At 48.5% G+C, this 57,671-nt stretch carries 45 protein-coding genes, 1 pseudogene and 1 riboswitch (2 of these 47 cut by a window edge); of the genes and pseudogenes, 35 read left to right on the top strand and 11 right to left on the bottom strand.

Going from position 1 to position 57,671, the window contains the following annotated elements:
• From G451_RS0102620 to G451_RS0102635, 4 genes are all read right to left on the bottom strand, one after another.
• Positions 1-1,028, bottom strand: the 5' portion of a protein-coding gene (locus G451_RS0102620) for an iron-containing alcohol dehydrogenase (RefSeq protein WP_027183051.1). The gene continues 154 nt to the left of window position 1, outside the view; the window shows 1,028 of its 1,182 coding nt (coding positions 1-1,028); it begins with the start codon at positions 1,026-1,028; its stop codon lies beyond the left edge, outside the window.
• Positions 1,029-1,365: 337 nt separating this feature from the next.
• On the bottom strand, positions 1,366-2,715 hold the full coding sequence (locus G451_RS0102625) for a sigma-54-dependent transcriptional regulator (RefSeq protein ID WP_027183052.1): 1,350 nt from the start codon (positions 2,713-2,715) through the stop codon (positions 1,366-1,368).
• Positions 2,708-3,928, bottom strand: coding sequence for a two-component system sensor histidine kinase NtrB (locus G451_RS0102630; protein WP_027183053.1), 1,221 nt, complete (start codon positions 3,926-3,928; stop codon positions 2,708-2,710). Before G451_RS0102630 ends, G451_RS0102625 begins: the two co-directional genes overlap by 8 nt.
• A complete protein-coding gene (locus G451_RS0102635) occupies positions 3,928-5,070 on the bottom strand; it encodes an iron-containing alcohol dehydrogenase (RefSeq protein ID WP_027183054.1) in 1,143 nt (380 codons plus the stop codon). Before G451_RS0102635 ends, G451_RS0102630 begins: the two co-directional genes overlap by 1 nt.
• A 202-nt stretch (positions 5,071-5,272) precedes the next feature.
• On the opposite strand from G451_RS0102635, the gene G451_RS0102640 reads away from it, so the two are divergent.
• The 14 genes and pseudogenes from G451_RS0102640 to G451_RS0102725 all read left to right on the top strand — a co-directional run bounded on the left by G451_RS0102640 (position 5,273) and on the right by G451_RS0102725 (position 21,990).
• Positions 5,273-6,481, top strand: a complete 1,209-nt coding sequence (locus tag G451_RS0102640) for an MFS transporter (RefSeq protein ID WP_169727808.1) — start codon at positions 5,273-5,275, stop codon at positions 6,479-6,481.
• Positions 6,482-6,939: 458 nt separating this feature from the next.
• Positions 6,940-8,280 carry a Na(+)-translocating NADH-quinone reductase subunit A gene (locus G451_RS0102645; RefSeq protein WP_027183056.1) on the top strand — a complete coding sequence of 447 codons (1,341 nt, stop codon included), beginning with the start codon at positions 6,940-6,942 and terminating at the stop codon, positions 8,278-8,280.
• 6 nt (positions 8,281-8,286) lie between these two features.
• A complete protein-coding gene (locus G451_RS0102650) occupies positions 8,287-9,486 on the top strand; it encodes an NADH:ubiquinone reductase (Na(+)-transporting) subunit B (protein ID WP_034640498.1) in 1,200 nt (399 codons plus the stop codon).
• The gene (locus G451_RS0102655; RefSeq protein WP_084448325.1) at positions 9,479-10,258 is read left to right on the top strand and encodes a Na(+)-translocating NADH-quinone reductase subunit C; all 780 of its coding nucleotides are present in this window, start codon (positions 9,479-9,481) and stop codon (positions 10,256-10,258) included. The genes G451_RS0102650 and G451_RS0102655 overlap by 8 nt, the downstream gene beginning before the upstream one ends.
• On the top strand, positions 10,251-10,868 hold the full coding sequence (locus G451_RS0102660) for an NADH:ubiquinone reductase (Na(+)-transporting) subunit D (protein ID WP_027183058.1): 618 nt from the start codon (positions 10,251-10,253) through the stop codon (positions 10,866-10,868). The genes G451_RS0102655 and G451_RS0102660 overlap by 8 nt, the downstream gene beginning before the upstream one ends.
• Positions 10,869-10,883: 15 nt before the next feature.
• Positions 10,884-11,492, top strand: a complete 609-nt coding sequence (nqrE, locus tag G451_RS0102665) for an NADH:ubiquinone reductase (Na(+)-transporting) subunit E (protein ID WP_027183059.1) — start codon at positions 10,884-10,886, stop codon at positions 11,490-11,492.
• A 64-nt stretch (positions 11,493-11,556) separates the two neighbouring features.
• A complete protein-coding gene (gene nqrF / locus G451_RS0102670; RefSeq protein ID WP_027183060.1) occupies positions 11,557-12,783 on the top strand; it encodes an NADH:ubiquinone reductase (Na(+)-transporting) subunit F in 1,227 nt (408 codons plus the stop codon).
• A gap of 129 nt (positions 12,784-12,912) precedes the next feature.
• Positions 12,913-13,947: an FAD:protein FMN transferase gene (locus tag G451_RS0102675; RefSeq protein ID WP_027183061.1), complete on the top strand. Its 1,035-nt coding sequence runs from the start codon at positions 12,913-12,915 to the stop codon at positions 13,945-13,947.
• A gap of 10 nt (positions 13,948-13,957) precedes the next feature.
• Complete coding sequence (locus G451_RS27135) at positions 13,958-14,146, top strand: hypothetical protein (RefSeq protein ID WP_034640502.1); 189 nt, start codon at positions 13,958-13,960, stop codon at positions 14,144-14,146.
• 36 nt (positions 14,147-14,182) lie between these two features.
• Positions 14,183-14,638, top strand: a complete 456-nt coding sequence (locus G451_RS0102685; RefSeq protein ID WP_027183062.1) for a ferritin family protein — start codon at positions 14,183-14,185, stop codon at positions 14,636-14,638.
• Between the two features lie 379 nt (positions 14,639-15,017).
• On the top strand, positions 15,018-16,901 hold the full coding sequence (locus G451_RS27140) for an anaerobic carbon-monoxide dehydrogenase catalytic subunit (protein ID WP_051261060.1): 1,884 nt from the start codon (positions 15,018-15,020) through the stop codon (positions 16,899-16,901).
• A gap of 499 nt (positions 16,902-17,400) precedes the next feature.
• Positions 17,401-19,032, top strand: coding sequence for a sigma-54-dependent Fis family transcriptional regulator (locus G451_RS0102695; RefSeq protein WP_027183063.1), 1,632 nt, complete (start codon positions 17,401-17,403; stop codon positions 19,030-19,032).
• Positions 19,033-19,444: 412 nt separating this feature from the next.
• Positions 19,445-20,651 (top strand): annotated as a pseudogene (locus G451_RS34920) (IS5 family transposase); the annotation flags it as partial.
• 808 nt (positions 20,652-21,459) lie between these two features.
• A complete protein-coding gene (locus tag G451_RS0102725) occupies positions 21,460-21,990 on the top strand; it encodes an AmiS/UreI family transporter (RefSeq protein ID WP_027183066.1) in 531 nt (176 codons plus the stop codon).
• Positions 21,991-22,311: 321 nt separating this feature from the next.
• On the opposite strand, the gene G451_RS27150 is transcribed toward G451_RS0102725, so the two are convergent.
• Positions 22,312-23,325 carry an MraY family glycosyltransferase gene (locus tag G451_RS27150; protein ID WP_051261061.1) on the bottom strand — a complete coding sequence of 338 codons (1,014 nt, stop codon included), beginning with the start codon at positions 23,323-23,325 and terminating at the stop codon, positions 22,312-22,314.
• 12 nt (positions 23,326-23,337) lie between these two features.
• Positions 23,338-24,522 (bottom strand): glycosyltransferase family 4 protein, encoded by a 1,185-nt coding sequence (locus tag G451_RS27155; protein ID WP_051261062.1) that lies wholly within the window; start codon positions 24,520-24,522, stop codon positions 23,338-23,340.
• A 154-nt stretch (positions 24,523-24,676) separates the two neighbouring features.
• Between G451_RS27155 and G451_RS27160 the strand changes: the two genes are divergently transcribed.
• Both G451_RS27160 and G451_RS0102745 read left to right on the top strand, forming a co-directional pair.
• Positions 24,677-25,795, top strand: a complete 1,119-nt coding sequence (locus tag G451_RS27160; protein WP_051261063.1) for an ABC transporter substrate-binding protein — start codon at positions 24,677-24,679, stop codon at positions 25,793-25,795.
• Between the two features lie 200 nt (positions 25,796-25,995).
• Positions 25,996-29,016, top strand: a complete 3,021-nt coding sequence (locus tag G451_RS0102745; protein ID WP_027183067.1) for a hybrid sensor histidine kinase/response regulator — start codon at positions 25,996-25,998, stop codon at positions 29,014-29,016.
• A 235-nt stretch (positions 29,017-29,251) separates the two neighbouring features.
• Here G451_RS0102745 and G451_RS32165 read toward each other — a convergent pair whose 3' ends face one another.
• Entirely contained in the window at positions 29,252-30,166 is a 915-nt protein-coding gene (locus G451_RS32165) for a transposase (RefSeq protein ID WP_027183068.1), read from the bottom strand.
• 213 nt (positions 30,167-30,379) lie between these two features.
• Here G451_RS32165 and aspS point away from each other — a divergent pair, with 213 nt between their 5' ends.
• The 6 genes from aspS (at position 30,380) to G451_RS0102785 (ending at position 37,741) form a co-directional block, all read left to right on the top strand.
• A complete protein-coding gene (gene aspS, locus G451_RS0102755) occupies positions 30,380-32,203 on the top strand; it encodes an aspartate--tRNA ligase (RefSeq protein WP_027183069.1) in 1,824 nt (607 codons plus the stop codon).
• Between the two features lie 6 nt (positions 32,204-32,209).
• Positions 32,210-32,740 carry a peptide deformylase gene (gene def / locus G451_RS0102760; protein ID WP_027183070.1) on the top strand — a complete coding sequence of 177 codons (531 nt, stop codon included), beginning with the start codon at positions 32,210-32,212 and terminating at the stop codon, positions 32,738-32,740.
• Positions 32,695-33,732: a methionyl-tRNA formyltransferase gene (fmt, locus tag G451_RS0102765; RefSeq protein WP_084448327.1), complete on the top strand. Its 1,038-nt coding sequence runs from the start codon at positions 32,695-32,697 to the stop codon at positions 33,730-33,732. The genes def and fmt overlap by 46 nt, the downstream gene beginning before the upstream one ends.
• Positions 33,733-34,125: 393 nt before the next feature.
• Complete coding sequence (locus G451_RS27170) at positions 34,126-34,926, top strand: DUF116 domain-containing protein (protein ID WP_051261137.1); 801 nt, start codon at positions 34,126-34,128, stop codon at positions 34,924-34,926.
• A gap of 73 nt (positions 34,927-34,999) precedes the next feature.
• Positions 35,000-36,349, top strand: a complete 1,350-nt coding sequence (locus G451_RS0102780; protein WP_027183072.1) for a transcription antitermination factor NusB — start codon at positions 35,000-35,002, stop codon at positions 36,347-36,349.
• Positions 36,350-36,760: 411 nt separating this feature from the next.
• Positions 36,761-37,741 carry a sensor histidine kinase gene (locus G451_RS0102785; protein WP_027183073.1) on the top strand — a complete coding sequence of 327 codons (981 nt, stop codon included), beginning with the start codon at positions 36,761-36,763 and terminating at the stop codon, positions 37,739-37,741.
• Positions 37,742-37,954: 213 nt separating this feature from the next.
• On the opposite strand, the gene G451_RS0102790 is transcribed toward G451_RS0102785, so the two are convergent.
• Positions 37,955-38,836, bottom strand: coding sequence for a glycosyltransferase 61 family protein (locus G451_RS0102790; protein ID WP_027183074.1), 882 nt, complete (start codon positions 38,834-38,836; stop codon positions 37,955-37,957).
• Positions 38,837-39,533: 697 nt separating this feature from the next.
• Here G451_RS0102790 and G451_RS34010 point away from each other — a divergent pair.
• The 3 genes from G451_RS34010 (at position 39,534) to G451_RS0102810 (ending at position 44,135) form a co-directional block, all read left to right on the top strand.
• Positions 39,534-40,016, top strand: a complete 483-nt coding sequence (locus G451_RS34010) for a hypothetical protein (protein WP_156921481.1) — start codon at positions 39,534-39,536, stop codon at positions 40,014-40,016.
• 166 nt (positions 40,017-40,182) lie between these two features.
• A riboswitch (cobalamin riboswitch) is annotated at positions 40,183-40,402 on the top strand.
• A gap of 162 nt (positions 40,403-40,564) precedes the next feature.
• On the top strand, positions 40,565-42,838 hold the full coding sequence (gene metE, locus G451_RS0102800; protein ID WP_027183076.1) for a 5-methyltetrahydropteroyltriglutamate--homocysteine S-methyltransferase: 2,274 nt from the start codon (positions 40,565-40,567) through the stop codon (positions 42,836-42,838).
• Positions 42,839-43,142: 304 nt separating this feature from the next.
• Complete coding sequence (locus G451_RS0102810; RefSeq protein ID WP_084448329.1) at positions 43,143-44,135, top strand: acyltransferase family protein; 993 nt, start codon at positions 43,143-43,145, stop codon at positions 44,133-44,135.
• Positions 44,136-44,247: 112 nt separating this feature from the next.
• On the opposite strand, the gene G451_RS0102815 is transcribed toward G451_RS0102810, so the two are convergent.
• Positions 44,248-46,152, bottom strand: a complete 1,905-nt coding sequence (locus G451_RS0102815; RefSeq protein ID WP_027183079.1) for a DUF2207 domain-containing protein — start codon at positions 46,150-46,152, stop codon at positions 44,248-44,250.
• Positions 46,153-46,175: 23 nt separating this feature from the next.
• Positions 46,176-46,733: a LemA family protein gene (locus G451_RS0102820; protein ID WP_027183080.1), complete on the bottom strand. Its 558-nt coding sequence runs from the start codon at positions 46,731-46,733 to the stop codon at positions 46,176-46,178.
• Positions 46,734-46,903: 170 nt separating this feature from the next.
• On the opposite strand from G451_RS0102820, the gene G451_RS0102825 reads away from it, so the two are divergent.
• Positions 46,904-47,392 carry a DUF2867 domain-containing protein gene (locus G451_RS0102825; RefSeq protein WP_027183081.1) on the top strand — a complete coding sequence of 163 codons (489 nt, stop codon included), beginning with the start codon at positions 46,904-46,906 and terminating at the stop codon, positions 47,390-47,392.
• 6 nt (positions 47,393-47,398) lie between these two features.
• Here the strand turns inward: G451_RS0102825 and G451_RS32170 are convergent, their stop codons facing one another.
• Complete coding sequence (locus G451_RS32170; protein WP_051261064.1) at positions 47,399-48,538, bottom strand: M23 family metallopeptidase; 1,140 nt, start codon at positions 48,536-48,538, stop codon at positions 47,399-47,401.
• A 244-nt stretch (positions 48,539-48,782) separates the two neighbouring features.
• Between G451_RS32170 and G451_RS0102835 the strand changes: the two genes are divergently transcribed.
• The 9 genes from G451_RS0102835 to G451_RS0102880 all read left to right on the top strand — a co-directional run.
• Positions 48,783-49,301 carry a nuclear transport factor 2 family protein gene (locus G451_RS0102835; protein WP_027183082.1) on the top strand — a complete coding sequence of 173 codons (519 nt, stop codon included), beginning with the start codon at positions 48,783-48,785 and terminating at the stop codon, positions 49,299-49,301.
• Positions 49,302-49,304: 3 nt separating this feature from the next.
• Positions 49,305-49,721 carry a hypothetical protein gene (locus G451_RS0102840; protein WP_211236322.1) on the top strand — a complete coding sequence of 139 codons (417 nt, stop codon included), beginning with the start codon at positions 49,305-49,307 and terminating at the stop codon, positions 49,719-49,721.
• Positions 49,722-49,820: 99 nt separating this feature from the next.
• On the top strand, positions 49,821-50,669 hold the full coding sequence (locus tag G451_RS0102845) for a hypothetical protein (protein ID WP_027183084.1): 849 nt from the start codon (positions 49,821-49,823) through the stop codon (positions 50,667-50,669).
• Between the two features lie 17 nt (positions 50,670-50,686).
• Entirely contained in the window at positions 50,687-51,790 is a 1,104-nt protein-coding gene (locus tag G451_RS27180) for a radical SAM protein (protein ID WP_034640506.1), read from the top strand.
• Between the two features lie 647 nt (positions 51,791-52,437).
• Positions 52,438-54,876 (top strand): Cache 3/Cache 2 fusion domain-containing protein, encoded by a 2,439-nt coding sequence (locus G451_RS35260; protein ID WP_027183086.1) that lies wholly within the window; start codon positions 52,438-52,440, stop codon positions 54,874-54,876.
• Positions 54,877-55,042: 166 nt separating this feature from the next.
• Positions 55,043-56,017, top strand: a complete 975-nt coding sequence (locus G451_RS0102865; RefSeq protein ID WP_027183087.1) for an NAD(P)-dependent alcohol dehydrogenase — start codon at positions 55,043-55,045, stop codon at positions 56,015-56,017.
• A 271-nt stretch (positions 56,018-56,288) separates the two neighbouring features.
• Positions 56,289-56,636 carry a cupin domain-containing protein gene (locus tag G451_RS0102870; RefSeq protein WP_027183088.1) on the top strand — a complete coding sequence of 116 codons (348 nt, stop codon included), beginning with the start codon at positions 56,289-56,291 and terminating at the stop codon, positions 56,634-56,636.
• A gap of 76 nt (positions 56,637-56,712) precedes the next feature.
• Positions 56,713-57,204: a GNAT family N-acetyltransferase gene (locus G451_RS0102875; RefSeq protein ID WP_027183089.1), complete on the top strand. Its 492-nt coding sequence runs from the start codon at positions 56,713-56,715 to the stop codon at positions 57,202-57,204.
• A 435-nt stretch (positions 57,205-57,639) separates the two neighbouring features.
• On the top strand, positions 57,640-57,671 hold the 5' portion of the coding sequence (locus G451_RS0102880) for an EAL domain-containing protein (RefSeq protein WP_245587760.1). 790 nt of this gene lie beyond the right edge of the window; the window shows 32 of its 822 coding nt (coding positions 1-32); it begins with the start codon at positions 57,640-57,642; its stop codon lies off the right edge, out of view.

The raw sequence follows: 57,671 nt of genomic DNA on the forward strand, positions 1-57,671 counted from the left end.
CCAGACGGGATACCAACGTCGGCGGACAGCGTTTTGATGGCGTCGAGGCACTTATCAGCGCCTTCGCGTTTGGACAGGCCGGTGAGGTCTTCGCCCATGATTTCAGCCATTTTGCAGAAACGATCAACCTTGGCGATCAAGTTGAATTTTTCAACGTGGGGCAACAGAATGGCGTTGCATTCACCGTGGGGCAGATCGTAGAAGCCGCCCAACTGGTGAGCCATGGCGTGGACGTGGCCCAGGCTGGCGTTGTTGAAGGCCATACCAGCGAGGTACTGAGCGAAGCACATGGCTTCACGGGCTTCGATGTCCTGGCCGTTGGCAACGGCGGGGCGGAGGTACTGGAAGATGAGTTCGATGGCTTTTTCAGCGCAAGCATCGGTCATCGGGTTAGCGATAGTGGAAACATAAGCTTCAACAGCGTGGGTCAGGGCGTCCATACCGGTAGCAGCGGTCAGCGCCGGGGGCATGCCAACCATGAGCAACGGATCGTCCAGGGCGATACCCGGGGTGACGCGCCAGTCAACGATAGCCATTTTAACTTTGCGGGACAGGTCGGTGATGATGCAGAAGCGGGTCATTTCCGAAGCCGTGCCGGCGGTGGTGTTAACGGCCACGTACGGGGGCATGGGTTTGGTGGATTTGTCAACGCCTTCGAAGTCGTGAATTTTGCCGCCGTTAGCAACAACAAGGCCGACGCCTTTGCAGCAGTCATGCGAAGAACCGCCACCGAGGGAAATCAGGCTGTCGCAGCCGTTTTTCTGGTAAGCTTCAACACCAGCGGCGACGTTGGCGTCAGTCGGGTTGGGAATGGTTTCATCGTAAACAACATAGTCCATCTTGGCTTCGTCAAGCAAGTCGGTGATTTGCTTGGCAATGCCGGCACCAACGATACCTTTGTCCGTAACGAGCAGGGGCTTGGAACCGCCCAGGGCGCGAATCTTGCCGGGGATTTCTTTGGAAGCGCCGATGCCGATAAGGGTAACACTCGGGATAAAGAAACCGTAAACCTGTTCACGTACAGCCATAGCACACACTCCGATGGTTTATGAGGTTGATCGAAATACTATCCCCACTCGATACTTAACATGTAGCAACCCAACCCAACGCAGGGTTGCCTTTCTATAGGCAAATGGCGTGCCAAAGTTGTTTTGTTATTTATATCAGTGCGTTAGTTCTTTTTGAGGAAATCGAGATGGGTCGAAAAAGAAAGGGGGCAAAACGACACACTGGGATGGTTCGTTTGGAACACACGAGTCTTTTGCGTTTTTTTTCTTTTTAATTTAGCTAGTTGCAGTTTTAAATCATTTTGACCCATGCGGGGGAGGTGATCGGGTCAAAATGACACTGCATTGATCGGTGAATCTAGTCGACAGAGATGCCGTACTTTTGAATTTTGCGATATAATGTTTTTCGACCAATCCCTAAAGCCTTTGCAGCCTGTGCACGGTTGCCGTCGTAGAAGGATAAAACTTTGCCAATGTGGTCCCGTTCCATGGCATCTATAGATAAAAACGAGTCATTCTCACTATCCATAAAGGCTTGTTCGACGAGTTCTTTGGGGAGAGCGCGATCGGTTATGATGCCGTTATCTGCTAAAATAATGCTCCGTTCTATGACATTGCGTAATTCTCGAACATTGCCCGGCCAGTTGTAATTGAGCAGGCATTGCATCGCTTTGTCCGTTATGGTGCAGCTCGGCAGTGTGCGGCATAATCGGCCGAGAAAGTGCTCGACGAGGAGGGGAACATCTTCCTTGCGTTGGTACAGCGAAGGTATTTCAATATTGAACACGTTAATACGGTGGAACAAGGCTTCATGAAAGCGGCCTTCCTCAACTTCACGACCAAGATTTCGGTTCGTTGCAAAAAGAAAGCGAATATCTGCCGTTCGTTCGTCTTTTTCACCAACACGCCGGTAAGACTTGCTTTCCAGAGCGCGAAGCAGCGATGCTTGTACTTCAAGCGGCAGTTCCCCTATTTCATCGAGAAACAAGGTTCCTTTATGAGCAAACGTCATCAGGCCTTCGCGGTTTTCCGTTGCACCGGTGAACGATCCCTTCGTGTGCCCAAAAAGCTCACTTCGTGCGAGTTCGCGTTGTAACGTTGCGCAGTTTTTGACAATAAGTGGTGCGTCGTTGCGATTGCTGGCTGCATGAATGGAGTTGGCCACCACATCTTTCCCGGCTCCTGAGTCGCCAGTAATCAACACGGGGACGTCGGTTGGGGCGACTTTATCTATGAGAAACCGTATATGTTTGATCGGAGCAGAGTTCCCGATAAGCTTTTGTGTGGGACGCGCGGTTTTTTGTGAGTGCTTGAGGCCACGGTTTTCGCGTTGTAACGCAACGCGTTGATACGCCCGGTCGATGACAAGTTCGAGACGATCGAGTTTAAAAGGTTTGGTTATATAGTCATACACGCCAAGGCGCATGGCTTCCACGGCATTATCGATAGCGCCGTGCCCTGTGATCAGGATAAATTCTGCATCAGCTAAACGCCCTTTAAATTCGACATAAAGATCAAGACCATCTCCGTCGGGAAGGCGGATATCGAGCACGATAATATCGTACTGTTGTTTTTTGACCATTTCACGAGCGGTTGCCGCATCAGGGGCCGTGTCGATGTTGCGCAGGTCGTTAGTGAGCTCCTTTTGGAGGAGTTTTAGAATGGGAAGTTCGTCATCAACGACAAGGACTTGATAGCGATTAACCATGGTTGCGCTCCGGTTTGAGCGGCAGGGTGACAATAAAGCGTGAGCCTCGACCTATTTCACTATCTACCGAGATATCGCCCTGGTGTTCTTTAACGATATTGTAGCAGGTGGAGAGACCGATGCCGATGCCCTTGCCGACAGGTTTGGTTGTAAAAAAGGGGTCGAAAAGCTTGTCTCGATTGGCTGATGGAATACCGCAGCCAGTATCTTCCACTTCAATAAGAACTTTGTCCAAACCAAGAGGACTCGTCCGAACCGAAATGACGCCTTTTTGCTTGTGTGCGTCCATGGCGTCGACAGCGTTCGTTAAAAGGTTGAGCAATACCTGCTTGAGTTGGGGCTCGTCGCCTTCGATGTGGGGAAGGCCATAGTAGAGTTGGGTATCGACAATGATTCCAGTTTTCCGCTTGAGGTGATAGTGCAGAATCTTCAGTGTTTCCCGCACCATATTATTAACATCCACAACGCAGAATTGGGATGAGACAGGGTGGCCGAAATGGAGCAGAGTGCGTACGATGTCACGACAACGCCGACATTCCTTGATGATGGTTTCGGTGTAGTCGCGGAAATCTTCGGCTAGAGACTCGGGAACATGGGTTTCAATTGTCGCAAGTCGTCGCTGAATGCCTTCGGCATAGCCGGAAATGGCCGCGAGAGGGTTGTTGACCTCATGTGCCACGCCAGTAGCCAACACTCCGATAGTCGCCATCTTTTCAGCCTGATAATATTTGGCCTGATATTCTTTTTCCATGGTGACATCGCGTTTGAAAATCAACACGCGGTGTTTGGGCCACTGTGGATTTTTCAGTGGTGAAGCCACCATTTCGAACTGCATATTTCGGCCAGCAATGCGGAATATGGCGGTTTCTTTACTGACAACGTTTTCTTTGAGTGAGCGAAACGCCGGGCATTCTTCGCATGGTTCATCGGACTGTCGAAAATATGAATAACAGTACTGTCCAATAGGGTTCCCTTTCCCGAACAAGTCATGGAAGACGTGATTAACAGAAATAATTTTGAGATCTTCATCTAAAACCATCATGACATCGGTAATACCGTCAAGAATGGCCCCGATTTCACGTCGACGATTTTCTGATTCGGTATTCGATCCCTTAAGTTCCTCAATTTTTTGACGTAATTCTTCGAAATATCCAAGTTTGGAATGTTCGATGCCAATGAGATCATAGAGGGTTGGGGAAGGAGTTGCTTCCATTACCAGACCTCCTCGCAAATCCCCATGAGATCGTCGCAATAAGCGGATCTGGGGTTTGTAAGTTGACACGCGTCACGCGTTGCCATGGAACAAATTTTTTCCAGGGGAGTGCGGTCGGGTAACAAATCACGCAACCGCAAGGGGGTATCCATTTCAGCAAACAGCTCTTCCAGACGATCAATACCGGCCAATGCTGCCCGTTCATCGGCACATACTCGTGGTCCGATGACAATACGGCCGATATCACCAAGTTTTTTGGGGTTGGCAGCCAGGTTATATCGCATCACAGCAGGCAACAATACTGGGTGAACCATGCCGTGGAGGACGTCGTACATTCCACCTAAAGAGTGAGCCAAAGCGTGGAGGGTTCCTAATCCTGCATTGGAAAAGGACATGCCGGCGGCAGCCGATGCGGTGCTGAGTTCTTCCAGAGCCGCTTGGTCGCGGTCGCGGACAGCCGGCAGAATGTTTTTAATGAAAAGTCGCATAGCTAAGAGCGCTTGAGATTCAGTGAACGGCGATGCCAGCGGAGAAAGGTAGGACTCGACGGCATGAGCAAACGCGTCAATCGCTGAAGCCGTGATGAGGCTGCGACTTTTTGTCAACAACAGGTCCGGATCGGTGATGGAAATATTCGGTACGAGTGAACGCGAAATAATAGACATTTTCACCTGGCGCTCGACATCGGTAATAATGCAATATTGAGAGATATCGGAACCTGAACCAGCTGTTGACGGAATAAAAATCATGGGCGGCAAAGGCCGCATGATGCGGTTGGCCCCTTCATAATCGCTAATTTTGCCTCCATTCCCTGCAATGGTGGCGATCCCTTTCGCAGCGTCCATAGGGCTGCCACCGCCAAGTGCAACGATGACGTCGAGCTTTTCTTGCAAATACAGTTTTGCTCCTTTGTGCACTTGATGGTCACGAGGGTTGGAGCTCACATCATTGAAATAAACACAGTCGAGTCTGTCATCTTCAAGAATTTGGCGCACTTGATCTACCCATCCTGAAGATTCCAAGCCGTTGTCACTGACGAGAAGAATACGTTGGGCTCCGAGCCGTCTTGCACACTGGGCGAGGTATTTGATGCTGCCGTGTCCGAAAATGATATCTGGAATAGCGAATTTAGTAATGAGCATGAAGGTCTCCTTATGGAACCGAATAGGTATTCTTCTCCAGGGCGCAAGATCGTATACAGCAACACCGGTACACACTGACCGAGCCGGCAACTCGACGAAGGCAATAGTATGCCAGTAAAAATTGGCTAGCCGTGTTCATCGAAAACACGTATGGGGGGAGGCCGCAGCGGCGAAAAAAGACCGTTTGCGGCGAGGTATCGGCGTGAGAAAGCGATTCGATGTATTCTGGCGAAACAGTTTGAACGAATGTTCCGAGGTGAAACGACGAGCTGCTCAAGGAGTTCTTGGAGCTGCGTTTTTTTCCACCGTCGGAGTCGGCGCATTCACGTTCGCTTTGTCCGCCAACGCCGAGTCAGCTGGATTTTCTCCTGCCTGGCTCGGTCTTGCTTTTTCCGGGTATTTTCTTGCCCGGCTCATCCTGGCGCCTTTGGCCGGCTATGCTGCCGACCGTATCGGTTCCATGCCACTTCTCTTGGCAGCAACGGGCGCAGGAGCCATTATCCCCATAATCTACTCCATTTTTCCGGCAAACGAAACCCTTGGTGTCATACAGATTTGCCTGGGGTTCTGTTCGGGTATTGTCAAACCCGTCAGCATGTCCCTTTTAGGGGAATGCGTCTCCAAAAAGCATCGCGGTCGTGTGTTCGGGGCGTATAATACCTGCTTGTACGCCGCATTTGTCGTTGGCCCACTTGCGGGGGGGCTGGCCACCAATATTCATGGTGGCATTGGACTCTTGACGCTGCTTTGGCCGAGTATGGGGATGGGCCTGACGTTCATTCTTTTCCTTCGTGCCCGAATCGTCTCTTCGGCATCTGTGACTCGAGCCGAAAAAGCAAAAAACGGACCACCTTGGCACGATTTAGCATTTCTGGCGTTGCTTTTTGCTGTGCTCGGGCGAACCATGGGGGCGTCCGTTGTGACCACGTTTTTGCCCCAATTGATAAACGATCGCTTCGGTTTAAGCGGTATTCTTGCCGGTGTTCTTTTCGTTTTGCCTAACATTGTTATTATTTTAGGCATGCCGGTAACGAGTCAATGGGCCGATATACGTGATAAAACTGGGCTAACCTTTCTCGGTATGGGCTTGTGTGCAGCCTGTTTATTCGGTTTTGGTCAATCCGTTCCCTTATGGGGCTTTATTGGCTTGTCGGTTACCATGGGCCTCGGGTCGGCATTGTCTCTTCCCGCTTCCATGTCGTTGGCTTCAAACATGGGGGCTGCCAAAGGGAGCATTATGGGCGTTTTCCTCGGGGCATCAAATCTTGGCTTTGTTTTAGGACCGAGCCTCGCCGGATTTGCAGCCGATTATGGAGGAATTGCCGACGCTTTTGAGTTGGCTGCATTATTTGGTGGCCTGTTTCTCTTGCCGACAATGCTTGTTATGGCCAAAAAATCTCAAGAGAGTTAACACCCATGAGATTTTTAAGAGTTTGAGTCAATTGGAGAGGAGTATACTCAATTGGGTCAGAATGATACAAGTGAGTTTTTAAAGTATTTTTTAATGTATACGTAGTGAAGGAGGGACTGTTGATTCTTTTACGTGAAAAGCTTGGAATATAAGTAGATTCGTAGGTATTGATCTTCGTAGAATTTTTGTTTCATGTTGTTTCGATATGAGAAAGTTTTCACTAACTCTTGACGTGTCAGTACTTTACAGGTACGTCAAAAAGACCCAACGCAAAATACCCCGTGCGTTCTTTCCCACTCGTCCGAATTACTCGAATTCGGAGCGCATGGTACAATGAGCTATTCCAGCCCAACCCGTCCAGGCCACGCTTTGGCACGAATGCCGAAGCGTGCTGTTTTCGTTGCACCCAAATCAAAGCCCGTTACGTCAATAACCCGTAGGGACAAGGTGTATTTTCCATGATAAAACTTAAGAAAGGACTCGACATTCCTATCTCGGGCGAGCCCGTTACGGATTTCTTCGAGGGAAATCCGCCACGGACCGTGGCCGTGCTCGGTGGCGACTATGTCGGTTTGAAACCGACGATGCTCGTTGCCGTTGGCGATACGGTTAAGCTCGGCCAACCGATCTTTGCTGATAAGAAGATCGAAGGTGTCGTTTTTACGGCTCCGGGAGCCGGCAAGGTCGTTGCTATCAATCGCGGTGATCGCCGGATTTTACAGTCCGTGGTCATCGAACTCGACGATTCAGTCGGAGCCATAGAGTTTCCGGCATATGAGTCGGACAAATTGCTTGGCCTCGATCGCCAGGATGTCGCCGATACCCTCGTAAAGTCGGGTATGTGGACCGCATTGCGTACGCGCCCCTTCAGCAAAACTCCTGCTCTGGGCTCGGTTCCACATTCCATCTTTGTCACGGCGATGGATACCAATCCATTGTCCGCCAATCCAGAAAACATTATCTGGCAGGACTCTGAAGCCTGGCAAGATGGTCTTCGGGTTCTTACCCGCCTGACCGATGGTGACGTCCATGTGTGCGCCGCCGACTGCTGCAACCTGCCGCTCATTCAAGAAGTTAAGATCCAGGTTTTCTCCGGCCCCCATCCGGCGGGTCTGGCTGGAACCCACATTCACTTCATCGATCCGGTTGGCCCCGGTAAGGCCGTCTGGCATCTGGGCTATCAAGATGTCATTGCGATCGGCAAGCTCTTCACAACGGGCACATTGTCGACCGATCGGTTTGTCTCTCTGGCTGGTCCTATGGTTGAGCGTCCCCGCATCATCAAGACTCGATTGGGTGCGAGTCTGACGGATGTACTGGCTGGAGAGCTCAAAAAAGGCGATGCCCGTGCGATTTCCGGTTCGGTTATTTGCGGTAGCAAGGCAGAAGGTCCGTTGGCTTTTCTTGGCCGTTTCCACAACCAGATTTCCGTTGTCGTCGAAGGCGGCAATCGTGACCTTCTGGGATGGATGATGCCAGGTAAAGACAAGTATTCGTCCAAGCCCGTGTTTTTGTCTGCCTGCCTCAAGGAAAAACGTTTTGCTATGAACACGCTTTTAGGTGGTAGCCACCGGGCAATTTTTCCGACAGGTGCGTTTGACGAGGTTATGCCGCTGGACATCCTGCCCACCTACCTGGTGCGTGCACTGGCCGTTATGGACACGGATGAAGCCCAGGCCCTCGGCTGCCTGGAACTCGATGAGGAAGATCTCGCCCTGTTGTCCTTCGTGGACTGCGGCAAGAATGATTTCGGCCCCATGTTGCGCGAAGTCCTCACCCTTATCGAGAAGGAAGGATAAGGCCTTATGAGAACCTTGCTTGATAAAATACACAGCGCCGTCACCGGAGACGGGAAGTACAAAAAGTACTATCCGCTCTACGAGATGGTGGACACCTTTCTGTACGCTCCTGGTGATACGAGTTCTGGAGCGACCCATGTCCGCGATGCCATCGACCTGAAACGCGTTATGATTACCGTGGTGTTTGCCCTTATTCCTTGTTTCTACATGGCTATGTGGAACACGGGATATCAGGCCAATGCCGCACTGGCCGCTATGGGACTCGATACGGGTACCGGCTGGCGCTGGGGCGTGATGCACATCTTTGGCCTTGCAGCCAATCCGGAAAACTTTGCGTCGAATATCATTTTGGGCGCATTGTACTTCTTCCCCATTTATATTGTCTGCAACATCGCAGGTGGTTTCTGGGAAGCGCTTTTCTCTGTCATCCGTAAACATGAAATCAACGAAGGCTTCCTCGTCACGGGGTCGCTTATTCCTCTTATCGTGCCACCACACATTCCGTTGTGGCAGATCGCCCTGGCCACCAGCTTTGGTGTGGTTATCGGGAAGGAAATCTTCGGGGGTACCGGGAAGAACATTCTTAACCCGGCCCTTTTGACTCGTGCCTTCCTGTTCTTCGCCTATCCCAGTGCGATTTCCGGAAACAGTGTCTGGGTCGCCGTTGATGGCTACTCCGGTGCAACGCCGTTGTCGCTTGCTGCTGAAGGCGGCATCAATGCCGTGACAGCGAAATACTCCTGGTGGGATTGTTTTATCGGTACCATTCCGGGGTCCCTCGGCGAAACGTCGACTTTGGCTTGCCTTATTGGTGCTGTTGTACTCATCGTAACTGGTATCGCTTCTTGGCGTATTATGGTTTCCATCCTTGCCGGCGCTTTTGCCATAGCCATTGTTTTGAATGGCGTGGGGAGCGCGACCAACCCCATGATGTCGGTGAGCCCGTTGTGGCACCTTGTCATGGGTGGTCTTGCTTTCGGCATGGTTTACATGGCGACCGACCCAGTATCTTCCTCAATGACGCCCAAAGGACAATACTATTATGGGGCGCTTATCGGGGTTATGATTATCCTGATACGCACGGTCAACCCGGCCTACCCCGAAGGCGTCATGCTGGCGATTCTCTTCGGCAACGTGTTCGCTCCGATCATCGACTACTTTGTCATGCAGGCGAATATCAAGCGTAGGATGGTGCGCAGTGTCTAACGATTCCACGAAAAAAGTATTCGTTGTGGCGTTTTCCCTGTGCCTTGTCTGCTCGCTGCTCGTGTCTGCTGCAGCCGTAGGCCTGAAACCGATCCAGGAAGAAAACAAAGTTCTGGAGCGCAAGGAAAACATTCTCAAAGCCGCAGGCATCTATAAAGAAGATGTGGCTATTGATGATCTCTACAAACAAATTGAACCGAAAGTTGTCGACCTGGCCACGGGTGAGTACGTGGACATGGATGCGGTCGCCTATGATCAGCGCAAAGCTGCAAAAGATCCGGCAATGAATGTCAAAATTGCTGGTGAAGACGATCAGGCTGGCATTGGACAGCGTGCCAAGTATGCCAGTGTCTATCTGCTCAAAGACGGCGATAAGATTAAACGTATTGTATTGCCCATCCATGGCAAGGGCTTGTGGTCCACGATGTACGGGTTCATCGCTCTTGCTCCGGATTTCACGACAATCAAAAACTTCGGTTTTTATGAACACGGTGAGACTCCGGGTCTGGGTGGCGAAGTTGATAATCCGAACTGGAAAGCTCTCTGGATAGACAAGAAGGCCTATAATGATAAGGGCGAGCCTGTCATTACAGTCATCAAGGGTACGGTGAGCCCCGACAGCCCCAAAGCCAGTTATGAGATTGATGGGTTGGCCGGTGCTACACTGACAGCCCGCGGTGTCACCAACCTGGTCCAATACTGGCTGGGTATGGGCGGTTTCGAACCCTACCTCAAGCGACTCGCGGCCGAGGGAGGTAAGCAAAATGGCTAAATTCAAGGAAGTCCTGCTTAAACCGCTTGTTGTGGATAACCCCATTGCTGTTCAGATCCTCGGGATTTGTTCTGCTTTGGCTGTTACCACCAAGCTCGAAACGGCGTTTGTGATGAGCTTGGCCGTTATCTTCGTAACAGCTGCGTCTAACGCCTCGGTCAGCGCCATCCGGAAGCATATCCCATCGAGTATTCGTATCATCGTCATGATGACCATCATCGCGACGTTGGTTATCATCGTTGACCAGTTCCTCAAGGCGTTTGCATACGGGATCAGCAAGCAGTTGTCCGTTTTTGTCGGTCTCATCATCACCAACTGCATCGTTATGGGTCGTGCGGAAGCCTTTGCCATGCAAAACGATCCTAAACTGAGCCTTGCCGATGGTATCGGTAACGGTTTGGGATACGGCCTTGTTCTTGTAACGGTCGCCTTTTTGCGTGAGTTTTTTGGCTCGGGCAAAGTGTTCGGCTTAAGCATTCTCAAGCTGACCTCCGAAGGTGGTTGGTATGAGCCCAACGGTCTCATGCTTTTACCGCCGAGCGCCTTCTTCATCATCGGGCTCCTTATTTGGTCCGTGAATATCTATGAAAAACGGAAGAGTAAGCGCTAAGCGAAGGAGTGAATCGTGGAACACTTAATCAATATATTCGTTAAATCGATTTTTATCGAAAACATGGCCCTGGCCTTCTTCCTGGGCATGTGCACCTACTTGGCAGTGTCCAAGAAGGTTGCCACTGCCCTGGGACTTGGCGTTGCCGTTGTCGTCGTTATGACGATTACGGTCCCGGTCAATAACCTGTTGTACAACTTCTTCCTGCGTGAAGGTGCCTTGGCCTGGGCCGGATTTCCCAATACCGACCTGACCTTTGTTGGCCTGATTTCATATATCGGCGTTATCGCGGCGCTCGTCCAGATTCTGGAAATGACCCTCGATAAATATGTGCCTTCGCTGTACAACGCGTTGGGCATCTTTCTGCCGCTGATTACTGTTAACTGCGCCATCTTGGGTGCCTCGCTCTTTATGGTTGAGCGAGACTACAACTTCGCCGAATCCGTGACCTTTGGTTTCGGTTCGGGTGTAGGTTGGGCACTGGCCATTGTTGTCTTGGCCGGTATTCGCGAAAAAATGAAGTACTCGGATGTTCCGCCTGAACTCGACGGACTTGGCATCACATTTATTGTGGTTGGCCTCATGTCGTTTGGGTTCCTGTCGTTTTCCGGCATCCAGATGTAGGTGCTTCGGACGTATGTTGCGTCCATATGTGTACGAACCGTCAAACTATGGGAAGTGAAGAACCATGGTTGAGATCATACTCGGCGTAGTGATGTTCACCGGCGTGGTCCTTGCGCTGTGCGTGTTCATCCTGCTCGCCCGGGCCAAACTTGTCCCGAGCGGAGAGGTGAGCATCGAAATCAACGGAGATCCGGAAAAAAACCTTTCGGTTAGACCCGGTGCAAAACTCCTTGGCGCATTGGCCGAAAAAGAAATATACATTCCTTCCGCTTGCGGTGGGGGTGGCTCCTGCGGGCAGTGCAAATGTAAAGTTCACGAAGGTGGCGGCGATATTCTGCCCACAGAAACCTCGCATGTCAGCAAGCGCGAAGCCCGCGAAGGCGTTCGTCTTGCCTGCCAGGTGAACGTTAAACAAGACATGAAGATTGAAGTTCCGGCAGAAATCTTCGATATCAGAAAATGGGAATGCACGGTTAAATCCAACATTCCGCGCGCGACCTTCATCAAAGAACTTACGCTGCAGCTGCCTGAAGGCGAAAATGTCGACTTCCGCGCTGGTGGTTACATCCAGATCGAAGCTCCGGCGCATACCGTCCACTACAAAGATTTCGAAGTGGGCGATCGGTTCAAAGACGACTGGGATAAGTTCAACTTGTGGCGCTACACTTCGGTGGTCAAGGAACCCATCATGCGGGCCTATTCCATGGCCAACTACCCCGAAGAAAAGGGCATCATCATGCTCAACGTGCGCGTTTGTCCGCCGCCTCCGTTTGCTCCGGATGCGCCTCCGGGACAAATGTCCTCGTTCATCTACAACCTTAAGCCCGGCGATAAAGTTACCATTTCCGGTCCGTACGGTGAATTCTTCGCCCGCGATACCGATGCAGAAATGATCTTTATCGGTGGTGGTGCTGGTATGGCTCCGATGCGCTCGCATATCTTTGACCAGCTCAAACGCCTCAGCTCCACGCGCAAAATCAGCTACTGGTACGGTGCTCGCAGCCTGCGCGAAATGTTCTATGTTGATGAGTTCGACAAACTCGCCGAAGAGTGCCCGAACTTCTCATGGCATGTCGCGCTGTCCGACCCGATGCCTGAAGACAACTGGACCGGATACACCGGCTTCATTCACCAGGTCCTGTACGAAAACTACATTAAGGACCATCCTGCTCCGGAAGATTGTGAATTCTATATGTGTGGGCCACCGATGATGGCTTCCGCTGTGGAAAACATGCTGATGTCTCAGGGCGTGGAAAAAGAAAACATCATGTATGACAACTTCGGTGGCTAAGTCTCAACCGAATTGAAAACGACATGACACTGCTTGCGTCGGGGAAGGATGGCTTCCCCGACCAGCAGACGCGTTCCGTGACGTATGACTGAATCGTTCGCAATGATTCGCAGTTATAAGGAAAAGGGTATGAAGCGGTTATCGGGTTCTTTGGTCTCTCTCGTCACGCTCATCGCTTTGGTGTGTGTTCTTGGCGGTTGCAGCGGTGAATCCGAGCCCGTGCGGCTGCAGGGACAAGCGATTGGCACGACATATTCCGTTGTCGTCTATGGCCTTCCCGACGGTATGTCGAACGATGCCTTGACGAAAGGCGTTGGACGTGTCGTTGCTGATGTCAATGCGGTAATGTCTCTGTTTAAACCCGATTCCGAATTGTCCCGTTTCAATGCCCGCCAAGGGCTTGATTGGTTTCCCGTCTCCAAGGAATTAGCCGAGGTCGTGCAAACGGCTCAAGCGGTAAATAGGATGACGGACGGAGCGTTCGATATCACAGTCGCTCCACTGGTCAATTTGTGGGGGTTTGGTCCTGATAAACGACCGGATGTCATCCCACCCGATGCCGAGATTGAAGAGGCGTTGCATAGTGTCGGATCGAATCTCGTTGAAGTGCGTCTCGATCCACCGGCACTCAAGAAGCTCAAGTCAGGCATTACCCTTGATTTGGCCGCTATTGCCAAAGGGTATTGCGTGGATGCGGTAAGCAATTGGCTCGATAGCCACGGTGTTACCGCGTTCATGGTGGAAATCGGTGGGGAAGTTCGGACCAAAGGTACAAAGCCGGGCAATATACCCTGGCGAATTGCCGTGGAAAAACCGGTGACTACGGAACGTGCCATTCAGGCCGTTATCACGCTTACCGGTAAGGCTATGGCGACATCGGGCGATTACCGGAATTACTTTGAAGTAGACGGTAAACGCTATTCCCACATGATCGATCCGACCACGGGACGTCCCATCACCCACACGCTTGTTTCGGTCAGCGTAACAGATGATACCTGTACTCGTGCCGATGCCTTGGCTACAGGCCTCATGGTACTTGGACCGGAAAAAGGTATTGCTGTTGCGAAAAAAGAAGGATTGTCCGCGTTTTTCATCAGCAAAACGGCGGATGGATTCGTTGAGACCGCAACGGGCGATTTCCCCCAACACGAAACACTGAAGTGAGAGATATACCATGGAAACACTCATGCTGACGGCCGCTATTTTCGCCATCGCCTTTACGGGCTTGGCTGTCGGAGTCATGTTTAAACGCAGCTGCATCCGTGGTTCCTGCCATGGTTCCATCCAGGCCGCGGATGGTTCGGGCTGCAAATGCGGCAAGTACGACTTTGAAAAAAAATGCACTGAAAAGAAGGCGCATTAACCGAAGCCACCGCGAGAGGTGACTGGGGGAACCGATATGACAAGCCAGACCGCCAGAGATGTCATTGATCAGACCAAAGCGTTTCACAAAAAGTTGGGTAATTTTTATCAAGAATTGTCCGACAAGGTTGAACGGGAGCGGGTCAAGATTTTGCTCGAATATATGAGCCGGCATCACGACAACTTGGCCGCCATCATGGACGAATATGAAGAGAGCGTGTCCGAAAGCATTTTGGACACGTGGTTCATGTACGTGCACAAAGAGTGCGATCTGACGCCGTTTTTCGATGCCAACCTTGGTTCGGATATGACGGCCCAGCAGGTTATCAAGGTTGCCATGGAGCTCGACCAGTGCCTCCTGGAAACCTATGAAGCTATGTTGCAGAACGAAATTCCTGACAATGTCAGCGAAGTCTTCCAGAACATGCTTGAAATGGAAAAACAAGAAAAGATAGCTCTGGCCAAAGATGCACTCATGATTGAAGATATGTAATGTGTCGGCCCCCTTGGGCCAATACATGGGATATGTGTATATACAACGCCCTTCTCCATATGGAGAGGGGCGTTGTTGTATTAGATAGGCAGGAAAACTGAGGGAAATCCCTTTTGTTGTTCTGTAAAGAAAGCTTTTCGTTCCTACAACGAATTTCCGTTAGTATTGCAACGGAAATTCGTTGTAAAGACGGAAGAAAGTTGTTTTATCATTCTGTTTGATTTTAATTAGCCAATAATATTGATATGTTACGATGGAGATATTTTGTTGGCACAAGGATTGCCTTAGCACAAGAAGTATAGAGGGTGCAGTGCAATACCTTATAACAGAATTGCGAATTGCACTATTCCAATATCCAGTTAACTACAGGAGTACTAATATGTGTGACAGCAATTCGCACGACAACGAATGTGGCCATCAGAGCGAACAAAATATCTCAATGAAAAATCAAAGCGTATCTCAAGCTGTCCGCTGTCTTTTTCGAGACACGGTGAAACGAAAAACTGAAAATTGCTCCGTTTGCTTAAAAATGAAAAAAACCGCAGGATTAAAGACAGATCAGGGTTCCGATTACTCTTCAAATGAACCATGCGATATGGACTTCGTTGCTGCTCAAAATCTGGTTCAGATCATCGCGACAGAACAGAAGACACAAGGTGATCGCACGGAAGAACTTTTATTGGCCTTGAAAAAAACAACGGAAAATGAAGCCAACCAAGCGAATTTAGTCAAGACAAGAGTCATGGATTATGTCGATCTGTTTCATCTTTCCAGTAAAAACAAAACAGTGGAGAAGCTTGCAGAAGAACTTGCTGAAATTCTTCTTGAAGATATAAACCGAGACGTTCCGGGTGAAAATAAAACCCTTGAAGCGCTTGCTCCACCTGAACGCAAGATGGTGTGGAATAATCTTGGAGTACTTCCGGCAGGACAGTACTATGAAATGATTCAAGCTTTGCACCAAGTAACAAACGATGACCAAAACGATTGGCGCAAAGTTATGGATGATTTTTTCCGTCTTGGAATCACGCTTTCTATAAACAGCGTTGGCGGAGGGACTATTGCCCAGGATTGTCTTTTCAATCTCCCTCGGCGTACCGATACCAATATTAATCTTGGTGCGCTCAAAACGGAGAGCGTGAATATTGTCATCCACAGTTGTACCTTCGAAATGGCGTCACAAATAATTGAGGCCACCCGATCGGAAATTTTCACAAAAATGGCCGAACAAATGGGAGCGAAAGGGATTCAGCTTTATGCTGTCGGCTCTTCCGATCCATCGTCTTTAAAATCGTTGGACAGTATCATTCCCTTGTCCGATGAAAGTCTTTCGCAAATTGTCATTGCTACAGGAGCAATAGATTTGTGGTTAGCAGATACTCAAAATATTTTTCCTGATACCATAGAAATTGCTCACTGCTATAACACAGCCGTTGTCACTACGGATAAATCAAACTCTTTACCCGGTGTTGAATGCATTGATTCCCAGTGTGATCAAGAAGAGATAGAAGCATGTCGAAAACGAGCAGACAAAATCATTACTCGGGCTCTCGAAAGCTACAAAAAGCGTTCTGAAGTCAAACGCGCCGACTTTCCTCATACTATAGAAGCGATGCTTGGATTCAACTTGGAATCATTGAAACAGCGTTTTGGGAGTATGTCACCAATTGCTTCGGCCCTGAACACTGGAAAGATAAAAGGCATCGTCAATTTCGTTGGGTGTTTGAACCTCAGCGAACATTTCGAGAAGAAACTCACTGATATTGTCGATATACTACTAGCAAACAATATTCTCGTATTTGCCAGCGGCTGCGCCTCCCTTCCTTTAATGGAAAAAGGATATTGCTCCACAAACGCACTAGATAAATGTGGTGAAGAACTACAAAAATACCTCAATGGCAAATTTCCACCTGTATGGCATTTTTCTCACTGTGTCGACGACGTACACCTCATGTTACTTTTTAGAGAAATTGCTAAATACGTCGGGCACCCGGTAAAAAAACTTCCTCTTGCAGAACTTACTCTGGAGTTTTCCAAAGAAAAAGAATTTTGTTCTGCACTTTTTTCGCGTATGATTGGAATCAATTCGTATCATTGCACATCAGTACCTGTATATGGGGCAAAAAAAGTTCAAGAATTACTGTGTGATGGTACAAAAGAGTTATTTGGGTCTAGTATGATTGTTGAAGCTGAACCAAAAAAACTCGCTGAAAAAATAGTTACAGACATCGATACAGCAAGATCAAATATCTGCTGGAGATAATTCTACGCAACGACACTGGCTCCCCTCCTTATGCGTCACTCAGACCTTTACCCCTAAAAGGTCTGAGTGGCGCATCTCCCAAGACTGAAAAAACGTGAAAGCAGATTTGCTGCAAATACAGTCTGTTTCTACGTTTTCTGTTTTGCTAATACAGCACATTGCTTATTTTTAAGTGTCTGTGCCATGGATTTCGATAGTTCTCTTTGAAACCAGCGATGAGAAGTCACCAAACCACTCTCAAGAACACAGAAAATGAGATTCTTTACCGAGCATCAATTCAAAAATACATTTTTCCTTTGCTCATAGACAGCATAGATCGACTTATTTTGAAAACCAAGGAATCTCGTAAGCTCCTACCAAGAAGCGCGTAAACTTTGTTTTTGAGCATAATTTCAAAAAACTACCTCCAGACCGAAATAACTAATAGAAAGTATTTATTGAATTTTTTTAAGAACAATTTGTATTGTAATGGCATAGTATTTTATTTAACCATTATAACATGTCTGCTCAACAAACATTCCATTTTAATATTATGGAAATACAGTCACTTATCTTAGAAATGGGAGAACAGAGATCGACGAGTACACTCTTCCCTCTCATTGTAAAACGACTTTTCCAATTTGAAGAAATTTCTCTTGTGAGGATATGGCTTATAGACAATGGAGATATTTGTTCATCGTGTCTTATGATTAATGAATGTGAACGCAATGACAAATGCCTACATCTAGTGGCCAGTGCGGGGTGCTCTTCTTGTGATCGTTCTGCAGACTGGTCCCGCTTGGACGGAAAATTTAAAAGGTTTCCTATGGGTGTTAGAAAAGTCGGACACATTGCTGCAACAGGAAAGCCCATTGTCGTGGAATCAATATCGGAAGATTCAAAATGGATAGCGGATCAGGATTGGGCAAAGAAGGAAGGGATCAATGGATTTGCTGGGCAACCAATGCAATTTCACGATAAGATTCTTGGTGTATTGGCTATTTTCACTAAAACTCGAATTACTCCGCCTGCTTTAGCTGTCTTAAATATTATTACAAATCATGCGGCTACAGCACTTGTGAATGCCCGTGCCTTTGAAAAAATAGAAGAACTAACAACGCAACTTGCAGCGGAAAACAATTATTTACGTGAGGAATTGCAAGGAGTTGCGTCCCATGGTGGATTTATAGGCCGCAGTGCAGCACTGGAAAGAATGATTCAACAGATTGACTTAGTGGCCCCGACTCAAGCCAACGTCCTTATTCAAGGCGAGTCTGGAACAGGAAAAGAGCTTGTTGCACGAGAACTGCACCAACGAAGTGAACGAAGAAATAAACCCCTCATTAAAGTCAATTGCGCATCAATTCCCAAAGAACTTTTTGCCAGTGAATTTTTTGGCCATGTAAAGGGAGCGTATACAGGAGCACACACCAATCGGGAGGGAAAGTTTGGGGCAGCTCATCACGGAACTCTTTTCCTTGATGAAATAGGTGAAATTCCGCTTGGACTGCAAGCTCAATTACTTCGAGTTCTTCAAGAAGGTGAGTACGAACGAGTCGGCGAAGAAAAAGTGCGCAAAGTGGACGCTCGAATTATTGCGGCAACGAATCGGGATTTGCAAAAAGAAGTAGAAGAAGGACGATTTCGTGAAGATCTATATTTTCGTCTCAATGTTTTTCCCATCATTGTGCCACCACTTCGAACGAGAAAAGAGGACATAGCTCCTTTGGCAAATCATTTTCTCAAGTATTTTTTAGCGACCATGAATCGGCCATCTCTTTTGTTTACACCGGAACAAATTTCTCAGCTCGTTGAGTACGACTGGCCTGGGAATATCCGAGAACTCCAAAATATTGTGGAACGCTTTGCCATTTCATCTGCAGTAGACTCAGCGCAGCTCGAACTTCTTCACGGGAAAGCCAAGCCCACTCAAATTCCTTCACATATTTGCTCATCTGACATGTTAGAACCTCTTTTGACTGAAGACGAAATGATCCGACTGCAGATTAACAACATCGGAAAAGATTTAGAACGATGTAACGGTAAAATATATGGAGAAGATGGTGCTGCAGCTTTATTAGGATTAAAGCCAACAACCCTTGCTACACGAATTAAAAAATTCAAGATACAAAGAACAAAAAGGATAGGATGAAATGAGTATGAGGAGTCTGATTGTTTTTTTAAAATTTATTGCAATAAATGAACTTCATGCTGATTTGAATACATTGAGAGTTCAGAAAATCGACAGACTAGGCAAAATGAACTGAAATCACGACTATAGAAACAAAATATGGGCACTCGAGTTATGATGCTGTTTTTTGTACGCATGTTGGATTAACATAAAGGTAATAATTCCCATCTTCCCCTTTCCAAAATTTGGCATGAGTTTGTATTGTCCCATAAGGTGTTCTTTTTTTATAGGCTACGCTAGTCGGACCTGAAATATTCCCAGTGTCTTGAATTTTCTTAACAATCCTCTCCGTACAATGTCGTATTCTCGACCAGTAAATGCAGAAACCACGCAGAAAACCGGTCGAAACGATGCAGCATTTGGCGGGAGAATCATGAGGGCGAAACCCAAGAAACAGCCGCAGGGGACATTTCTCTACCCGGACCTTTTAGACCAGCTCAACCCGAAAGATCCGCTTCTTCAACTGGCCAATAGAATCCCTTGGGAGCGGTTCGAAAGGGAGTTCGCCGGGCTCTACAGTGACCAGGGCCGACCGGCCAAGCCTACTCGACTGATGGTGGGGCTGATGCTTCTCAAGCAGATGGAAAACTTGAGCGACGAACGAGTCGTGGAAGCATGGATCCGAAATCCGTATTTCCAGGCGTTTTGCGGGATGAGCGAGTTTGCCCTGTGATCCGACGGACCTGATCTATTTCCGCAAGCAAGTGGGTGAGGATGGAGTACGTCTGATCTTCGAAGTCTCTGTGGCGATGCATGGAGACGACGCCAAGGAACGCGAGATCACGGTGGACACCACTGTCCAGGAAAAGAATGTCACCTTCCCCACCGACCTGAAGCTTCTGAGCAAAATCATTGAGGGCTGCCGCAAGATCGCCGCGCGTGAGGGAATCCGGTTGCGGAGGAGTTATCGGCGTGTCCTGCCCAAGCTGCGGATGAACCGGATGAAGATGGGCAAGAAGGCGAAGAAGATGCGGAGAATGGCAGGCGCCCTGATTCGTGAGCTTCATCGAAAATTGCCCAAGAAGGCATTGGAACGCCATCAGAATCAGCTTGATCTGTATGAACGGGTCAAAGGGCAAAAACGGACTGACAAAAACAAAATCTACAGCCTGCATGAGCTCGATATCTTTTGCCTTTGCAAGGGAAAGACAAGCAGTACGAGTTCGGACGCAAGGCGTCCATTGCGGTCACGAAAAGCACGGGCATCATCGTCGGCGCGTTGAGCTTCAATGAAAACATCTGCGACGGGCACACCTTGCCGGACGTGCCCGAACAGTGTTGGACAATCACAGAGATATGTCCGTCCGTTGCGATCTGCGACCGTGGGTACCGGGGCCTGAAACAAGTTGGAGATGCACAAAATCCTCATCCCGAAGCCGCCGAACAAGGAGGACTCGCGACACCAGCGCCAGAAGGCCCGGCAACGCTTCCGCCGCCGAGCAGCCATCGAGCCAGTGATCGGCCATCTCAAGCACGACCACCGCATGGCGCGGAGCTACCTCAAGGGCGCGGTCGGGGACACCATCAATCTGTTCATGGCATGTGCGGCGTTCAATCTCAGAAAGCTGATGCGGAAGCTGGGAAGTCTTTTTGCGCTCCTGGCGTTTCTGCTCCTCGGAGGAGACTCAAACCAAAGACCGGCGGCAAGCATCGCATAGGCGTTAAAACGGTTTTTTCAGGCTCGACTGATTAGGATCAAAGAGCAATTGCCTGAAGTGAAGAACCGGTTTCCCTTTGCAAAGGCGAATCAAAAATTCTCAATTTAGTGATGAACATTTTGATATTATTGAAATATTTTAAAGGTGAGGAGGGGAGGTGTCAATAAACACGAAGGGTACTCTGGCGATATTGGGGAGTTCAAGAGCTCTGAGTGGAACAGGTTACGCTTCGAGAAGAACTTTTGAGAGAAAGCAAAGTCTTCCTCCTTTATCCCGATATCAAGCATCTCGATCAGCTATTGGTCGAGATGTCATTTTGAGACGACAGGATACGAGATAAACATCATTTATGAGAGATTTTTACGTCATTTTTGGGAGCAACATACTGAATTATTTATTTTATATTATGATAGAGTTGTGTATTTGAAAGAAATTGAAAATTGTGTCGTTCTGACAATTTGTGTTCATTGCATGTGTCAAAATAGACCATGACTGGAATTTTGAATAACGATAGATAATTGTATGGAAAAATACTCTCTACGCCCCATGTTTATTACTCTGCTATGTTGAAGAATAAACATGATGAATCAAATTGACCCAGCTATTGATTGACTGATCAATGCAAAGACCCGTCTCGGGTGGGTGCACAATTTTGTCATACATTTTGCATAATAACTCGCAACAGATGGGGGGATATTGTAGGATTTCAACATGATGTGAGGGAAATGGTATGACGACGGCTTTACTCGTAGTAATTGCGGTAATGTGGATTCCTGTTGCGCTTTTAAACATTGGAAAAGGGGAAGCAAAAGGAACAGGGGCTGTATCCGGCCTCGTCGGTCTCGTTGTCATCATTGGGGCGACTATTCAAGCCGCGGTCTTCAATGATGCATTCACATCGGCTTTGTTATATGCACACGGTATTCTGTATTGTTGCGTTGCATATGCACTCTTGGTTGGATTGGAAGATTTACGATCGGTAGGGAATGTCAGTTTAGCTGTTGCTATTATTTCTTTCATTTACATGGCTCTTTTCTACACAGGTGGGCCTGTGATGGAAGATGGCAAACAGTTGGTTGCGCCGAGCAACTATCTTGCCATGGCTTGTTTGGGATATTTCATTTTGACATTTGAGGTGTGGTTGGCATTTCACGGCAAGTTGAAACCGCATGTCGTGGCCTGGTCATTGTTATTGTGGGTGCCTATTGGTCTGTGGATTCCCGCGTTTTGGCTCATGGCTTCCGGGACGCTTCCATTCTAACAGACAAAGAGGATGGTTCATTGTGTTGCGTTGATGAAGCACAGTGGGTCGATATGTAACACCCCATGATCGGGGTTGGCCAACTCCCCCTCCCCCCTCCCGATAAGCCGGTTGTAAAGGTGTGGCAGCCGGCTGCATTGCAAGCTTCTCTTTTTCGAAACAGAGCGTTCTATGCTCTCCGAAACGCATTTTTGGTGTGTTGGCTTTGTCTGGCGGCGTTCTTTGCTTCAGGTTCATTTTCATCTTATATGGCCCACTTTTGCGAGAAATCGGAACGAAATCCATCGATTTCTTCGATGCCTCATCATGCGCCTGTCTCCGTTATTTCAACTGATTTCTGCCTTCATTCATCAAAACTTTGTTTTGGTGGATGGTATCATTTGCGTATCCAGCATTGAGTTGTCGAACACATATCACGATGGGGATGTAGGCAAGGAGTGTCAGTGGTATGGAGAGGTGGGGAATATGGGTTGCAAATACTGCGAGAGGCGTTAACCAGAAGATATTTATGGCGCTGATTGCTGTGGTTGCAAACCCATGGGACGTGCGTTGAGCGAGGTGTTGATAGGCGTGACTACGATGTGGTTGTGTCCAGCGAGCCTTGTTTTTGATACGCACGACAAGGGTAATGGTGCTGTCGGTGATGAATACTGCGAGCAATATAAGCACGGATGCTGTTGAAACGCCGTTCGGCGGATTGAAAAGAAAGAGTGCATAGATTGCTCCAAGAAAAACGCTGCCGACATCTCCCATGAAAATTCGGGCGGGCGGAAGATTGAAAATAAGGAAACCAGCGGATGCCGCTATAGTGATAACGGCCAGACACGGCACGGTAGAGCCATGCACAACGGCTATAAGAATGATGCCCAGACAAACTGTTATGGCTTCACATGTGGCCAACCCATCGATTCCGTCCATGAAATTCGAGAGATTGAAGAGCCAGACCGCGCAGAACAGACACGGAATGAACATGAGAATAGAAGAGAATGGAGGAAGGGAGAGCGCAACAAGAATACTGGCCGCACTGCATTGAACAATGAGCCGGCTTATAACAGAGAGCTGGCGATGATCGTCAATAAATCCAACGCACGCCAAAGCTGTTCCTCCAATGAGCACTGGAAACGCGGTGGATGCATTTAATTGCCCAGCAATATACATACTTAAGGTACTGATAAGCGTTGCGACAACAATGCCAAGTCCACCCCCGCGCGGCGTCGGAATAGTATGCGAGCTGCGCAATACGGGGATGTCTATAAGGCGTTTTCGCGCATAATCTAGGGTGAACAATGTGACGGTGCATGAAATACAAAACGTAATAAAAAAAAGTGTAGTCATAGTTATCGATCGTTAGTCCAATTTGTGGTTATTGGACGTCTGAAGGCGTTGACATATATGCAGGAGTTTTTTAGCTGCAGCATTCCACGTATATAATTCTTCCGTGCGTTGCCTGGCAGTCTTGCCCATTCGTAGCCGCATCTGACGGTTTTCAATGCACCGCGCTAAGGCGTGACTGAGTTCTGGAATATCATCTTTCTCGACAAGCAATCCACTTCGTTCTGAATCAATGAGTTCTTCGTTGCCAGCAATACGCGTTGCAATGACCGGCAACCCCGACGCCATCGCTTCCAAAACTGCATTGGACATTCCCTCGTCGCGTGAAGAAAAGACAAAGAGATCAGCTTGACGATAGATATCGGGGAGTTCGTTCCGAGATGCCCAGCCATAAAAGGTAATATTTTCGGCAATACCGAGTTGAATGGCGAGTGCTTCGAGCTCGGCACGTTTGGGGCCGTCGCCGACAATGGTAAAACGCCATGGCGTAGAAAGGGTCTTGGCACATTCGGCCAGAGCGCGCAGTGCGATATCCATCCCCTTTTGGTGCGTTAATCGGCCGACACTGAGCACATTGACCGGGCTATAGTTTTCAGGTTTCGTATCCTCATTGTGCGAGATGACAGGAGAGAAGAGCTGTCCATCCACCCCATTTTCCACAATATCGATAGATACATCAGGAGCAGAGGAGAGTGCCAAATCTCGCAGCCCCGTACTATTGGCTATGACGGCATTGGCTTGGTGCCAGAGAAATCGGATACAGGGGCCGGTAAGACGATGAAACAACGCCAATTCCCGAGGTTGAAAGCCAGGAACATCACCTCCGCGTAAGAGGACGGCGTAGGGGACATGGAAACGCCACTTGAGAGCAAGACCAACCGGGCCGCACGGGATGCCAAAAAAGCTCAAACAGACATCGGGACGGAATGTCGTTGTTATGGTCTTTACTCGCCACAACGCTGAAGTTGTAAATGCAAGCATTTCAACAGGAGTGCAGCGATCAGCGTGTTTTCTCCATGTGGGAATGCGTATGACCTCAAATCCATCAGTCTGCTCTTGTGAAGGAAGATCGCCGAATGCGCTGGTGAGAACACAGACCTGGCAACCGAGTTGAACAAGCTCTTTGCTGAAAAATCGGGTGGCATTTCCGGCTCCGCCTCCAAGCGGAGGGTATTCATAATTGACGAGCAGAAGACGCATAAGATGCCTACGGTGTTGAAGTGCGCACAAAAAACGGAATTCTACGAGCTTTTCATCATGAAGATTGATAAGCTCGTTTTAAGTACATGCCATCGTTGATTCACGGTGTTTGATACAGTAACAGATTAATAAAAAGCAACAAGGAGACTCCATCATGCGTATTGTCGGCATCTTCATGCTTTTTTGTGTCTGCGTGTGGCCTCATTCCGTGGTTTTGGCGCAAGACTCTGTTAAGCTGGGGGTGATCGCCGCCAAAACGGGAGATGCATCCTCATCGAACGCTGACTTGTTTTTAGCTGCCCGGTATGCTGCCGACCAAATCAACGCGACCGGAGGATTACTCGGAAAACTCGTCAAAGTCTTGGAGTTCGATAACCAAAGCACCGCCATCGGATCAGTAAAAGCCGCGAAACAAGCCGTTGACGCCGGGGTTGATGTTGTCATTGGAGCTTCGTGGAGTTCCCATTCCATGGCGATGGCTCCTGTGTTGCAACAGGCTGGTATTCCGATGATCAGCCCTATTTCCACCAACCCCGATGTCACTCTGCTGGGAAATTATATTTTTCGTGTATGCTATACCGATCCGTTTCAGGGAAGTGTTATGGCCAAATTTGCCCGTGAAACATTGCATGCGAAAACCGCAGTAATTTTAGTCAATGTAAGTCGGAAGTATAGTCTGGGGCTGGCTGATTTTTTTGAGAAGGACTTTGTTGAACTTGGTGGTGTCGTGTTGTGGCGTGGAGAATTTCTTCTTGATGTCACGAATTATGCCGAACTCCTGAACAAAACGAAGGAATTGGACCCAGATGTTCTGTATATTCCAGGTGATTACCGTGACTCTGCCTATATCATAAAACAAGCACGACACATGACATTACGCGCAGTGATCATGGGAGGAGACGCTTTTGGGCTGCGTCTTTATTCGTTGGCTGGTCCAGCCGCCGAAGGTGTGTATTATACGACGCATTGGCATAAAGATAGCTCGAATCCCGTTTCTCAACGCTTTGTTAAACAGTTCGAAGCAACGCATGGGCCTATACTACAAACAACGATACCGCTGACCTATGATGCTGTCATGGTATACGCCCATGCAGTCAAGCAGGCGGGGACAACGGAGAGGGCCGCCGTACGTCAGGCTTTAGCTGAAACAACAGGATTTCATGGTGTTACTGGCGATATTACTTTTAATGCTGATGGAGACCCCGTCAAATCGGCTGTCATCGCCACACTTCAAAATGGAAAGGTTGAATTTATTAAAAATGTTCTTCCATGAGGAATAATATTCGGAAAAAAATGCAGAGGTCATGATGCTGCCTTTAATGTGTATTCGTCGTCTTTGCTTTTACATTCGTTTTCAGTTAGCGGTAATAAAAATGTATAAATCGATCATAATACCGATCTTAACCAGGATGGGAGTGGGGGGATGTAGTAGACCCCCCTGTATTTCACAATAGACCTTTACGGATACAGTCAATGGCGAAAACGCTTCGATGGAAGATAAACGGTGCAATACTTGTCACCTTCGCTATGTTGGCTGTAATTTTTTCGGCTGTCCTCCTTCCTTTTCAACAAAGTCGTTTAAACGCTGCCCGTGAAAAAGCCCAAACACTCTTAGCGGCTGTTGTCTCCGGGAGTAGAGATCGTTTAGCCAATGCGGTCTTTGAGGATCGGAGAGCTGCCATACGTATGCTGATGGACCAAATGGCACACGTTCCTGGAGTCATGCAGGTCTGTCTTTTCAATATGCACGACGAGCTGTTGTCCACAAGCGGTAATGGGGATCTTTGCCAACAATGGGTTCAAGAAATGAAGATCGACCCCTTACCGAATCTTTTTGAATATGACGACAGATGCAGTGGGCAGCATTGTTTGGTGTATGCAGTTCCGGTCATGGCCATTGGTGATGTCTTGGGGCATCTTGTGATTTCGTTTTCACTGGCCGATGTTGAATTGGCCCGAAGCCAGTATTTCACTCTTTTTGTCGGCCTCCTCGCGGCGATGTTTGTCTGCCTGATTGTCTTCCTCAATTTTGTTCTTTTTAAAACGATTATTCGTCCTTTGGCCGATATGGGGAGGACGATGGAAAGTATTACGAAAGAGGACAGTGGGCAACGAGTTATCATTGTTGAAGAAAATGAAATCGGGAGCCTGGCCCGGAGTTTTAATCGTCTGCTTGATCGGCTTCAGAACAAGCAGGATACTCTTGTCCGCGCTGAAAAACGATATCGCGATATCTTTGAAAATGCCGCCGAGGGAATTTTTCAAGCCGGCCCGACCATGGACATCGAACGAATCAACCCGGCCATGGAGAGTCTTGTCGGGCCAGGTCCGCATCAACTCAGGGATCTTTTGCCCGAGCCAGGTGGTTTTTTTGAACTACTTGCGAAGAATGGTGTTGTTTCTGCTGCCGTGATGCCAGTAATCGGGGCAGAGGACAGGCGGTTTTACGCGGCTGTATCCATGCGTGTGGCCTATGATGCTTTGGGAAATATTGCGCGGTATGATGGCTCATTTCTTGATGTGACGGCCCAAGTGGAACGCGAAGAAAGCGAGCGGCAACGCCGGGCGGCGGAAATGTCGACGAAAGCAAAGAGTGAGTTTCTGGCCAATATGAGTCATGAAATCCGAACTCCGATGAATGCAATCATCGGGTTAAGTCAAGTCGCACTGGATGCAGGACCACCACCACGGCAGCAGCACTATTTCGATTCCATCAATAAAGCAGGAAAGTCTCTTCTCAATATCGTCAATGATATCCTCGATTATTCCAAAATCGAAGCTGGGAAATTGTCTCTGCACCCCGTTGAAGTCGAGCTTGATGATGTTTTGACAAACCTTATTGATGTGCTGAGCATTCCGGCAGCCCAAAAAGGCCTGGATCTCGTTATCCATACAAGAGACGGCGTACCGAGATTTATGGAAACCGACCCTGTGCGTCTTGGCCAGATTCTGATCAATCTTGCAGGTAATGCGGTCAAATTTACGCCATCCGGTGCAATTATTGTCGAAATTGCTCTTGAGGACGAACGTCAAGATGACGTTGAATTGCGGTTTTCCGTCCATGATACGGGTATTGGCATTGCTCCAGAGTTGCAAGAGAAGCTTTTTGCTCCATTCACACAGGCAGATTCCAATACAACCCGACTTTATGGGGGAAGTGGACTCGGGTTGTCTATTTGCAAGAGCATCATTGAAATTATGGGTGGGAAATTATGGCTTGAAAGCAAGCCTGGAGTTGGCAGCCATTTTCACTTTCAGGTGCGTTTTCAAAAAGTGAACAATGCGGAGCCGTTCCCACAATGTGACCCGGCGTTGATTGCTGCTCCGGTTCTTTTGGCTATTCCGTCTGCAGCAATACGTTCAGCCATAGGTGAAGTTCTCGAAGGCATGGGCATTGGAACCGTTGAAGCTGAGGATATGCAATCGGTTCAAAGAATTCTTGAGGATCGAAACTTTTCTCTGGTAATATTTGATTGCGGGAGCTTCGGAAGTGAAGGACTTGTTGCGTTCGTGCAGGCACACGATTCTTTGCCGGTCCTTCCTTTGATGCCGGTTGATGATCGTGAAACAATACTTTTTAAAGCATGTGAGTTAGATTTGCGTACTGTCGTGAATACACCTTTTACCCGAACCAGCTTGATACAGGCACTCAATGAGCAGTTTGATGCACAGCAAGGCACCATTTTGCGAGCGGTGTGCTCGGCGAATGCTCCCAAAAAACCGAAGTCCGTTTTTCCACACGCACGGGTTCTTGTTGCCGAAGATAACGCCTTCAACCGGATGCTTATCAAGGAAATTTTACAACAACGCGGTATTGCACCGGTCATGGTTCAAAATGGCCGTCAAGCCGTGGATGCAGTACTGTCTGAAGCGTTCGATCTCGTGTTTATGGATGTTCAGATGCCGGATATGGACGGTCTTGAAGCAACAATAACTATTCGTGCACACGAAGAATTCGCGAACTTGCCCATTGTGGCTCTTACGGCAAATGCGATGGAAGAGCACATTCATGCGAGTTTTGCAGCGGGCATGAACGCACACTTGACCAAACCGTTTGAACCGCAACGAATAGAAGAGATTCTGCTACAGTATCTGAAACTTGACATTGATGACGATGCCCCTGTGGTGAAAAATAAGGCTGCAGGAAGTATGACGGTTTGCCAACGTCCCGATCTTGATCTTGATTATGCAAAAGGACTGATCGGCGTGGATGATTCAGCGTTATCGAAACTGCTCGTCGTTTTCCGTACGGAAATCAGTTCCGATATCGAAAAACTCAACACCACGTTGAAGGATCAGGACTGGGACCAGGCTCTCAAAATTTGTCACGCTATTAAAGGCGCCTGCCTCAATCTGGGAGCACTCAATCTGTCCGAAGCGGCCCGGAATCTTGAATGCCATCTCCAAGCAGGGGATTACGCTCATGTTTCGGTTGCCTTTGGCGAATTTCTCAATATTTTCAATATACTTCTTCAGCACCTTGATGAATTCTAACCGTGGTGCTCATCAAAAATATGGGGACAGGCGAATTAAGTTAAAATTGAATGAAGATGATAATGGACATACCCCAGAAAGGCTTTGACTCCTTTTTCATGTCCAAGTGATGAGTGGTTTACGTTGTATGCAGCGGCGGAAACGCGCTTTCGGTGCACGAGCGTGTCGGTTTTCGATAAGACGAGATATGTTGAATCAAACCGAATAGGTGGAAATGGTTGCGGGAGTCCTTGTGCTAAAGACTCTCAGCCAATCGTTTGAGGGAATACATATCAAGACCGGAGATATTCTTCGGTGATCGCGTTTTTGCTCCTGGGAGACGAAGCTTTTTGGCGATACTGCGGATAAAGGATTTAGAACCGATGATACCAGAGTCTGTAAACCACCGACTCCGCAAAAGAAATCTATCGGCCCTGGTATATTCATAATCGGACTGACGAGCACGTTCAGCAAGATCAGCTTGAAGCGATCTGCCTTTGGGAGATTCCAGTATTCCCGTTTCATACAGGAATTCTCGATACAAGCGTCGACGTTCAACGATATCGTCAATATCCCAGTCTGTTAACCCAAAGTCGAGACTGAGAAAATCATCATAGTTGTCGGTTTGAAGATGATAACCGATGGAACACCACCGATAATCCTCCGGGCGTCGAACAAGACCAGCCCTGACTGGGTTGAGATCAATGTAAGCCAAACAATTGACGAGTGTTTGGCCATTTTCAACAAGAACGCTTTTGAAACGTTCTCCCCATAAAGTGCCACGCCGAGTATGACGGACATTGTAAAATCGCGAGAATGTTTGTTTCACTTCACGCATGAATTCGGACAGGCTTGTCCATTTGCGTCGCAACATATTGAGTTGTTGTTCATTGGGATGCGCATCCAGCCCGTAACACATTCGAAAGCGGTCTTGTATCGCGTGGTCCGATACGCTTTCAGCGGGCATGAAACGTACGAGAAGATGGAAATGATTTCCCATCAGAGCAAATCCGAGAATATCGCAAAAATAGATTGTAGCGAATCGTTTGATAACGTTGAGTAACGCGTCTTTTTCCACGTCGCCGAAAGGAAAGCCGTCAAGCGCGGTTCGGGACATGACATGATAAACAGCGGGGCGATCATCAAGCAACAGTCGGGCAGATCTGGGCATAGGGGCCTCATGACATCAACGGGTTGAACGTCTCACTCATCTTTCATCAGATAATACAGCTTTCGTCAACATAATTCGCCTGTCCCCTTCTTTGGCGTCTTGATTCCATGCGCGGTTCCATGTATCGACAGAACTTCCGCGGTGCGGCCGGTTGGCCGCTTTTTTTCATCCCTCAAGCGACTTCGCGGAAAATTTCTCGGAAAAGGACGTTTCATGGTAGATATTAATATGGAAGAAAAGGCTGAATTGCGCACTCTCGATGCGTTGGGTGATTGGCGAAGAACACATACGTGCTGTCAGTTAACCGCAGCCGATATTGATACGGAAGTCTGCCTCATGGGCTGGGTGCAGTTTCGCCGTGACCATGGTGGGCTCATTTTTATCGACCTGCGTGATCGCGAAGGTCTCACTCAAGTCGTCTTCTCCCCTGATGAAAATGTTTCGGCGCACGAGCGTGCTCACGTTTTGCGTGTGGAATACGTTATTGCCATCAAGGGGGTTGTCCGCTCTCGTCCTGAAGGCATGCTGAACCCCAGTATGAAGACCGGGGAAATCGAAGTCGAAGTCAGCGACTGGAAGTTGCTCAATACCTCCTCCACTCCTCCGTTTACCGTGGAAGACCGTGTCGAAGCTTCCGAGGCCTTGCGGTTGAAGCATCGCTATCTCGATTTGCGCCGGCCCAAGCTTGCTGCCAACTTCATCCTGCGTAACCGTGTGGCGCAGTCGGTGCGTCGTTATCTTGATGGCCTCAATTTTCTTGAAATTGAGACGCCTGTTCTGACCAAGAGCACGCCCGAAGGTGCTCGTGACTTTTTGGTGCCGAGCCGTCTCAATCAGGGTGAGTTTTATGCCCTGCCCCAGTCGCCGCAGCTCTTCAAGCAGATGCTGATGGTCTCCGGCATGGAACGCTACTATCAAATCTGCAAATGTTTTCGCGATGAAGACTTGCGTGCCGATCGTCAGCCTGAATTTACGCAGATTGATATCGAAATGTCGTTTGTCGACGAAGAACAAGTCATGGGCATGGCGGAAGGCATGGTACGGACTCTTTTCCGTGAAACATTGGGCAAAGAACTGCCCGATCCGTTTCCGCGTATAACCTTTGACGATGCCATGCGCGATTATGGCCTCGACAAGCCCGATATTCGTTTCGATCTCAAGCTTGTCGAAATTACCGACATCATGCGTGGCTCCGACTTCAAGGTCTTTGCCAAGGCGGAAATGGTCAAAGGGATGCGTGTTCCCGGCGGCGGTGTTCTCTCCCGCAAGGAAATCGACGACCTGACGGAATTCGTTTCCATCTATGGTGCCAAAGGACTTGCCTGGATCAAGATCAAAGAAGACGATTGGCAGTCGCCCATTGTCAAATTTTTCAGCCAGGCCGAACGTGATGGTATTCGCGACCGCATGGGGCTTGTTCCCGGTGATATCGTCTTTTTTCAAGCCGGTGCCCCGGAAATGGTCAATGCGGCCTTGGGGAACTTGCGTATCAAAATGGGCGAACGATTCGAGCTTATCGATGAATCGTCCTTCGCACCGGTTTGGATCACGGACTTTCCGTTGTTCGAATACGATCCCGAAGAAAAACGCCATGTTGCCCGTCACCATCCGTTTACCCAGGTGGCCGAAGGTCATGCCGATATTATGATGTCCGCTCCGGACAACGCCAAAGCGCGAGCTTACGATATCGTTCTCAACGGCTACGAAATCGGTGGTGGTTCCATTCGTAACCACAATATCGAGATGCAGAGAAAGATGTTCAGCGCGCTCGGCATCAGCGATGAAGAGGCTGAATCTAAATTCGGCTTTCTCTTGTCCGCCCTGGAATTCGGTGCACCCCCACATGGTGGGATTGCCTTTGGATTGGATCGCCTTATTATGATTCTGTGCGGGGCGAAATCGATTCGCGACGTCATCGCCTTCCCCAAAACACAGAAAGCAACCTGCCTTATGACCGAAGCGCCGGGCGAAGTCTCGTCTCGTCAACTTCGCGAATTGGGCATTAAATTGCGCGAGAAGCCCAAAAAAGACGATTAGTTCAACATGCCAAGATCGCTTGTAAAGTATCCAGATCCTCGATTGGCCGAGAAATGCTCGGCCATTGAGGAAGTCACCCCCGAGCTTCGTGCTCTGGCTGAGGAAATGGCCGAAATCATGTATACCAACGAAGGGATCGGCCTTGCCGCTCCCCAAGTTGGTGAATCGTGCCGGCTTGTCGTTATCGATCTCAGCGGACCGGAAAAACGCGAGGACCTGCATGTTCTCGTCAATCCGGTTATTGTTGAGAAAGAAGGCGAAACCGAATTTGAAGAAGGCTGCCTGAGTGTCACCAATTATCGCAGTGTGGTGCAGCGTGCCGAGAAGGTCAAAGTGCGCGCCACGGATTTGGATGGCAACCTCATGGAAATTGACGCCGATGGTCTCTTGGCGATTTGCCTTCAACATGAACTTGATCATCTCGACGGTGTTCTTTTTATTGATCATATAAGCCGTCTCAAACGTTCGCTCTACGACAAGAAAGTGAAAAAATGGGCCAAGAAGAAAGAACAGAACACGACGTCCAGCAACGATTAAATGCCGTATTTATGGGAACTCCAGGGATTGCCGCCGCAATTTTGCAACGGCTCCTGGATGATGATGTCGTCAATATAACAGCCGTCTATACGCAGCCCGACCGTCCGTGCGGACGCGGGCAGAAATGTCAGCCTTCAGAGGTCAAGAAGCTGGCATTGGAGCATGGTCTTCCCTGTTATCAGCCTGTAAATTTCAAGTCTCAAGAAGCGATCGACGAACTGGCCGCACTTGCTCCGGATGTGCTTCTTGTGGCCGCGTATGGTCTTATTCTTCCTCAGGCTGTGCTCGACATCCCCCGACTGATGCCGATCAATGTCCATACATCGCTTCTGCCCAAATATCGTGGAGCTGCCCCTATCCAACGCGTTATTCTTGATGGTGAAACCGTTACGGGGGTCACGATTATGCGTATGGAAGCTTCAATGGACACCGGACCGATTTTACTCCAACGTGCCATGGGGATCGGCCGTGATGAAACTGCCGGTCAGCTTCATGATGACTTGGCAGATCTCGGTGGCCGCCTCCTGGTCGATGCTCTCAATCGGCTTTCGCTTGGAACACTCAAAGAGTTGCCTCAAGATCATGGTTTGGCCACCCATGCAGCCAAAATTGAAAAATCCGAAGCCGAGATCGACTGGTCCGACACGGCGCAGAATATTCATAATCGGATTCGCGCCATGTCACCAAAACCGGGGCCTTTTTTCTTCATGAATATTCCTGGTCAGTCTAAACCGGTGCGTCTTATTGCTGATGTCGGCGTGCCCGGCGAGCCCTTGGCGGAAGATGTCCCGCCTGGCCAAGTCTTGGGAATGGTGGACAATGCGCTTGCCATTGCCTGCGCTGATAGAAGCTACCTGCTGCCCGGAGTGCGACCTGCCGGGAAGAAGCATCAAGATGCCAAGGCATTCTTTTGTGGATATCTTGCCAAATGTGACGGTCAAGCCGCATGTGGGCCGGAAGCCTTGTCTGACAATGAGGGTTCTCACGCTTGAGGCGGCATGCATTTGAGCTGCCTATGTCTCCGGCGACGAAGGAGAGTCATGCTTTCCAGGCGCCTCAACAGAGTCACATAAATTGAGCGTAGCACAACCATGCTTCGATCCATGAAACTCTGTGGCATGTGGGATGTCGGCTCTATGCAATATCGAATTGATGCCTATATGTTTGAATCTGGAGTAACAAAAGCGAGATGGAATCGGCATGATCTGATTCCAACACCCGTGTAAAGATATCCAACTGGTCACACTCCGGCCGTCTTCTCCTCTCCCCGTTGAAAAAGTTTGTGGAGAAGGGGAACAGAGGAGAGGAGAAGAGGGATGAACCCACTCCTCAAAAAGGGTTTCTTCTCTCTTCTCCTCTCTCTCTCTGGCCACCGGAGGCCAAAAATGGAGGCGATGTTGGAGCATTCTGAGGATTCCCGCAAACGGCTTTTTATCGGACTGATTACGGGAACGTCCGTCATTGTCTGTATCTGTCTGTTTTTACTGTGGTATGTGCCAGTCATCGGATTGGCTAATCTGCATCCGGCGGCTCCATGGGGCCTTGGTGTTCTTGTCGGTGCACTGATTCTTCTTGTCTTATGGAGTGGCATCGGTCTGTCGTTGAGTGTCGCTTTGGGCAAGAGTTTGCCTTTTACCAAGCGATTGCGTGGACTGACTATCAAACTGTTTCTTCCTGTGATGATCCTGCTCGGCCGACTCGTCGGGATTAACAAGGAAAAAATCCGCAATTCCTTTATTAAGGTCAATAATGAGCTTGTCGCTACAGAAGGTATTAAAGCACCGGCAAAAAAAATTCTCATGCTCTTGCCGCATTGCCTGCAAAGCAGCACATGTGGCGTTCGTTTGACCTATGATATCAACAAGTGCAAACGGTGTGGAAAGTGTCCCATTGATGGTTTGATCGACTTGGCTGAACGGCGAGGTGTGGAAATTGCTATTGCCACAGGCGGAACCATTGCGCGACGTATTGTTGTGCAAAAACGGCCAAGAATTATTCTGGCCGTTGCATGTGAACGCGATTTATCCAGCGGTATCCAGGATACGTACCCCATTCCGGTGTTTGGAGTATTGAATGACCGACCGCATGGACCGTGCCTTGACACGCTCGTTTCCATCATGAATTTGGAACACGCCATTGATCTCTTCGTGAAAGACGAAGATACGTCGGGCACACACGCATCGTAGCAGATGCGGGTCCGGTACGCTCCGCTCCGGATTCGAAAACCAGTATACCGTTTCTGAAGCGTAAAGGACCGTCATGTCGCACGATTTTTTCCCTCGTCAACCTGTTCCTCCGGCTCGCCGCGCCGCTCGCGACATACTCGTTCTTGTTTTTCCATGGATAACAGGAGCACAACGGCCTGCACAGGATATTCAGGCTGCTGTCGATCAGGTATTGTCCTCAGCGAATATGAACCCCGCCGATGCCGGATTGGCTACACAGGTTGCATACGGGTATTGTCGGCATAAAGGGCGCATTGAGTTCGTGTTGCGCACGTTTTTGCGCTCTCCCGATCGTATTGAACCGGAAGTCATGATGCTCATGGGGATGGCGGTGTATGAAATTCTACTGCTCGACCGTATCCCCGAGTATGCTTCAGTGGACTGGGCTGTCAGTTGGATCAAAGCAAAGTGGGGTGGCTCGCAAGGTGGGGTGGCCAACGCCGTATTACGTCGTGTATGCCGTGAACGTACCAGCCTGTTGGATCCAGACTTCTATCGAGTGAAGGCATCGCTCAAAACATTTCTCAGCCGATTGTATTCCTGGCCTGATTGGCTTGTTAAGGTGATGCTCGATGCATACGGCCCGAAAATCGAAGCCTTTCTTGCCGCTCAAACGAATGAAGCACCCCTTGGATTGCGTATTAACGGAAATGCTTCCGGTGCGAGGTCATATTACAAACTCCTCGCAAGCCAACCGGAATGTGTCTACGCCCATTTTCCAACCATTGCGATGGCGCCAGGAGCTGCGGACATTACGCAACTTGGCCCCGGTTTTGAGAGTGCATTGGCGCGTGGCTTGGTGAGCCGTCAATCCGCGGCATCGCAGGCTGCTCTGGCCGCCCTGTTCCCGGATCATTGGCAGGGACCGGTATTGGATGCATGTGCAGGGAGCGGGGGAAAAAGTTTCTATCTCATGGAAACAACCGATCTTGAACTCTGGTGTGCCGATGTCCATACGACCCGGCTCGGGCGGATTGTAAACGAAGCAAAACGTCTTGGCCTCCCTCAACCTCCTCGGTTCGTCGCACGAGCCGATGCGCCGTATCCCCTGAAGCGTGATGTGAAAACCATTCTTTTGGATGTTCCCTGTTCCGGACTCGGTGTGGTGGCGCGCCGGCCTGACGGGAAATGGAAACGTTCACGCGCAGACCTGAAAAAGGTTATCAAAACTCAGGCTGCTATCCTCGACAATGCCTTTGCTGCTCTTCCCAAAGGAGGCCGTCTGGCCTACCTGACCTGCACCATTTTGCCCGTTGAAAACCAAGACCAGGTGGCGTCGTTTATTGAACGAACCCCTGGGGCAAAACTCCTCCTTCAAAAACTCCCCGATCCTGAATCCCAATTGAACGAGTTTTTTTACGCTGCGTTGATTGAGAAAATGTAAACAATTCGAACACACCCGTTGTATTTGTTCTTATATCTGACATGTATTCATTGTGATATGTATGAAAACGCCATGATTTGTACGCAAGAGGTATAAAAATATAAAATTGGTTGTTTTTGGTATTGCTTTGCGCTCATTTGAAAATACCTGTCTAATGCGTGAGAAGTTGGAGATATTCTGAGGATCTTCCACGGACTTTCACATTTTTCTCTTTGGAGAGAGCCGATTATGGGATTGATTCTTTGAGTGGAGTCATTCTCATGTTTTTATTATGGAAGAATAGTGATTAGATATATATTGTAATCAATGGTTATGGTATATGTGCGGCAGCAGGATATTTTAGGTATGAATTTTCCTTCGTGTTACTGTGTGTGCGTACATGCCGACAGGAGCGCTTCAAGGTTGTCGTATATGAGGAACAAATCAATAATCATTGAAGGTTGCATCCTTTTAGGTATTGCTTTTCTTTCCCTTGTTTTGTTGGGAACATCGAATTTTTTCGAGCAGTTTCATGTCTTCAGCCGACAGCATGAATCGTGGAACCTCGATGATATTTTACTCAGTTTTCCTGTCTTCCTCTTGTGTTTCATTATTTTTATCACTCGACGCCTTCGCGATCTTCGGCGTGAGATAATCAAGCGTGAGCAAGCTGAGAAGGCGGCGTTAGCCGCGGAAGAAAGAGCACAGGACGCCTTGAAGATGAAGGAACAGTTCATGTCCGTTGTTTGTCATGAATTGCGTACACCACTGAATGGCGTGCTCGGTATTTTAACGATTCTCAAAGATGAAGAAGGGGGGACAGATGATACGAAACAGCTTGTTGATCTTGCTTTGCAACGGGGAAGAGATTTAGACCAACTCATTGATGATGTATTGTTTTTCGTGCGTATGGGAAAAACTCGTGTATTCGATGCGTTTTCTGAATTTGATCCTCAAGCGGTGATTTCAACCGTCCATTCTATGGTTTTGCCACAGGCGGAAGCAAAAGGCTTGTCTATGCCACCTCCGGTTATGGAGACACCGGACATGCTTGTCGGGCTAGAAAGTGGAATTCGTCATATTGTGCTTAATCTTGGAGAGAATGCCGTTAAGTTTACCGATAATGGCCATGTGTTTATTCGTCTTTCGTATCAGCCTGAATCCGAGAAAGACGGGCAATTGATCCTTGAAGTTGAAGATACTGGTCCAGGCATTTCTGCAGCGGATCAGGCGCAAATTTTTGAACCATTCAGGCAACTCGATGGTTCTTCGACCCGTAAAAATGAAGGAATAGGGTTAGGGCTAAGCCTTGTGAAAGAGCTTGTGAATGTTCTTCACGGGGAACTCATTCTGACGAGTACAGTCGGGAAGGGCTCAACGTTTCGCGTAACACTGCCTGTTTCGAAGCCGTAAGAACAAAAGGAAAACGCAATGTGTGCGTTTTTCTATCATGTTTTCCGCGTGTACCTCCTTACCCAAAAACTCCGCGTTTTCTTTCATCCTCCTGTATTGACTTGGTAAAACGAGAGCTTTTCAATTCTTGAAATCGAGAAATGCCTCTGCATAAGAGAGAGCGTATAGCGAAGACGGTTGCAGATAGCCGGTAAGGGGCAGTTTCAGTTCAATTTATGGCAAGTAAGCACGAATTTCTTCTGGTTCGACTGAAAAGAAATTGCTCTCGACCTTGGGTGAGATGAAACGGAGATTAAATATTTCAGATAAGGACCTGGAGGCGTTATTTTCTTTGGCGGTGGGAGTTGCAAACATCACGGCTGTCGCACCAGGCCGCATCCAAAACAGGTGAGCAAACTCAGCGCCTCTTGCACCGATAACGCTGGATGCATTGTGAAAGGCTATAATTTGTTCCCAAAGCGGAAGCTTCCCCATGTCAACTTCTTTGACAGAATATCCAGATTTGGCAAGATGATTCGCAATGTCTAAGGTGTTGAGGAGTGCACGCCGCCCTCTGCCATACTTCGGAAACTTTACTTTTCCTCCGGGAGCATAATAGGGATGATCTGGCGATCTTCTGAGCACGAGTATATCTATTTGCTGCCATTGTTCGAGGGTTCCTTGTTTCTTGCATACTTCTTGGGCACGATCCAGCATGAACTGAAGTATGTATGCCGTCTTTGAGCGGAACATGCTTATTTCACTCGGTGTCTGATTTGCCCCATCAAAGCGAATGAGTTGTACATCCCAACGCGGGATGATGCACTGAGTGGAAGAATCTTGCTCTTGCGTAGCAACGTGCATCAAGGGACTACAGTCAAGGGAGGCGAGCTGGCAGGCTTCGGCAAGTTTGGGATTCATGAGGGGCCCACAGTCTTCAAAACTGACATGTCGACATTGTACCTCATGGCACCAATGCAAGGCAGGAATTACATAACCGTGCAGAAAGTGAAAGAAATGTTCTTTTGCACCAAAGGGCGGGCTTGTATCGTATAAGAAGTTCAATTTCTGAACATTTTTCGAGCAAAGATTTGTCGCGTAAGAAGGTGTCTTCATATCTATAAAATTAAGTTTATAATGCTGTAAAGTCAATGTTTTCAGTTATAGGCTGAGCATTGGTGATTTATAATTACAATGTTGTTGTGTATCTTGGCCCAATTGATATCGAAATGTGTTGTTTTATATGGGTATGGTCCGTTTGATTTATTATAATATAGTGCTATTTTGAATAGAAGTTGAATTTCATTAGACTATTAACATTGTTTTTGTGTTGTTTCGTTTTAAGATTGCGCTTTGTCCTAATAATTTGAGTGGAAAGAGCATGCTCGTATTTGATACTCCACGGTATGTAAACACACTTGGTTGGCTTGGTCTACCAAAGGATACGGAGGCAGGGGCATTTTTGTTGCGTCGCTTCGAGCTTGACTATTGGGATGCTTGGGGAAGTTGGCCTTATCAAGCGCTTCCTTCCTTGGAGCAGCTTCAGGCCATACGAGATATGGGAAGTTTCTCCCCACTCACATTTACTGCGGTTATCCGGCCCGATATCGATGAGAGGAAGATTGATACCGCTATGTCCTCGATACGCAAGCGATTCAACGCTGAGTTTCGTGTATTGAAGACGCATTTGGGGCACTGTCCCAAGCAGCAATCTAGCCGCGAATTCTACTCACGAAGAACTCGTCGTCGTTTGACACATGCAGATCGGATATTCGTTGTTCAGCGCGAAACGCTTCTTCCAGAACATTTTGTCATGTTCAGCTGGCAATCTCGGTTGAAAAAACTTCGTTCTATTCATGAGTTCTCATCTCCCGACGAGCATCATTTTGCGCGATTGATAACAACTTTTGGTGATCATCCTGAAAGTACTGCTTGTTTCGCTTTGCGACGACGCGATACAGGAACGCTTGCTGGTGTTTTCCTGTTCTTCTCAGACATTGGCGGTCAAAGCTGGCACGCGCATAGTTTTTTAGTGGATGAGCACGTTATGAAGGATTTCGGAACATATTTATTATTCGACCAAGCGATTCATTTTTTCGGAGACAAAGAGGTGTGGTTTGGAGGTGCTCCTTCTGGAGCAAACGGCGATGGTGTTTTTACCTTTAAAAAGAAATTTGCCAATTCATCACGTCACGCACACATTTTGTGCGTTGATTTGCATGAAGCCGAACTCACAAAGATACGCCAAACGTGTATGACGTCTTCTTGGTTACCAAATTATCGAAATGCAATGTAAAATATAACATAACGATAAAATCGAAAGTGCTGTGTAGCTCTCCGATGCTTTGTACCTGTTGCCTCTGTTGAGAAAGAAGGGGAAGTCTTGTCTTGTCGGTTGTTCATGTCTTCCCCAGACAATCTCCACCGTTGATTCTTCTCGATGAAGGATCAAATTGACAGCCTTCACCGCGTCCGTTAGAGGGACGCAATACATTGGTATATATTTGCCTGTTGGGAAACGGAAGACGGTGAAAATCCGTCGCAGACGCGCTGCCGTAACTGGATAAGGGTGCTTGGCAAAACCACTGGATACATTCCGGGAAGGATTTGCCTCCAGAGCTGAGACGAAATATTTCGTCTCCCCCCAGAAGCCGGAAGACGCCCCGACAAGGCATGCATTCGGGCCTCGCGAATAAGGCCGGAATCGGAGTACCTCGCGTTACACTGTTGTGACGTGGTGTGTATCCTTTTTCGGCCCGTTTCCTTTTATCTGGAAACGGGTTTTTTGTTTGCGTGATGCGCCCGAGTGAAACACTCAACCTTGCATTTGAAGGAGTGTCACGCATGCTGACGCATACGCTCGGCTTCCCGCGAATTGGACGCCATCGTGAACTGAAGAAGGCTGTGGAGTCGTTTTGGAGAGGTGAGAGAACTGCTGCAGATCTCACAGCGACATGTAAAGAACTTCGCATAACGCACTGGAAAGAACAGCGTGATGCGGGGATTGACATCATCACCGTCGGTGACTTTTCTCTGTATGACAGTATGCTGGATACCGCCGCCATGGTCGGGTGCATTCCTGAACGGTATGGTTGGAATGGTGAATCGGTGGAGTTGGATACGTATTTTGCCATGGCTCGAGGAGAGAGTGAACGTGGCATGACCGCGATGGAAATGACCAAGTGGTTTGATACGAATTATCACTATATTGTCCCGGAATTTACTCAAAATCAGATTTTCTCACTCTCTTGCGAAAAGCTTTTCCACGAAATTGAAGAAGCGCGGGTTGAGCACAAGCGCGTCAAAGCGGTTCTTCCTGGACCGTTTACCTTTCTTCGACTCGGCAAAGCCGTAGGCAGTCCTTTTGACACTATGTCGCTGCTTCCCGGGCTGCTCGACGTCTATTCCGAGATCATTCATCGTTTGAGTTCTGTCTGCGAGTGGATACAGCTCGATGAACCGGTGCTTGCCCTGAACCTTCCCCAGGAATTGGTTCCACAATTTCGTCAAGCCTACATGAACATCCTGCAGCAGGCACGTCCAGCCAAGGTGATGTTGTCCACCTATTTTGGTGCTATTTCCCATAATCGATCGTTTGTTTCGCAACTTGAAATTGATGCACTCCATCTGGATTGCGTACGAGCGCCTGAACAATTGGAATTCATGCTTCCCGAACTTGCCCCTCAAACGTGCCTTTCGCTTGGCGTTGTCGATGGGCGCAATATTTGGCGGGTTGATGCACAGAAAGCGATAACGCTTTGTGAGACTGCCGTGTCTGTTGTTGGACTGGATCGGGTTATGATTGCGCCATCGTGCTCTTTGCTTCACACGCCGGTGGATCTGGATGAAGAAACGGCCTTACCTGCTGAAGTAAAAAATTGGATGGCTTTTGCACTGCAAAAATGCCGGGAAGTACGGATGATTGCCGATGCAGTACGCGGCCATGGCGATCCCGTGTTACTGAAGGAGAATGCCGACGCTTGGGAAGCTCGGAGAAATTCGACTTCCATTCGAAACGATATTGTTCGTCAACGAGTGGAAAATATGACGCCTGATATGTTGTGTCGCCATACCCCTTACGACCAACGCCGGACCGTGCAGCGTGCACTCCATGGTTTGCCCTTGCTCCCGACGACAACCATCGGGTCTTTTCCGCAAACGACAGAGATTCGGGCGACGCGGAGCCAATGGAAGAAAGGAGCGCTTTCGGTTGAGGAATACACGGAGACAATGCGCGGCTTCATTAAAGATGTCGTTGAGAAGCAGGAAGAAATCGGCCTGGACGTGTTGGTTCACGGAGAGCCGGAGCGCAACGATATGGTCGAGTATTTCGGTGAGCAATTGGATGGATTTTGTTTTACCAAGAACGGCTGGGTGCAGAGTTACGGAAGTCGATGTGTGAAACCACCTGTTATCTTTGGTGATGTGAGCCGTCCTGCTCCCATGACCGTAGAATGGACACGATATGCTCGATCCCTGACACAAAAGCCCATGAAAGGGATGCTCACGGGGCCGGTGACGATACTTTGCTGGAGTTTTGTACGCGACGATCAGCCCAGAAGCATGACATGTACTCAGATTGCCTTTGCTATTCGGGATGAAGTGCATGATTTAGAACGTTCGGGAGTTGATATCATTCAGATTGATGAGCCGGCTCTTCGTGAGGGGTTACCGCTTCGCGATGAGGACAAGGCGGAGTATCTGCGGTGGGCCGTGGATTGCTTCCGCCTTGCAGCCAATGGTGTGGACGATGGAACGCAGATCCACACCCACATGTGCTACGCAGAATTCAATGAAATTCTCGGTGCAATTGTTGAGATGGATGCTGATGTTATCAGTATTGAAGCGAGCCGAAGTGGTATGGAGTTGCTCGAAGCGTTTCGCGAATTTCAATACCCCAATGAGATTGGTCCTGGAGTCTATGATATTCATAGTCCTCGTGTCCCTGGCGTTGCAGAAATGGAAGGCTTATTGCGACGCGCAATCGCTGTTATTCCTGTACAACGGCTTTGGGTAAATCCGGATTGCGGTTTGAAAACTCGAGGTTGGAGCGAGGCGCATGCTGCACTTAAGAATATGGTTGAGGCGGCACGAATTGTACGTGGCTCCATGATTTAAGAGGAAGCATAGTGCCGTGAGCAACACAAGTTTTTGGCGTGTAACTTCGTTGTTATACGGTGTGTTGCTCACGGTTTTTCTGCATGACCAAGAATTCACATCGTGCTTTGACGAATAGTATAAAATGTATTGTCGTCTTGTATCTCCCTTCATGATGAGCTGGTAAATTCATATTCATTTCCCCTTCCAAGTATATTTTCATTGCAAAATGGATTTTTTTGAAAAATTCATGGTTTTCCTGATAGAAATTTCCTGCCATTTATCGGTATGACGTATTGAAAAAAATATTTCATTCAGAGGTTGTATGAGTAAGCGCGTGATGTCTTTAGAGCTTGTGAAGCTTTTGGCTGCTCTGAGTGTCGTCGCAACACATGTCGGTCATTTCAGCGAGCTTCCTCCTGAATGGAGTGTGAATATTCGTTTGTTATTCCGCTGGGCTGTGCCGTTTTTTTTTATTGTTTCCGGATATTTTTTGCAAAGGAATGGAAGTGTTGTTGAGAGAGCACCAAAGTTCCTTGTGAGAATTCTTATACTGTTTGTTCTTGCTTCGTGTCTCTATGCACCGCTTGTTGTGTGGGACAGAGGTTGGGATGGGCTCTCGCGAATACTTTCTATGAAAGTTTTGTATATTGGAACGTGGTTCCACCTGTGGTATCTTTCATCATTGATTATCGGTGTCGCCGTTATTTATAGTGTGAAGCGCCTTGGATGGGACGATCTCTTTCTTCCTCTTTCCTGTATTATCCTCGTTGCATGTGTTTCTACTGATTTTTGTATGGTATGCCGTATTGATACACCAATAACGTTTAATATGACGAAGTATCTTTTGTCGATTCCATTTCTCTATATCGGGATGGTTTTATCTCGATACGATGTGTATAGCATGAAATTATACTATACTGTCCTCTTTGTTCTTGTTGGAATTGGATTTCAGTATGCCGAGGCATACTATGCTCTTCAACACTATTCTTCCGACGCGATACGGCATCAATTTCTTGTTGTGACAATACCATTTGCTGTAGGCATGTTTCTATTTGGATTGAATGGATTCATACAGAAAGTATTGTTCTTTTCGATATCTCCACAATATTCTTTGCATATATATATTCTGCATCCGCTTTTTTTGTACTTCCTTGAAAAATATGTCCATTCAAGCATGTTTCTGTTCTTGGTAGCATTGCTTTTGCTCTTCCCAACAATTGCAGTTTATCGAGCGTGTACGGTGTTCATGCACCACATACTTATTCGTCAAGCTTCCCAAATGACGACGTCATCAAGTGCGCTTCCCCCGGTATAAAATCGTTTGTATGTACTGCTGTCTGCATATTGCGGTCTTTCGAGCCCAAGGGAGTTCTCTTGAGCTCGAAAGGCACGTTGATTCTTTTCCGTGTTGTTGACTGATAGTTCGCTTACCAGCCTCCACCACCGCCACCGCCTCCACCACCGCCGGAGAAGCCACCACCGCCGAATCCGGAGGACGAACCCGGAGCGACGGACGATGCCATGACCGAGGACGTCAGGCCAGTGCTTAACGATGAGGAGAAGCCACCGATATCGGTTCCATGATGCCAGTATGGACCAACGTACCAGATTGGAACGTAACTGGTCGGTTCAACACCAGCTTCGATCATGGCATTGTTGAATTTCTCACCCCAGGCTTGCTCAACGCCCAGCGCCAGCGCATAGGGGAGGAACTGCTCGAAAAGTTCAGGCGTAATTTTGGGTGGATAGAGGGTGGCAAGGCGTTCTTTTTCGCCAATGTCGAGGAACATCTTGAATCCTTCCAGTTGATCCATGAACGTTCTCCCGAGCCCCGTCGGTGCTTTCAGGAGATGAAAGAAGGTAAGGTTGAGGAGAACAAGAGACGCCATGGACGCCGGTTCAAGCCACAAGATTCCCGTTGCCATTTCCATCATGAGTGCAATCACTGGGACGGCAAAACCGATGAGCATGAGTGGGAGTATGATAACAGTTAGCATTTTCTGGATAATTTTTAATCCGGCAAAGCGTCGCAGCATGCTGACGGCAACTGTGCCGAAAACACACAGAAAAAACGCCATGATGAGAGTTGGCATAAGGCGTTCCATATCACCAAAAATAAGTGCCAGGATGACAATCGCGAGGCTGAGACCGATCCCGACCGCAAACTGTGTGATATTGGTGACGAAGAACGCGTTTTCGAACTCTTTGACCAGACTGCGTTGAAGATTTTTTCGGGCTTTTCGGATGGATTGATGATTGTCTTGCTTGAGTTCAATCGTATCAGAAAGAGAAAACAGCGCACGCATGACCGCGGTTTCGCCCGGAGATAAAGTTGATTCGTTCGTATTCGTCCGGACCAAGCTGTAGGTCTTTTTGTCTTCTTGCACTATGCGTAGACATCCTTTCACGGCGGCATCAATGATGGCCGCACTATAACAGGTGTCATCGAATCCCATGCGCATGACGAAGCGCGCTGCTGCCGGAGAAATTCCCTTTGGTGGTGCAAAGAGTGGAACAATCGTACCAGCCCGAGGGTCGCGACCAACTCGCCACCAGATGAAGATGTAGTAGAGAAAGACAAGCAATACACCGCCAGCCAGAATATACAGGTCGGCGTTATCCCAAAACATCATGCGTGCTTCTTCGGCGGCATCAGGTTGGTGTACAACGCCTTTTTGCCAGGCGGCCACAATCGTCATGCCTTCACCCGGAGCGAGCGGTTCCGTCGTGGTGAAAACCGCTGTATGGGGCGACGTGGTATGATCTGTTAAATTCGACTCCCGCGAGCCTTGAGGACCGGTATATCCGGTGACATCAGAGATGTTGGCAGCTGGCGGGAGGGTGAGGGTGGCTTGTGCCTGTTTGATGGGAAAGCCCCAACCATTGCCGGTGACATTCCAATACAGTTCGTCATGATCGGCGAAGTAGCCGATTTGTCTGCCGGTCGTATACGTAATGACGTAGGTGTATGTGCCGGGCGAGAGGATGACGTCTTTCTGCCCGATGCGAATACGTTTACCGTTGGACAGGTCCTGCACAACATACGGTTCCGGCTTGCCGTTGCAAGTAACGGATTCAACATGGAACGGCACCACGATACTTTGCCCTGAAGCGTTTGTGTATCGGGTGGGGAAGTCACGATAAATTCCCCGTTTAATTTTATTGCCCTCGGCAATAACCGTAATGGATTCGCGTACTTTGAGGCTGGCATCGGTGTAGACCTGAATGTCGCTGTCAAAGCGGGTGATGACCTCGGCCGCCTGGGCCGTAGCGATCCAGGCGGAAAGAGCAAGAAACACGAGGAGGGCGAGGGGACGGAGTAGGCGTGGCATGGGTGTCTCCTTGCGTTGAATAATCAGGAGAAGTTGACCGTCGGGGTTTGACGATCGCCTTTGTCTTCAAGTTCAAAGAATTCACGAGGAGCAAATCCGAGCGAACCGGCCACAAGCATGGCGGGAAATGATTGAATGGCGGTGTTGTAGTCGCGGACAGCGCCGTTGTAGAATCGTCGCGCCAACTGGATTTCGTTTTCAATAGCCGTGAGATCGGTTTGTAACTGCTGGAAGTTCTGGTTGGCTTTGAGGTCGGGATAGTTTTCGGCCACGGCAAACAAATTGCCGATTGACCGGGTGAGCGCCGCTTCCAGCCCGGCTTTTTCTTTCATGCCAGTGGCTTGCATGCTTTGTGCACGTAGCATGGTGACATCCGTAAGAACGGATTTTTCATGCCCGGCATAGCCTTTCACCGTTTCCACAAGGTTCGGAATGAGATCGTGGCGTCGTTTGAGTTGGACATCGATGCCGCTTTCCGCTTCCGACGCGATATTTCGTTTGCGAACAAGTCCGTTGTAGAGCGACACGGCATAAATGACGCCAAGTACCACGAGTACAAGAACAATATAGAGGGCCGTCATGGGAGTCTCCTTTGATGATTAGGTTCATAAAGAGAACATGACAAAATCATGAATGTCGAAAGGGCGCAAGCTGCCAAAAGAAAAAACGGTTGCTCTGCAGCGGCGTTATTTATAATACGCTGATTTTGAGGTCTTTTTTACATAGTGCGGAAAACACATGGAGCCCGGCCATGCATGAGCAAATTCCTCTTGTGACGATGTTGTCTCAGGACACCGATTATGTGGATTGGAAATCTGTTTGTGGTCGCATGCCATTAGATCGTTTCGTGGTCAGTTTGTTGCAATATCGACCGGTCTGGTTGCAATCAATGTATGCGTTTCGAGCAATTGTTGCAGGAATTCTTGGCATTCGGCTTCCGACGATGACCGGAACCTTTTCTCGGAGCCATGCTCCGATGACACCTGGCGAACAGTTGGGACCATTTAGGGTCGTGGAGGCTGCGTACGATAGCTATTGGATCGGGAAAACCGAAGACAAGAATTTGATAGCGCACATCGTGGTTGTTGCATCACAACAACAAACAGATACCCGCTTCGATGTGGGGACGTTTGTAACATTCTTGAGACCCACCGGCCGACTCTATTTCCAGATCGTGCGACCATTTCACCATCTTGTTCTCACCACGGCCATGGCCGCAGCCGTGCGAGTCGGCCGGTAGAAAATCTTATTTCATATCCATGACGGTCAAGTTGGGCATCGCTGTCAGTACGGCAGGCATGGGCGTATGCGATGTCATCCCGAAACCCTGTTCATAGATATCGGGAACAGCGGTTCCCACTGCTGTATAGCGGTTCAACGCAAAGGGCAGGCCTTCACAGGCAAGCGCATCGCATGCGTCGCAAAGATGAAAATGGAGATGCGGGGCATCCGAATTTCCTGAATTTCCCAAGCGCGCAAGGACATCGCCCACATCGACAGCTTGTCCGGTTTTGACGGTGATACTTCCCGGGATGAGGTGCCCGTACAGTGCGTATCGACCCTCGCCGAGATCAAGGATGACGTGGTTTCCGGGAACGGAATCACGCGTTAACGCGTCATGAGGTGGAAATTCACCCGGCGTATTGTCGGGAACACCGTCGTAGATATGGCAGACTGTGGCTTTGGCAACGGAAAGCACAGGCGCGCCATAATATGGATAGCTTTCATTCTTTGATCGATTTCCTGTAAAAAGCCGGCCTTTGTTGTCATACTGGACGAAATCCACGGCAAAGCGTTGCGCGAGATAGTTTTTCCCATCAATGAGAATCAGAGAACGACGGTGATAGGTATCGTTGGCAAAGGCGGCGGTGGCGACCCAATTCGGTCCGGTGAGGGGAGACGGGAGCGCTGCCGGTGCGGAAGCGGATAATTCGATGTTGGGGACGGAAATTGTTGCTTGGGTTCCGTCCTTGTCGGCAAAAACGAGTTGGTGGCCGAGTGCGGTGGGAACAGGTTCGTCCGATGAAAAAGAAAGCCAGAGAAAGATGACCGGACGCAGCAGAATGCCGCTGAATTGCTTGGCCCGTTCCGTGACTTTGCGGTCATCGGGAAGTTTGACCATCTCGTTTAACGTGGAACCATCATACGAAGCGACGGTTTTTCCGTCTTGGTTCGTCACCGTGCAAGCCACAAGTTCAAGTCCGAGAGGCCGGGGATCGTTGAAGGCGACTTCATACGCCAAAACCGTTTTGCCGGACAACGGAAAGGGGACAGGAGCTTGTCGAACGATGGGTTGGATGTCGGTGAGAGAGGCAGCAAAAAGCTGGAATGGCATTGTCATCAGTATGGTGACGACACACAGGATGGAAACACGCAGACGGCTCATGTTCTCCTCGCAGGGTTGCTGTTGTACAGATTCTTCCACGACAACATGGAATGTCGGGACAGGGCAGTTTTATCAGAATAAAGTATTGCAGAAATTTCGTCTACGTCCATGTATTTTTTCTTTGTGCAGGTTGTCTTTTCAAGAAAATGCAAGTTGGTGATTGTCGCAGAGCAGGAAATGCCGTAAGAAACAGAGCTATCGCTTGAAGAAATAACGTGATGTTTATTTGAACAAGGAGAAAACCATGAAACGATCCTTCTGCCTAGCGTTGTGTGCCTTGATGCTCATGATGGCTTTTGGTGCGGGAACCGTGTTGGCGGCAACCGATGAAGCCAAGTCCGAAACAAAGTCTGAAATCAAAGCTATGCTTGATGCCCATGATAAGGCGATGGCTGAGAAAGACATCAATGCCGTTCTGAAATCGTTCTCCGATACCGATCCTGTGCTCATGGGAACCGGCCCCGGTGAACTGTGGGTAGGGAAAGAAGAAATTAAAGATGCCTATAGCCACTTTTTTAAGGATTTTGACAAGGGCAAAACAAAACGCGAATGCCCATTTGTCATGGGGGGCACGAAAGAAGATATCGCTTGGGTTACGGCGGTATGCTCGTATACCGAACAACGGGGAAAGGACGAAACCGGCTTCATGCTCAATGTATCGGCTGTACTCGTGAAAGAGAAAACCGGCTGGAAGTTTCAGACATTTCATTTTTCCAATGTGGTCGGAGCAGACCAGATGACTGAAACGGCTCAGAAGGAGTAGTCCATGCACAAGAAAGATGAAGAACATCTGGTGCAGGACATTGCTGCATCAGACGACATGGATACGATTTCTCCGGATTCTCCCGACCAGATATCCCGACGCTGCTTTTTGAAGCGTTTGGGACGTTGGTCTCAGGCGGCGGTGGCCGTTGCCGTTTTCGGCTCTGTTTTGGCTTTACCGGAGAAAAAGGCTGAAGCCGGTTGGATCAATCGACGCGGTCCCATGATGCCTGGTGGAGGCTGGGCAAACGTGGGTGGACACTGGGTGAACCTCGGTGGTCCCGGTTGGGTGAATGGCGGCGGTTGGGTGAACCGTGGCGGCGGTGGATGGGTAAATCGTCGTGGCGGCTGGGGTGGCGGTTCCTGGGTGAACAACCGAGGATACGGTCGCGGCGGATCTTGGGTCAACCGACGCAGGTAACATGCAATGGGCATCTCTTCTTTACCTCTATGAGATGCCCGTTGCGCTCTCTCACGAGGATGAGGGAGCCAAGTATTCGGTCACAACATAGAGTGAATTATGCAAGAAGACATGTCCTTAGCGCGGCCATGGTATAATGTGCCGGTTCGGTTGATTTCGTCCTATGCAGAGCAATCGTGCGTATTACGGGGACATACCGTTACCGAACTTATCGAAGGAATGCCCCATATCAATAGCCAGAAACTCATCGGCCTTGAACTTGCCGGGTTCGACCATGATCTGGCTGACTTTGTTCCGATTCCAGATGGGGTTCCTGTCGAAATCGTTGCCGGTCTCCAGGACGAACCGGCAAAACTCTATGATTTGGCACAACTCACCGCTTCCCGGCCGGTCCGTGTACGTCTCAATTGTATTCCTGGGTTTGTATCAGGTCTTAGCATTGCGGCATCGCTTGATATGGCCGTTGCTTTGGAGATTCCTTTGTCGGGCACGGCTGGGGCTGAAGAACTCGTCGCAGGATTGGAACTTGCGTTATACCGACGGAGTTTGACACAGCCCATCGATTTCTACCATGGTCTCCTGCATACCTGCTATCATCAAACGCCTGTGGATTTGTTTGATATTCAGGAAGAGAACCCGGCAACGAGTCGATATATCACGGATACAGGACTGGAAACGGTGTCGTCCCGCTTGGCTTGGATTCTGACGGAACGACAGGTGAAACCCCAGGATCTTTTTGCCTACCGTGATGAGCAGATCGAAAAATATGCACCGGCATGCTTTGAGTGCGAGCACGGTCCTGTGTGTCGCGGGTATTTCAAATGGCATGATCCCACGGCCGACTGTTCAGCATTTCATAGTCTGTTCGATGTTATTCTTGATGCAGCCGAGCAACTTGCCGAAGATGTGCGTCACGCACAGGACGACGTTGATTCTGCTTCGCACTAACCGACCCAATTTTTTATATGGCCAGATCCTTCTCCATTATTCTCATGCCCACATTGCGCTGCAACGCAGCCTGTGACTACTGCTTCGAAAACAAATTGGCCGTGGATATGCGACATGACGATTTGGCAACAATCATGGAGACTATCTGTGATTACGCCAACGCCATTGCTGCGGAATATGTCGAAGTCAACTGGCAGGGTGGTGACATTCTGTGTTTGCCCCCAGCCTGGTTTGAGCGCGCCGACACCCTCATAGAACAAGTAGCCCGCAATGCAGGCGTGCGGGTGCATCATGCCGGACAAACGAATTTACTCGGCTATGATACGTCCTATCGTGACATCGTTTTTCATTTTTTTGGTGGAGTGCTGGGGACATCGCTCGACTACCCCAACCTGCACCGCCGGGCGGTTGGTCAGCCGGCTGAAGAGTATGAAGCGGCCTGGCGAGATCGCGCTGATGTTGCGCGTGCCGACGGCATTGAACTTGGTGTCATCAGTTTGCCCAATCGGCAAACCCTGGAGTTGGGGCCAGCGGCATTCCTTGACCACATGGTCAATACGCTCGGCATTACGAGTTTTCAACTCAACACACCGTTTCCGGGAGGACCGGGGAAAGACGCTGGACAAACCCTTGACGCACTGGATTTGGCCGACTTTCTGATCGGACTCGATATTCTTCGCCGCAATCAGGCTCCACACGTTCGTATAGGACCGTTCGACGTGCTTGAAGCAGCCTTTCACCATGCGGAAAAATGCCTGCCGTGTCTCTGGCGGCCGAATTGCCTGAAAGAGTTCGTTGCCATCGATCCTATGGGCAATGTCGCGCAATGCGATTGCTGGGTGACAAGCTATCCCGAATCCCGCTTCGGCAACCTGCTCGATACGCCAGACCTCGCCAAACTCTTCATCAGTCCTTTTGCCGCACGCCTCGCCAAACGTCCGGCATCGATTCTGGCAAAAGAAGACTGCCTCACCTGCAAACACCTCGCCCTCTGCCATGGCGGCTGTCCGGTGCGGACCTACACCGCCATGGGAACCTTGGAACGCAAAGATCCATATTGCGAATTGTATTACAAACTGTTCGACTATGCCGAACAGGCTGAGCCGGGTGTGGGGGCGTAAGGCTGTATATACGGTTTATGGGATGTGTTTCGCATCCAGAATGACTTTTTTAATGTTGAGACTTCCTGGGTCAAGGTATCCCCTTTGAGGGTCGAAATAGAGTTTTTGCGTTTCAGGAAGAAAGAATTTTTTATTGGCGATTGCATCCCCGGCATGTTTGAATTGACACGTTACCTTTAAGCATCGCTTTATTTCATCCCATTCTACCTCAACGGTGTGACAACGATGATCGTAATCGAGCGTCACATTTTCTAGCCTTGAATTGACAATAAAACACGCATCGGGTCGACAGAAGTCTTGCAGGAGATCGTTCCCTCTGTTCGTCATAAATTTTTTATAAAAAACAATCACTGTATACGAATAAATCACGACTCCTGTCTGAAATTGCCTCACCTTTTTGTTTACTGTGTCTCAAAATGACACAATAAAAAGTCATTCATATTAGTGTGTTATGTTTAGTGTTGAGTTTTGTGCTTTTTTGATGGTTTTTTATGACCCATTTTTGATGTATTTTTTATAACGTATTCTATACAATGATGATGTAGTCGCTTCATATTGTTGCGTTTTGCCTGAATGGCAATGATTTTGCTGGATTAATTCTTTATTTGTTTAGTGTCAGACTGCAAGTCAATAAAAGGAAATTCACTATGTTTCGTAGAATGCCATTCGAATTAAGAATTATACTTATGACTCTTGGTCTCTTGGCGGCAACGATTGTGTCCCTTGCCGTGATCAATGTGTGGGAAGCTCGTCAGTCTTTGATTGAGCTTGCTCGGAAAAATATCAAAGCATTTACTGAAACGATATACAATGACATGCAGTCACAAAGTGAAGCGACACAACAGAGCGTTGAATCCGACCTTGCGTTGTTTGCGGAAAAGATCAAAGCGTTGGGGCCGATTTCGCTCGATACGAATGAGACGAAATACTGGACCGTGATCAATCAAGCGACGGAGCAATCTCAAACGATAGCACTGCCGACATTGAAAGCTGGATCGACTGTCTTGGCCAATGCCACCGCCATTGATGGTTGGCAACTGCGAGACGGCGCTACAGCCACGATTTTTCAGTTGGACAAGGGAAAAATGATTCGCATAGGGACAAATGTCAGAACCAAAAATGGCAAGCGCGCCATTGGGACATTTATTTCTGAAGAGAGTCCGGTATACAAGGCCATTACGAACAAGCGCCCGTATCATGGCCGCGCTTTTGTTGTCGATCAGTGGTATATCTCGGCCTATAAACCGATTGAAGATACGCAGGGGAGAGTGGTGGGTGCTCTCTATGTCGGAGAGCCCATCTTGACTGACGCGGTACGGCGCAGTGTGCTTGGAACAAATGTCGGGGGTGAAGGCTTTGCCTATGCGTTCAATGGGGACGGTGTCGTCATGGTCCACCCTGATCATGCCAAAGAAGGCAAATTGTTGGCTGATCTTGGTTTGGACCAAGCAGTTCTTTTGGGTGTGAAAAATGGTTTTCTGTCCTATACGGATGGAAAACCCCAGACGGTCTATATTCAATATTTTCCTGCATGGGATTGGTACTTTGTGGTCGGTATGGCTGATGACCACATGTTGCGAGGAGCCGACACGAAAATGTTGTGGTCAACGGCTCTTGTAGGCGTTGTATTGCTTCTCCTGGCCGCTGTAGTCACGTTTTTTCTTACGAATATTTTTACCAAACCGCTCAGCAAGCTCAGCAAATATACAGCCGACGTTGCCGGCGGAAATTATGACGCCGATATCCAGTATACCGCCAATGATGTCATTGCGCGAACGATTGATGCTGTGCACACCATGGTGGGGCAAATGAAGGAACGTCTCGGTTTTTCTCAGGGGGTGCTCGACGGCATTTCGGCATCGTCGCCATGTGTCATTATTACTCCGGAACACGCTATTTCATATGCCAATCAACATGTGGTTGATTTATTTGAACACGGAAGCGCTCCCGAATCGCTCTATGGAAAATCCATAGAAGAAACACTTTTTCGTGGGCAGTCTCAACAAGCCACTACGATGTTCACTTCGCAAGGTAACCAATTCCGTGAAATCAACATTGTCACCCAAAATGGGAATGAACGAGTTGTAAGCGTGGGTACCACGCCGATTTATGATTTGGATGCGATGCCCTTGGGAACCTTCGTGTTGTTTTTCGATCTGACACATATCCGCGAGCAGGAGCAGGAATTACGGGAAAAGAATCGACAAATTGAAGATATGGCGGGCCATGCCGACGATATCGCAGAACATATCTCGGAGTCGGCAAGCGAACTGCAAGATCAGGTCGATCAGGCTAACAAAGGTGCTACGGATCAATTGTTTTATGCCCAGGAGACCAGCGCTATTATGGAAGAGATGAATTCCATTTCTTTGGAAATAACGCAGAGTGCGGCAGATGCAGCAAAGAGTGCGGAAAAAGCCAAGGACAAGGCGATCGAAGGGGAAGGTGTTGTTCGCCAAATGATTGAAGCGATTCGTGATGTGAAGCGACACGCTGAAACTTTGAAAGGCGATATGGATTCACTTGGGACGCGAGCGCAGTCCATTGGACAGATTATTACAGTGATCGAAGACATTGCCGATCAAACCAATCTCCTGGCACTTAATGCCGCTATTGAAGCCGCACGAGCTGGTGAAGCCGGACGTGGATTTGCCGTGGTCGCCGATGAAGTCCGTAAACTCGCCGAAAAAACGATGCACGCGACCAAAGAAGTGGGGCAGGCCATTAATGAGATTCAGACAGAGACACAAAAGTCTCTGCAAGGAACCGAAGCCGCAGCACAGGCCGTGGAAAAAACCACCGGACTTGCCGAACAATCCGGTATGTCACTCGCCGAGATCGTAAGTATCGCCGAAGGCACCGCCGGACAAGTCTCCGCCATTGCCGCGTCCTCAGAAGAACAATCCGCCGCCTTCGAAGAAATCAGCCGTTCCGTGGAAGAAATCAACTCTATTTCCGGCAGAACAAGCGAACAAATGAACCAAGCCAACGACAGCATTTTGGAGCTGACCAATCTTTCAAACAATCTCAAAGAGTTGATCAAAACCATTGGTGAGGAAGATGGAGCTGTTGCGTTGCCGATGTAGTGGGGATTGGGCTATGAATCGTGGGCAGATAAGGAGGCTACCTTGAGATTATGGACTCTCGGTGAATCCACTTTGTATGTTTTGCTGACAGGGGTATTTACTGCTTTTCATGCGGTGTGAGACACACGATTTTCGTGAAGACACAACCTCAACGAATACAATACCCATGAAAGCTCTAGTTTTTACTCAATACAAGTCTCTTGAGCATCTTGAACTTCTGGATGTTCCTGACCCTCAGCCCAAAGAAGACGAATTGCTTGTGCGTGTTCATGCGTCTTCCGTCAATTCGTGGGATTGGGAATATTTCAGTGGTGTGCCTTTTGCCAATCGCGCTATGTTCGGGTTGTTTAGGCCAAAATTGGGTAAGCAGCGACTCGGTGCTGATATCGCCGGAGTGGTGGAATCAATCGGCCCGAGCGTTACACGGTTCAAACCCGGAGATGAGGTCTTCGGAGATCTGTGGGATTGCTGGGGCGGATTTGCCGAATTGGCCTGCATCCGCGAGACGTTCGTCGAACGCAAGCCTGCAAACCTCTCCTTTGTGCAGGCAGCGGCTGTACCTCAAGCTGGTGTTCTTGCGCTGGGAGGATATCGTAAAAAAAAAGTTGTGCGGTCAGATCATAAAGTATTGATAAACGGAGCAGGAGGCGGAGTGGGATCGTTTGCCATCCAGCTTGCCAAACTGGATGGCGCAGAAGTGACGGGGGTGGACGCGCCACACAAGCTGGACGCTATTAAAACCATTGGGGCAGACCACACGCTTGATTACACCCAAGAAGACTGGGCCGAGCGCGGCTTCCTGTATGATTTGATCATTGATTGCAACCTCTCGCGTCCTTTGTCCAGGTGCAAACGGGCCTTGGCCCCGGGCGGCATATATGCCGTGATCGGTGGTGAAACATTCCGGATTCTTCGTATTATGCTCGGCAAGTATTACGCGGCGTTGAGGCACACCAGCATGCCATTTCAAGTGGTGATGGACGGCCCAAGCAAAGGTCTCGATTCGCTTGGTGAGCTTCTGGAGACAAATCAACTTGTTCCTGTCCTCGACAAAACGTTTTCCTTGGACAAGGTGCCTGAAGCCCTCCGGTACTTTAACGAAGGGCGCCATATCGGTAAAATCGTCATCACTGTGCGTTGAGTCGCATTGTGATCCTCTGCAACCTGTAGACACGAAGTGAAATTATCATCCTTACAAGCAACCAGGAGGTAATGCGGTTGTTTGGATCATGTTTCTTTCCCCATCCTTCCTCCCCAAACCCCAAAGACGTCAGAAGATATTTAACAATATGGACGTCGTCGGTTTGTTCTTGGCACGTGCGCTAGACGTTTTGACTCTTGGGGAGTTATTATTCCAAAAGATACTTGTTTTGGCGTCGTGTATTGTTCAACTTGGACGTTGGAGGCCAAACATGAATGACTTTCCTGAATTTATGAAAAACGCCTTGAATCGCATCGATAGCAGTCAACAAAATACCGATGATATTGAAGGCTATTACTTTGAAGGAAAAAACGGTTCCCAAATGGCTTTTTGGACATGCCATACGGAACGAACGTCCAAAATACACGCCCATGATTTTGACGAATACATGGTATGTGTTTTTGGAAGATATACGGTCTATATGAATGGTACATCATATGTACTTAATCCAGGAGATGAGCTGTTTATTCCGAAAGGGACGCAACAATGGGGCAAATGCATAGCTGGAACCCGTACGATCCATGCCTTCGGCGGACAGCGAATTCGCAGGAATTGTTAAAATGAATAGAATCGAGATATGATATGGTTGTTTATCCATTATCCAGATTTGTTTTTAATTGTGTAGGGGGGAGGAAATGCCATTCAATGGAATGTTAACATTTCGCCAATTTAATGAAAACGATATTTCAGCGCTTTCAGTGATAATGAAACGCTCCTTTGATGAGGATACCAGAATCCATTTAAACAAGGAGGAAGGTGGCCCCCCTGGCTATGACGACGGCAAGTTTTTAAGGAGATGGGCATTGCATGATGATAGCACCGCAGCCATAGTTTTACTCGATTCAGCGCCTATCGGAATGTATATTGTTTGGATTTTTCAAAACAATGAAAACACGTTGGGAACAATATTCATCGACTCTAAATATCAAAATCAAGGTATTGGGCTTAAAATATGGGAGAATATTGAAAAGAAATATCCGGATACTAAAATTTGGAGAACTGAAACGCCTGGATTTTCCAAACGAAATCACCATTTTTACATTAATAAATGTGGATTCAGCATTGTAAGAATCATAAACGCTGGCGATATGCTTGAGGAGAGTTACATACTGGAAAAGCGCTACTAACGCACGTACGCATGCAGTATTGAGGATATATGGTAAAGGACTTTCGGATGTATGAGTCTGATGGGGAAGCAGTAAAAGTGAGTTTTTTTTGTAACCGTATATGATCAATGCTTGACGCGACTTTTGCGTTTCAGGCATAAAATTTCTTATGTTTAAAGAACTATAAGGTATTACGAGAAATTTCAGATGATAAAGAATTGCCCTCGATGTGAACGACTTCCAGAGGCTCCGCCTGAAACAGGTGTGCTCTATCTTGCTCCGCCTATCAACGAAACAATGGAGGCCTTGGAGTCGTACTTATCCAAGGCGGAGATGATCTTTTCCCACGATACTCCTGGAGTGTTTGCAATACAATATGGTCAGGGTGATCTTGAACGTTTTTGTAAAGAATTTTTGTGTAATGTCAGTCATTTGGAGATGCAAGATACCAAGACAATGATTCTCGCCCAAGGATATGAGCCAACGGT

This window comes from Desulfovibrio inopinatus DSM 10711 (assembly GCF_000429305.1).
Taxonomy (GTDB): domain Bacteria; phylum Desulfobacterota; class Desulfovibrionia; order Desulfovibrionales; family Desulfovibrionaceae; genus Alteridesulfovibrio; species Alteridesulfovibrio inopinatus.

Excerpts from the sequence above, each read along its gene's own strand:
- G451_RS0102625 (WP_027183052.1), bottom strand. The coding sequence starts at position 2,715 with ATGGTTAATCGCTATCAAGTCCTTGTCGTTGATGACGAACTTCCCATT.
- G451_RS0102630 (WP_027183053.1), bottom strand. The coding sequence starts at position 3,928 with ATGGAAGCAACTCCTTCCCCAACCCTCTATGATCTCATTGGCATCGAA.
- G451_RS0102635 (WP_027183054.1), bottom strand. The coding sequence starts at position 5,070 with ATGCTCATTACTAAATTCGCTATTCCAGATATCATTTTCGGACACGGC.
- G451_RS0102645 (WP_027183056.1), top strand. The coding sequence starts at position 6,940 with ATGATAAAACTTAAGAAAGGACTCGACATTCCTATCTCGGGCGAGCCC.
- G451_RS0102650 (WP_034640498.1), top strand. The coding sequence starts at position 8,287 with ATGAGAACCTTGCTTGATAAAATACACAGCGCCGTCACCGGAGACGGG.
- G451_RS0102660 (WP_027183058.1), top strand. The coding sequence starts at position 10,251 with ATGGCTAAATTCAAGGAAGTCCTGCTTAAACCGCTTGTTGTGGATAAC.
- nqrF (WP_027183060.1), top strand. The coding sequence starts at position 11,557 with ATGGTTGAGATCATACTCGGCGTAGTGATGTTCACCGGCGTGGTCCTT.
- G451_RS0102675 (WP_027183061.1), top strand. The coding sequence starts at position 12,913 with ATGAAGCGGTTATCGGGTTCTTTGGTCTCTCTCGTCACGCTCATCGCT.
- G451_RS27135 (WP_034640502.1), top strand. The coding sequence starts at position 13,958 with ATGGAAACACTCATGCTGACGGCCGCTATTTTCGCCATCGCCTTTACG.
- G451_RS0102685 (WP_027183062.1), top strand. The coding sequence starts at position 14,183 with ATGACAAGCCAGACCGCCAGAGATGTCATTGATCAGACCAAAGCGTTT.
- G451_RS27140 (WP_051261060.1), top strand. The coding sequence starts at position 15,018 with ATGTGTGACAGCAATTCGCACGACAACGAATGTGGCCATCAGAGCGAA.
- G451_RS0102695 (WP_027183063.1), top strand. The coding sequence starts at position 17,401 with ATGTCTGCTCAACAAACATTCCATTTTAATATTATGGAAATACAGTCA.
- G451_RS0102725 (WP_027183066.1), top strand. The coding sequence starts at position 21,460 with ATGACGACGGCTTTACTCGTAGTAATTGCGGTAATGTGGATTCCTGTT.
- G451_RS27150 (WP_051261061.1), bottom strand. The coding sequence starts at position 23,325 with ATGACTACACTTTTTTTTATTACGTTTTGTATTTCATGCACCGTCACA.
- G451_RS27155 (WP_051261062.1), bottom strand. The coding sequence starts at position 24,522 with ATGCGTCTTCTGCTCGTCAATTATGAATACCCTCCGCTTGGAGGCGGA.
- G451_RS27160 (WP_051261063.1), top strand. The coding sequence starts at position 24,677 with ATGCGTATTGTCGGCATCTTCATGCTTTTTTGTGTCTGCGTGTGGCCT.
- G451_RS0102745 (WP_027183067.1), top strand. The coding sequence starts at position 25,996 with ATGGCGAAAACGCTTCGATGGAAGATAAACGGTGCAATACTTGTCACC.
- G451_RS32165 (WP_027183068.1), bottom strand. The coding sequence starts at position 30,166 with ATGCCCAGATCTGCCCGACTGTTGCTTGATGATCGCCCCGCTGTTTAT.
- aspS (WP_027183069.1), top strand. The coding sequence starts at position 30,380 with ATGGTAGATATTAATATGGAAGAAAAGGCTGAATTGCGCACTCTCGAT.
- def (WP_027183070.1), top strand. The coding sequence starts at position 32,210 with ATGCCAAGATCGCTTGTAAAGTATCCAGATCCTCGATTGGCCGAGAAA.
- fmt (WP_084448327.1), top strand. The coding sequence starts at position 32,695 with ATGGGCCAAGAAGAAAGAACAGAACACGACGTCCAGCAACGATTAAAT.
- G451_RS27170 (WP_051261137.1), top strand. The coding sequence starts at position 34,126 with ATGGAGGCGATGTTGGAGCATTCTGAGGATTCCCGCAAACGGCTTTTT.
- G451_RS0102780 (WP_027183072.1), top strand. The coding sequence starts at position 35,000 with ATGTCGCACGATTTTTTCCCTCGTCAACCTGTTCCTCCGGCTCGCCGC.
- G451_RS0102785 (WP_027183073.1), top strand. The coding sequence starts at position 36,761 with ATGAGGAACAAATCAATAATCATTGAAGGTTGCATCCTTTTAGGTATT.
- G451_RS0102790 (WP_027183074.1), bottom strand. The coding sequence starts at position 38,836 with ATGAAGACACCTTCTTACGCGACAAATCTTTGCTCGAAAAATGTTCAG.
- G451_RS34010 (WP_156921481.1), top strand. The coding sequence starts at position 39,534 with ATGTTCAGCTGGCAATCTCGGTTGAAAAAACTTCGTTCTATTCATGAG.
- metE (WP_027183076.1), top strand. The coding sequence starts at position 40,565 with ATGCTGACGCATACGCTCGGCTTCCCGCGAATTGGACGCCATCGTGAA.
- G451_RS0102810 (WP_084448329.1), top strand. The coding sequence starts at position 43,143 with ATGAGTAAGCGCGTGATGTCTTTAGAGCTTGTGAAGCTTTTGGCTGCT.
- G451_RS0102815 (WP_027183079.1), bottom strand. The coding sequence starts at position 46,152 with ATGCCACGCCTACTCCGTCCCCTCGCCCTCCTCGTGTTTCTTGCTCTT.
- G451_RS0102820 (WP_027183080.1), bottom strand. The coding sequence starts at position 46,733 with ATGACGGCCCTCTATATTGTTCTTGTACTCGTGGTACTTGGCGTCATT.
- G451_RS0102825 (WP_027183081.1), top strand. The coding sequence starts at position 46,904 with ATGCATGAGCAAATTCCTCTTGTGACGATGTTGTCTCAGGACACCGAT.
- G451_RS32170 (WP_051261064.1), bottom strand. The coding sequence starts at position 48,538 with ATGAGCCGTCTGCGTGTTTCCATCCTGTGTGTCGTCACCATACTGATG.
- G451_RS0102835 (WP_027183082.1), top strand. The coding sequence starts at position 48,783 with ATGAAACGATCCTTCTGCCTAGCGTTGTGTGCCTTGATGCTCATGATG.
- G451_RS0102840 (WP_211236322.1), top strand. The coding sequence starts at position 49,305 with ATGCACAAGAAAGATGAAGAACATCTGGTGCAGGACATTGCTGCATCA.
- G451_RS0102845 (WP_027183084.1), top strand. The coding sequence starts at position 49,821 with ATGCAAGAAGACATGTCCTTAGCGCGGCCATGGTATAATGTGCCGGTT.
- G451_RS27180 (WP_034640506.1), top strand. The coding sequence starts at position 50,687 with ATGGCCAGATCCTTCTCCATTATTCTCATGCCCACATTGCGCTGCAAC.
- G451_RS35260 (WP_027183086.1), top strand. The coding sequence starts at position 52,438 with ATGTTTCGTAGAATGCCATTCGAATTAAGAATTATACTTATGACTCTT.
- G451_RS0102865 (WP_027183087.1), top strand. The coding sequence starts at position 55,043 with ATGAAAGCTCTAGTTTTTACTCAATACAAGTCTCTTGAGCATCTTGAA.
- G451_RS0102870 (WP_027183088.1), top strand. The coding sequence starts at position 56,289 with ATGAATGACTTTCCTGAATTTATGAAAAACGCCTTGAATCGCATCGAT.
- G451_RS0102875 (WP_027183089.1), top strand. The coding sequence starts at position 56,713 with ATGCCATTCAATGGAATGTTAACATTTCGCCAATTTAATGAAAACGAT.